This is a genomic window from Pseudoalteromonas sp. H105, from assembly GCF_001469215.1.
In the GTDB taxonomy this organism is placed as follows: domain Bacteria; phylum Pseudomonadota; class Gammaproteobacteria; order Enterobacterales; family Alteromonadaceae; genus Pseudoalteromonas.
In genome coordinates this window covers 115,344-173,014 of the sequence record NZ_LOFH01000010.1, presented here as the reverse complement: position 1 = coordinate 173,014, position 57,671 = coordinate 115,344, and the positions used below count along the sequence as shown (strand labels likewise).

Here is a 57,671-nt window from a genome sequence, read left to right as displayed (position 1 = left end):
AAGGTCGATTTACCCGCGCCGTTACGCCCAAGTAATGCAATGCGACTACCGGGTACTAAGTTAAGTTTTATGCTATCTAAAATAGTGATATCGCCATAACCTGCTTTGGCTTTATCAAGTGTCATCAGCGGATTAGGTAAAGCAAGTGGCTCGGCAAATTCAAAATCAAACGGCGAGTCGGCATGGGCTGGGGCAAGCTTTTCCATCCGTTCAAGGGCTTTAACACGACTTTGTGCTTGTTTAGCTTTACTGGCTTTAGCTTTAAAACGCGTAATAAATTGCTCAAGGTGGGCTATTTGCTCTTGTTGTTTTTCAAACATTGCTTGTTGTTGCAATAAACGCTCGGCTTTTTGGCGCTCAAATTGCGAGTAATGACCTTTGTAAACATTAATTTTTTGCTGATCGATATGCCAAATTTGATCAACCACCGCATCTAAAAATTCACGGTCATGAGAGATCAATACAAGCGTGCCTGTGTAAGCACGTAAAAAACGTTCTAACCAATATACGGCATCTAAGTCTAAGTGGTTAGTTGGCTCATCCAGCAATAGTAAGTCGGCATCGCGAATAAGAGCTTGGGCTAGGTTTAAACGCATACGCCAACCACCTGAAAACGCACTGACTGGGTTTTCAATTTGGTTATTGGCAAAACCTAAACCGTGCAGCAGCTCGCCTGCTTTAGATTCAATGCTGTAACCTTTAATGTTCTCAAGTTGAATATGCACTTTAGCTTGGGTGTCACCATCGTTATTTTGCTCAGCCTCGCGCAGAGCAATACGCAATGCATAATAATCAGGGTGGCCCTGTAGTACGTAATCTATAGCACTTATTTCAAGCGCTGGGGTTTCTTGTTTTACCGACGAAATAGACCAATCTTTGGGAATAGTGTAATTACCCGCATCTAATGAAAGCTCTGATTTTAATAAGCTAAATAAGGTCGACTTACCGCAGCCATTAGCGCCTACTAAGCCTACTTTATGCTCTGGAAATAAGGTTGCTGAGGCATCTTTTAACAGTGCTTTACCACCACGTAGGAGTTCTATTTCTGAGATTTGGATCATGAATACGTTACTTTACTGTGCCCTGATTTAATTGCCCACATCATAACACGGATCGACTTATGGTTATCAATCGTATCTTTATTAGGATAAAATGGCAGCAGCTAAACTGTGGAGAGACGGTGTGAAACAGAGAAAACGATTTATTGCGGGCGCAACGTGTCCCGAATGTAAAACCATGGATATGATGATGCTTTACAAAGAGCATGATGTGGAAAAGGTTGAATGCATGAAGTGTGGTCATAAAATGACGCAACCAGAGCAAGCTGTGCAAGCATCAACACGCCAATTTGAACAAGTTATAGGCGTGTTTAAGCCGGGTGACTAACCACCTTGAGGTGGTCTAAATATAGTTAGTAATGCGGTGGCGGTGGCTCTTGCATTTGCGACATTAAAGAAGGCTGTTGGGACTCTTTTAATTTCTCAGCCAGTAGCTCGGTTTGACGCTTCATTTTAGCCAACAGCTGCTGGTGAGCTTTAATTTCATCATTAAGTATATCAATGGTTTCATCTTGAAAGGCCACTTTAGCCTCCAGCTCCATTAAGCGATGTTCAATTGTGTTCATTAGCTTCTCGTATAGTAAAGCGCTCAGCGATTCCGCTAGAGCTCTCGGTTAACAACGCTGTGTCGTCATTAGTGAAAGCGACATCCAGTACCACCGCAGACTTAGGTTTACTGCCTTCGCGGGGGGTGACATGCCAGCTTTGAATTTTTTCACCATCAGCAATTTGCCATAAATCAACCAAGCGATTGGGTGAACCGGTCAGCAGTCGTGTGGCTTGATCGTTAAATCGGACGGCGGTAAAAATTTTCTGTCGCGCAATATACTTCAGTTTAGAAACAAGATCACCTGTTGTTAACTGCCATATATGCGCTTGAGCCATACTGTCTGCAGTAAAGGCATAGCGACCTTGAGGGTCAAGAGCAACTTGCGTTACTCTGTTTGGGTGGTTAAAGCGGTGAATTACTTGACCGCTTTGCGTATCCCAAAAATACGCAACGTAGTCATTTGAGCCACTCAGTGCAAAACGGCCATTGGGTGAAAGGTCAACCACATTAATTTTTTCTTGGTGGCCAAGGAACTCAATGCGCCTTCCGGTCTCTAAGTTGAGGTAAACAACAACATTGTCGCTACGGCCATATAAAACACTGCGGCCTTGATTGCTAATAGCGATATCGCGAATGGTGGCCGTTTTTATTTTGTAATAACCGACGTTGTCACCGGTGTTGATATTCCACACAGCAAACGTGGTTTTCTCGGCGGTCACTGCATGGCTGTTATCAAAGGCGATAGCTACAGTGTGTACTAAGCTATCTTGGTCTTGTTGCTGAAACCATTGATATTTTAGAACCTGCTGTTGATTATCCCACAGGGCGACCCCATGGTGTATAGATGAAATCAGGCTATACCGGCCATCATGAGAAAGCGCAGAGGAAAAGGCGCCTCTGGCTGCATGCTCATAGCTGGCAGTCGCGTGTTCTTTTTGTTCTGAGCAGGCGATTAATAAAGTGCAGCACTGAAGATACAAAAAAGTACGAAATATCGACATATTACAGGTATTTCCCCTTAACTCTTGTTGACTGAGAGGTTAGACTAGGACGCGATAAAGGTCGAGGTCGTTTATCTAATGATTTGAAATTGGCATTTTGCCGTACTCAGTAATTAGATAAGCAGCCTATCATGTAGGCCGTTAATCTTTAACTAGTAATAATACAATAAATGACATCTGCAAAGTGTGTCGGAGATTTAAAATGAAAAAGACGATTAAATTGTCATTGATTGCAGCGTCAGTTTTAGCGCTTACAGCTTGTAATCAAGAAGCAAAACAAGAACAAGCACCTGTAAAGTTAGATACTGAAGCACAACAACAAGCATACGGTATTGGTGCATCTGTTGGTAACTTTTTAAATAAAGATTTAGCTGATAAAACAGAGCTAGGTATTGAACTTGATCAAGCGCTGCTTATGCGTGGCTTTAAAGACGCACTTGCAGGTGAAGCAAAATTAGACGAAGAGAAAATTCGTGAAGTGTTAACTGCACTTGATACATCTGTACGTACTAAGCAAGATGCACAGGCTAAAGTAGAAGCTGAAAAGAGCAAAGCAGCGGGTGAGCAATACCTAGTTGATAATGCTGCAAAAGAAGGCGTAACAGTGACCGAGTCAGGTCTTCAATACGAAGTAATGGCCATGGGTGACGGTGAGAAGCCAGTGGCTACTGACGTTGTTAAAGTACATTACAAAGGTACTTTACTAGACGGTACTGAATTTGATAGCTCATATTCTCGCAACGAACCAACAACTTTCCCACTTAACCGTGTAATCGCAGGTTGGACTGAAGGTTTACAACTTATGCCAGTAGGGTCTAAGTATAAGTTTACTATCCCAGCTGACCTTGCGTATGGCGATCGTGATCTTGGTAAGATCCCTGCTAACTCAACACTTGTTTTTGAAGTAGAATTACTTGAAATTCAAGGCGAAGAGAATTCAGCTGTTGCTGAGTAATGAGCATCGCACAGCCAGTTGATGATTTACAGTTAACAGGCAAAACAAAAAGGGGCCAATAGGCCCCTTTTTGTATGAGTCACTTTCTACTCAGCATGATTTGAGTATAAGTTATCGATGAGTTCATCTTCTAATTCAAAGCGAAGCTCTAACGCTTCCCCCAATTTTGATAAGTTATTATCAAAATCATCTAATAAATCGTCTTTCGCGACTTCGGCGTACTTATCATTAAAGTCTAATGCTATATCTGTAGTTTCAGATATTCGCGGGTATAACTCACTAGCAAGTTGTTGGCTTTTAGGGCCCTTTTGCTCACAAGCTTTAGCAATATCGTCATAAACCTCAAAGTGCCCAGCAGACAAGTAATCCATTAAAATTTGGCAAAAAGTTTGAATTTGCAGCTGTTCAGGTAAAGCGTGATCTTTTTTATCATACGGTGAAAAGCCAGCAATTTTACAATAAAGTACGAGAAGCTCCTGGCGCTCTGTTAGCCATTTATCGATTATTGTGTGGCTACCGCCCCATTTTTGTTGAGCTTTTTCCAAACGCGTCAGCATGATTATTCTCCTAAGCCGGGTTGGTTTTGTTTATATAACAATGAAATATGGAGAAAAGATCAACACATTTTTTTCTTTATTCCGTAACAAAATCTTAAGTTGTTGATGTTAAGTTATTTTTCATAGTTAAATAAAAGGGTGTTCTGTAAATTTTAGGCAAGAAAAAACCACCATAAATGGTGGTTTAATTTCTTTTTCCATGACTTGTTAAAACAAGCTTTCTTTTTGTTTTGAGAAGATTTTTATTATTATTGTTGTCATACAATTATTATTGTTTTTGTTAACGCGGGATAAGTTATACCAAGGTTTTTTGTATGTTGCAAATTTATTAATTAAAAAACTTAAATGTTACATTTTTTTCAGGCGTTTTTTCTGTGTTACTTAAAACCTTTGATCTAAATCTATACTGGTGTGTTTTACAGTTATTGCGATAGAGCGCTGTGCGATATGGTGATACAATCTGCGCAATATCTACAAGTTTTAGGATCCTTTACGCTATGAGCGAATTAAAAAACGACCGTTATTTACGTGCACTACAAAAACAACCTGTTGATGTAACTCCGGTATGGATGATGCGTCAAGCAGGGCGTTATTTACCAGAATACCGCGCTACACGTGCACAAGCGGGCGATTTTATGAGCCTGTGCCGCAATGCTGAGCTTGCGTGTGAAGTGACTTTACAGCCATTACGTCGTTACCCTTTAGATGCCGCTATCTTATTTAGTGACATTTTAACGATTCCTGATGCTATGGGATTAGGCTTGTACTTTGAAACAGGTGAAGGTCCTAAATTTGAACGCCCAATTTCATCTTTGGCTGATGTTAAAAAGATTCCAAAGTTAGATCCTACTGATGAACTTGGTTATGTAATGAATGCAGTCAGTACTATTCGCCGTGAATTAAAAGGTGAAGTACCGCTGATCGGTTTTTCTGGTTCACCATGGACATTGGCCACTTACATGGTAGAAGGTTCAAGCAGTAAAGTATTCGGTAAAATAAAGAAAATGGCATTTGCTGAGCCTCAAACACTGCACTTACTCCTCGATAAATTAGCCGATTCAGTGATTGATTACTTAAACGCTCAAGTCAAAGCCGGTGCGCAATCACTTATGGTATTCGACTCATGGGGTGGTGTATTAAGCCCACGTGATTACAACGAATTCTCATTGCAATATATGCATAAGATTGTTGATGGCTTGATTCGTGAATACGACGGCCGTAAGGTACCTGTAACACTGTTTACTAAAAATGGTGGTCAATGGATTGAAGCAATCGCTGCAACTGGTTGTGATGCTGTAGGGCTTGATTGGACGATAAACATTAGTGATGCAAAACGTCGTGTTGGTGATAAAGTTGCGCTGCAAGGCAATATGGATCCGTCAATGCTGCACGGCACACATGATCGTATTCGCCAAGAAGTCGGCACAATTTTAGAAGACTTTGGCACAGGTAACGGCCATGTATTTAACTTAGGCCACGGTATCACACCAGATGTCGATCCTGAAAATGCAGGTGTATTCATCAATGCGGTACATGAGTTAAGTGCGCAATATCATAAATAACAAATAGCTATTTAGACTTGTTATTAAAAAGCCCGCTTAGTACCTAAGCGGGCTTTTTGCTATTTACAAGTGGTACATAGACTTACGTAAATAAACGGTTTAAGCCATTTAATGCTGCAACACGGTAGGCTTCAGCCATCGTTGGGTAGTTAAACGTGGTATTAACAAAATAATCGATATTATTACCGCCGTTCTTTTGTTCCATAATGGCTTGGCCAATGTGAACAATTTCTGAGGCACGTTCACCAAAGCAATGTACACCAAGTACTTCTTTGGTTTCAGTGTGAAACAGTATTTTTAAACTACCAACTTCCGTACCAGCAATTTGCGCACGCGCCAAGTGTTTAAACTGCGCACGGCCAACTTCATAAGGTATTTTTGCAGCAGTTAGTTCTTGCTCTGTTTTACCCACAGAGCTCATCTCAGGAATGGTATAAATACCTGCCGGGATATCAATGATCAGCTTTTCATCACAGTTGCCGCACGCAATCGCATCGGCGGCGATACGGCCTTGGTCAAACGCTGCACTGGCAAGGCTTGGGTAACCAATGACATCACCCACTGCATAAATGTTCTCAACCTCAGTTTGGTATGTTTCGTTTACCTTTAGCTGACCACGGCCGTCGGCTTTTAGGCCCACCGCTTCAAGGTTCAAGCCATTAGTATTACCAGTACGACCATTAGCAAATAAAATGCAATCAGCTTTGACACGTTTACCTGATTTTAAATGCATTATTACGCAGTCTTCGCGGGTTTCAATGCGGTCAAACTCTTCGTTATGGCGAATAACAATGCCACTGTTCCAGAAGTGGTAGCTCAATGCGTCAGAGATCTCAGCATCCATAAATGCAAGCAGTCGGTCACGGGTATTTACTAAATCTACCTTTGCGCCTAGGCCTTTAAAAATAGACGCATACTCACAGCCAATAACACCAGCACCATAAATTAAGACGCGATGAGGGTCATGCTCCAGACCTAAAATTGTGTCACTGTCGTAAATACGCGAGTGAGTAAAATCTACTTCAGGTGGGCGGTAAGGACGCGAACCTGTTGCAATAACAATGGTCTGTGCCGTTAATCGCTCAGTTGAGCCATCAAGACGAGTAATTTCAACGGTGTTTTTATCAATAAAGCTCGCATCACCTTGGAATAAATGAATGCGGTTACGATCGTAAAAGCTACTGCGCAAGTTAGACTGTTTTGAGATCACCGAGCTTGCGTGTCGTAAAATATCGGGAAACGTTAAGCGAGTAGGGCGCTCACCCATGCTAAAAAGTGGGTTTGCTTTATATTCAATATAGCGGCTAACAGAGTGGCGTAGGGCTTTTGATGGAATGGTGCCCCAATGAACACAGCCTCCACCAACGCCTTCTTGGCGTTCAATAACCGCCACTTTTTTGTTGCTTTTAGACAGGTTCATGGCGGTACCTTCACCGCCAGGGCCTGTGCCTATAATGATTGCATCATATTGATATGACGGTTGTTCTTTCTTTACTTGTTGTTTGGCCACAGCCACTCCTACATTAACTAAAAGAGGCTTTTAATAACCTCGCATTCAGTGCTAGCCATGCTTGTTTTTGACTTTCCCAAGCGGCTTCTAATTCATGGTATTGTGTAATTAAAGCTGATTTTTCGCATTGTTGCAGCATGTTATTCTTTTTAACTTCTAGTACCTGTTTTTTAAGGGCACAAAAGTGTTGTAGCTTTTTCAGCAATAAATCATATTCTTGCTGCAATAATGTAAGCTTATCTTGCGCTAGTGGCAATTTAGCTAAGCGAATTTGCGTTTTGTGCATAAGTGTTTCGGCTTTCGCCTTTTCAATACGCTCGACCGGCGTACGTTTCAATTTATGCGCCAAGCCTAATGTTGCTAATGAGCGAATTAACCATTTAGTCGGATCATAATGAAACCATTTAATGCCGTTACGATAATCACTGGCAAATATATGGTGATAATTATGGTATCCCTCCCCATAAGTGAACAGCGCTAAAAAACCATTGTCACGGGCGGTATTTTTTTCAGTGTAAGGGCGAGAGCCCCAAATATGCGCCACTGAATTAATAAAAAAGGTAAAATGTTGGCTTAACACTAAACGCAGTAATCCTGCTAATAATAGCATACCAAATACATCGCCGACCATTAAACCAAGCGCTAATGGAATACCAATGTTAGTTGCTAATACTAATTTCATATAATGGCGATGTTGCCACATAACAACTTTATTGCGTTGTAAGTCACGACAATTAGTGTAATCACCATAACTATCGCCTTGATAATCTCGGAGCATCCACCCAATATGGCTATACCAAAAGCCATTTGTTGCTGCATAAGGGTCTTTCACAGGATCATCGACTTGACCATGATGAATACGGTGGTCACTGCTCCAATGCAGTGCGCTGTTTTGCAATGCAAAAGCACCGCCTAACGCAAAGATAGCTTCAATCGCAGGGTGTGCGTCATATGTTTTATGTGCCCACAAGCGGTGGTAGCCAGCGGTAATTGACATACCGGCGTAAAACATACACGCAACAAAAGCTATCCAATGCGTGCTTGAAAAGCCATGGGTAATACCATACCAAGGAACTAAAGTAACAGCAGCCAAAAAGGTAAGGCTAAAAAAGAGGACGTTGGTCCAAATAATCGGTGGTTTTTTCATCTTTAAAAATCTGAGCGTACACTTGTAAGCTAAAATAGTATTTCATTCTCTCGCCGTCAAGTATTAGACTGGGGAATTAAGCTAAAAGTCACCATAATTTGATTTAAATTAAATCAGGAGTAGTTCATGTCGGGTGTTCGCGCGCAACAAAAACAAAAAACACGACAGGCCTTAATTGAGGCGGCGTTTAATCAATTGAGTGCTGATCATAGCTTTTCAAACCTAAGTTTACGTGAAGTTGCTCGCGAAGCTGGGATTGCGCCGACTTCGTTTTATCGACATTTTAAAGACATGAATGAACTCGGTTTAACCATGGTCGATGAGGCTGGCTTAACATTACGCCAATTAATGCGCCAAGCGCGCCGTCGTATTGCTAGCGGCGGCAGCGTAATCACAACCTCAGTGGTGACATTTATGGAGTTTATTGATAACTCAAGCAACCAATTTAGGCTGCTTTTGCGAGAACGCTCTGGCACATCAAAAGCATTTAGAGCGGCGGTTGCACGTGAAATAAAGCATTTTATCTTAGAGCTCGCGCATTATTTGGAAAATGAAACGCCCTGTGATGCAGCCCAAGCATATATTCAGGCGGAAGCAATGGTTACGCTGGTATTTAATGCCGGAGCTGAAGCACTTGATTTGGAAGGCCAGCAGCGTGATGAGTTGGTTGAGCGCGTGATTTGGCAATTACGGTATATTACACGTGGCGCAAGCAATTACATTAGGGATCACAATAATACATAAATGTTGGAAGAGTTAATCTAAGCAGTGACAGTGAATGCATTGGTTTAAAAAACGTTGAGTCTCACATTTTTGTATTTATTTATCTAATTTAAATGTATTTGTGAATTATTTATCCTTTGTATATTGGTTTTTATGATGTTGCAAGGTGATATTATGCTTGCGCCTTTGGCTGATGGGTGATAAAAATAAGCCTCAATGAACACACACATTTAGTAAAGATGATGAAAAATACACAGTTAATTACATTAAAACTAAACTTCCTGCTGCTAGCGTATGTAAGCGGGCATTAGTGTATTTTCATTCAGACACATTAAAAACCCCGCAAAATGCGGGGTTTTTTTTATCTCGCAACAAGGGTAGCTGAGAATTAAGGGTAGATTATGCAGGATAAAGACAAGGTATGGATTTTCGACACCACCTTACGCGATGGTGAGCAAGCGCTTAAAGCAAGCCTAACAGAGGATGATAAAATTCAACTTGCGCATACGATTAGTCGTTTAAATGTGGATGTGATGGAAGTGGGCTTTCCAGTCTCGAGCCCCGCTGATTTTCGTTCGGTGCAACGCATTGCAACTGAAGTAAAAGGCCCTATTATCTGTGGTTTAGCACGCTCTGTTGCCAAAGACATTGAAGCTTGCGGCGAAGCATTACGCACGGCGCAACAAAGCCGTATTCATACTTTTATCGCTACTAGCCCACTGCACTTAGAGCATAAATTACGTATGAGCTTAGATGACGCCACAGCCATGGCGGTTAAATCAATCAAACTTGCGCGTAACTATACTGATGACGTGGAATTCTCATGTGAAGATGCTGGCCGTACACCGCATTGGGATTTATGCAAAATTGTTGAGCAGGCCATCAATGCAGGTGCATCTACTATTAACTTACCCGACACCGTAGGTTTTGTAACGCCAGACGAATACGCGGCGATGATCCATCATTTAATGAATAATGTGCCAAATATAGATAAAGCTCGCTTGAGTGTGCACTGCCACAATGACTTAGGGCTAGCTGTGGCCAACTCGGTAGCAGCAGTACAAGCGGGTGCTCGCCAAATTGAATGTACTATCAACGGCATTGGCGAGCGTGCAGGTAACTGCTCGCTTGAAGAAGTGGCGATGATCATGAAAATGCGCCAAGACCATTTAAAAGTACATACTGATATTCGTAGTGAAGAAATTTACCGCGCATCTCGCCAAGTGGCAAAAATTTGTAATATGCCAGTACAACCAAATAAAGCCATTGTTGGCGAAAACGCATTTGCTCACAGTTCAGGCATTCACCAAGACGGCGTATTAAAAGCGCAAAATACCTATGAGATTATGTCGCCAGAAAGCGTTGGCGTACCAAATAACCAATTAAACATGACCTCACGTTCAGGGCGTCATGTGATTGAACATCGCTTAGCTGAGTTAGGTTATCAAAAATCTGATTACGATATGGATAGTCTTTATGACAGCTTTTTAGCGCTGGCCGATCAAAAAGGGACAGTCTACGACTATGACCTTGAGGCAATGATTTACTTTAACCAAATCAATGATAAAGATGAAAAATACCAATTAGAGTTTGTTAACTCAACGTCTAATTCACAATCAGTTGCCAGCTCTACTATCGGTATGACCATCGATGGCACATCTAAGCAAGAGGCCGCAACGGGCAATGGTCCTGTTGAAGCGTCATTCTTAGCGATTGAGCGCTTAACGGGTATGGCTGTTGAAATGATTGAATTTAATTTAGAAGCCACCGGTGAAGGGGCAAGTTCTCTTGGCCAAGTAAATATAATAGCTAAATACGATGGTCGCCCTTATCACGGTGCGGGCATTGCAGCGGATGTGGTTGAAGCGTCAGTACGCGCCATGATCCGCGTTTATAACTTAATTTATCGTGCACAAAAAGTGTCTGATTTAAAACAACAAAGGAAAGCAGGATGAGTAAAACAAATTACAGCATCGCCGTTTTAGCGGGCGACGGAATTGGCCCTGAGGTTATGGCAGCAGCAAACAGTGTGCTTGATGCTGTAAGTAATAAATTTGGTTTTACGCTGACTCGTCATCCTCATGCGATTGGCGGTGCTGCGATTGATGAATTTGGCAAAGCATTACCTGACTCAACACTTAAAGCATGTGAAAGTGCAGATGCCATTTTATTTGGCTCAGTTGGCGGCCCAAAATGGGAGCATTTACCGGCTGATGAACAACCAGAGCGAGCCTCTCTTTTACCCTTGCGTAAACACTTTGGTTTGTTTTGCAATTTACGCCCAGCTCAACTTTTACCAGCCTTAAGCGCTGCATCTCCACTGCGTGCAGATATCAGCGAACGTGGCTTTGATATCTTGTGTGTACGTGAGTTAACAGGAGGTATTTATTTTGGTGAAAAAGGCCGCTGTGGAGAAGGTGCTGATGAAGCCGCATTTGATACACAAACTTATTCTCGAAAAGAAATTGAACGTATTGCGCGTTTTGCCTTTGAAGCTGCAAAATTACGCAACAACCATGTAACGTCGGTTGATAAAGCAAACGTGTTGGCATCTAGCGTGTTATGGCGTGAAGTGGTGACTGAAGTGAGTAAAGATTACCCTGAAGTGAACCTTGATTATATTTACGTAGATAATGCGGCGATGCAGTTAGTTAAGCAACCAAGCCAATTTGATGTATTGCTTTGTGATAATTTATTTGGCGATATCTTGTCAGACGAGTGCGCCATGATCACAGGCTCTATGGGGTTATTACCTTCAGCGAGTTTGAACCAATCGGGTTTTGGTATGTATGAACCTGCTGGTGGCTCTGCGCCAGATATCGCAGGAAAAGGCATTGCTAACCCCATCGCACAAATTTTAAGTGCGGCACTGATGTTGCGTTATTCATTAGGCCAAGATGAGGCTGCGCGCAGTATTGAAAAAGCAGTCGCGGAAGCAGTCGAAGCGGGTGTCGGCACGCCAGATATTTACCCAAGTGCAGGTTGTACAACACAAGATGTTGCGGCTGCGATAGTGGCTCGAATTTAAGTTTTAGTTTGCTGCACCGTCATGCAGCAAGCGCTAATATTAAGGGGATCAGCAAGTGGCCCAAACGTTATACGACAAAATCTGGCAAGCACATGTCGTTGCCAGTATTAATGAGCAAACCGACTTACTTTATATTGACCGTCATTTAGTGCACGAAGTCACCTCGCCACAAGCATTTGCAGGCCTTCGTGAAAAAAATCGTAAAGTACGTTGTCCAGAAAAAACTATCGCGACGATGGATCATAATGTATCGACTAAAAGCCGATCGCTTGATGCCGCCAGCGAAGTATCAAAGAACCAATTAATGGCGCTTGATGCAAACTGTAAAGAATTTGGCATTACGCTTTACGATTTAAACTCAATTAATCAAGGTATTGTGCATGTAATGGGGCCTGAGCAAGGTATTACCTTACCGGGCACCACCATAGTGTGTGGCGACAGCCATACCTCAACTCACGGTGCTTTTGGTGCGCTTGCTCACGGTATTGGCACCTCTGAGGTTGAACACGTTCTCGCAACGCAAACACTACAACAGAAAAAAGCCAAGTCATTAAAAATTCAAATTAATGGCGTTTTACGCCCTACAGTGACAGCTAAAGATTTAATAATGGCGGTGATTGGTAAACTTGGTACAGCCGGTGGTACAGGTTATGTCGCAGAGTTTTGTGGTGAAGGTATTGAAGCGTTATCAATGGAAGCGCGTATGACGCTGTGTAACATGAGTATTGAAATGGGCGCGAAAGCCGGTTTAATAGCCTCTGACCAAATTACGTATGATTACTTAAAAGGCCGCCCGTTTGCACCAAAAGGTGCTGACTTTGATGCAGCTGTTAAATATTGGGAAACATTAAAAACCGACGAAGGCGCGCAATTTGATTTAGAAGTGGAACTAGAAGCGAGTAGCATTCAGCCGCAAATTACGTGGGGCACGAGCCCTGAGCAAGTAATTGGCGTAGATGAATTTATTCCTGATCCAGAGAAAGAGCCTGATTTAATTAAAGCCGATGCAATTCGTAGTGCACTTAAATACATGGACTTAAAAGCGGGAGAAAAACTGTCATCAGCAAGTGTTGATACCGTATTCATTGGCTCATGTACTAACAGCCGTATTGAAGATTTACGTGCTGCTGCTCATATCGTGCAAGGTAAGCACGTTGCTGCTGGTGTTGAAGCGTTAATTGTACCAGGCTCAGGCTTGGTGAAAAAACAAGCCGAAGACGAAGGCTTAGCCGATATTTTTAAAGCGGCGGGTTTTGAATGGCGCGAGCCGGGTTGTTCAATGTGCTTAGCAATGAATGACGACCGGTTAGGTGCAGGCAAGCGTTGTGCATCTACCTCAAACCGTAATTTTGAAGGTCGCCAAGGCCGTGGCGGACGCACACACTTAGTTAGCCCTGCAATGGCCGCAGCGGCAGCAATACATGGTCGTTTTGTTGATATTAGAGGAGAAGCTTAATGAGCACTTATTTTAGCGGCTTAATGGCCCCACTAGATAAAAACAACGTTGATACTGACCAAATTATTCCTAAGCAGTTCTTAACATCAACCAGCCGTGACGGCTTTGATGCAGCCTTGTTTTACGATTGGCGTTATTTAGATAACGGCGAGCCAAATCCTGAGTTTATTTTAAATCGCCCTTGTTACCAAGGTGCACAAATATTATTAACTCGCGATAACTTTGGCTGTGGCTCATCACGTGAGCATGCACCGTGGGCACTTAAACAATACGGTTTTGAAGTGATTTTGGCAGAAAGCTTTGCTGATATTTTCTTTAATAACTGCGGTAATAACCAAATGCTAGCGATTACATTACCTGCAAAAACACTGGAGGATTTGTTTGTACTGAGTGAACAGCACGACGATATTCATATCGACATCGACCTTGAAAATCAGGTGCTTACCAGTAACAAGTTTGCGCCAATCAGCTTTGATATTCGCAAAGACGTAAAAGAGCGCTTATTAAGTGGCTTAGATTTTATCGGCGTGACCGAAACCCTAAACCCACAAATCGACGCCTTTGAAGCAAAGCTTAACGCCGAGCGCCCTTGGCAGTAGTGGTTTAAAAGTTATTAAATGATGAAACGCGGCTCAGGCCGCGTTTTTTGCGTATGGGTGACGTTTTTTAGTTCGGCTCAAGCGCTTTATTAAATTCAAAATTAAAAAACGTATATACTAATGAAAGCACGGGCAATATTGATGTATAGAAGCTAGCTGAGTATATATCCAAATCAATTATCGCTACAATAATTGCGCAAAATGTTAACAAAACCACCAGTGTTAAAAGTAAGTTCCTTTTAAGAGCAGCTAATATAAATTGTAAGTAACTTAGCCCTACTTTATTTTTTATCAAAGCCCAACTTAAGCGAGAAAAAGCAATAAAACTAATTACACAAAAAACAACTGACATCTTAGGTTGAGAAATCAATAGACTTGATCCGATTGCGAGTAAACCAAGAATTAATATCAAATAGTGTGATTTCAAAAGTTCTTTTAATAAGAGCACTTGGTTGCGGGTGGAATCAGTACGCTTGTTAAGTAAATAATAAAACGCCAACAACGCATATAGAGAAAAGAAGAACGAACTTATTTGTAATTTAGAGTTTAAAAAATACAAGCCTAATAAACAAGGTATTAAAGTTGAGGCTAGAATAATTTTATTTTTCATCATCAGTTTCTCGAATATACGTCCTAAAAATCTAGGACTAAAAATTTAAACAGTTTTTATATCACACCAACTCGTTATTCCACCATCAGTAACAACATCGAAATAAACTTTTTTGAAGCCGCGACCTGTTTTACCGCCGCTGGCTGCACTTTCTTTGATGAATCACCACAATCAGGTAGAGCATCAACTGTTTCTTTGTATGAAGCATCGTAAGCGAGGCCTACACCTCTATTACACTACGACCATTATAGGTTCTATTGAGAAGAGTATTTCTCTTCGTTAAGCAAGAGCTAGTAGGTTCTGAAGGTCTACTATTAAAAAATAGTTTTATAGATCATTGTATATGTAACTGCTTTTATGAAATGCAGATGTTATTGGTTAGCATAAAGAGCAAATCGGTGATTATAAAAACTCCTTTGCTATAGAGTATTCAGTCAAACGCTATACCTGCTTAGTTAAATGAGTACGTCAGTTTTAACTTCCATTTACCGCGATTACTTCCTTTGTTTTTATTAACACGCTAAGCTGCAGCTTTATATTTTTAGGAACATGCTATGAAATTATTAACTGCTGCAACTTTATTATTGGCATCTACTGCTGTGTTTGCGCGCCCTGCGCCTTTGGTGTCTATTCCAAGCCATGATGGTTTTTTTGATAATATTGCTGCCCACTGCGGTAAAGCGTATGAGGGTAAAGTTACGGTTGATAATGCTGCAGGCCCGAGCTCGTTCGCGGGTAAAAAGCTGGTTATGCATGTTCGCCGTTGCAACGAGCGAGAACTCCAAGTACCGTTTCACGTTGGCGAGGATGCATCACGTACGTGGATCATCACAAAAACAGGCAGTGGCTTGAGTTTAAAGCACGATCATCGTCATAAAGACGGTACTGATGATGTGTCTACTATGTATGGCGGTCATACGGTTGATGCGGGTTTTGAGAGTGTGCAGTCTTTCCCTGCGGATCAGTATTCAAAAGAATTGTTTGTTAACCAAGGAATACCGCAATCTATGGGTAATACGTGGCAAATGTATATTTACCCGGAAAAGTTTACCTATCGTTTAATTCGCCAAGGGCGCGAGTTTCGTGTTGATTTTGATTTAACCAAACCAATCACTCCACCTGCTTCGCCTTGGGGCTATAAAGACTAGGATTTAGTCTTTATTTGGCTCGGTTTCACACTGTAGCAAAGCCGTTAAAGGTGGTTGATAGGGGCGAGGTTTGCTAGGAAGGCGCTCGTATTCTTGCACACCATCAGTCACTTTTAACATAAAAGGGTTACTCTTACATAAACGCTGAGAATGGCGAAGTAAAAATACCGATTGGTTTTGGAAGTGTTGGTAGCTGTCAGATTGTATTTCGAGGCGGTAGTTATTATCGTCAATTTGAGTTTGGTGATAATGCACTTTATCATCAAAATCATAGCGCTTTTCGGTTTTGCCAACCTCTGCGTGTATCACGGCACAACTTATCAATAGCATGAACCCACCGCTTAGTTTTAAGCTTTGTGCTATCTTTCCTCTCATAAACCTCACACTCCATTATTGTATTGCGTCGGCGATTTAACTAAAGTGGTTAATCATGATCTAAGTCTAACACCCAAAAAGGGAAAATGTGATGTTCAAACAAATAAAACAGCTATTTTCAACGTTTAATGAACACCCAGCTCAGATGCAAGAGCATGATTTGAAAACGGCAGTTGCGGCCCTACTTATTGAGGTAATGCGTGCTGACACAGAGCAGCAAGATGAAGAACTAAAAGCGCTGTCAGCCACGCTTAAAAAATATTTTGAGTTAACGGATACCCAGGTAGATGAGTTAATGCAAAGCGCGAGTAAAAGTTTAGATGACGCCATAGACTACTTTCAATTTTCTAAGCAAATCAATAATCAATGCAGCGCGCAGCAGCGCATCGATATTGTAGAGTTACTGTGGCGATTGGCGTATGCAGATGGGCAGCTCGATCCACAAGAAGAATACGTCGTTCGTCGTGTTGCTAATTTACTCTATGTTACTCATGAAGATTTTATCGCTGCTAAGTTAGCAGCGACCAAAATTTAGCAATTACTTGTTTAGTTTGCTGGCAACGCTTACTAACTGCTGTGCAAGGCCGGCTACTTTTTCTGCTGTAGCAGGGTCATTAATGCGGCCATTTTCATCAAGTACAGTGTGGATGGCTGGCACTGCAAGTTGGTCAGCCAGCACTAAGCTACCGATACCCGATAGAATATCGCGAACATGGTTTAATCCGCGCAGACCACCTAAACCACCAGGCGAAGAGGCATAAAGCGCAGTTACTTTATTACGAAATGCAGGCACTGCACCTTGCTCTGTGCGCGAAGCCCAGTCAATAGCGTTTTTAAGTACGGCGGTAATCGAACCGTTATATTCAGGACTTGCAAGTAAAATACCGTCTGCGGCGCGTAATTTGTCTTTGAGGAGTTGAGCGCCCTGAGGTGTACCTTGTGCTTCAATATCTTCATCAAACATTGGTAAGTTTAAATCACCGAGTTTGATTACCTCTACTTCTGCGCCGCTTTCTAAAGCAAAGCGGGCTGCTTCATTAATCAATTTTTGGTTAAAGCTGTCTTTACGTAAGCTGCCTGCTAAGGCAATAATTTTAGGTGCAGTCATGGTATTCGCCTTAATGTTGTTTAGTTAACCAGAGTTCCGGTTATTTAATTATCTTGTGACTTACTTTAGCAAAAATTCACTTGCAGAAAAGCCAAATAAACGCAAAACTTATGTGCAATAATGCACACGTGGAATAGGTAAGTACAATGGCAATACACTTTGATGATTGGCAAGATGTAAAAGTGGCCTATGAAGTCGCGCGGTTAGGAACATTGACTGCTGCCGCTGAAAAGCTCAACGTGCATCACAGTACGGTGCTTAGGCGGATCAATAATTTAGAAAAAAACTTAAATGCACGATTATTTCACCGCCACGCACGTGGCTATAAAGTAACAGAAATTGGTGCAAAACTATTTACCACTGCACAGGCAATTAATACTGATCTTGAACGTTTACATAATGACATCATTGCAGCCGATAGCACGCTTAGAGGTAGTTTGTTACTGACAACGGTGAGTGGCTTTATTGATGTGTTAAGCGATGTATGTGAACAATTTCAAAGTCTGCACCCGCAAGTTCAGCTGGAAGTGATACTCGATCAAAATCGTTTACGACTCGATCATGGGCAAGCGCATATTGCGGTGCGAGCTGGCCCTCGCCCTGATGAGGGTGATTATATCGCCCAGCATTTAGCCCATTTATCATCAGGGCTTTATGTATCTAAGCGTTATATTGATAAACATGGCATGCCAAAAACCCTTAAGCAATTGCCGTTGCATAATTTTGTGTCAGGGGTGGCGGGCTACAATGGCAAAGTGCCTTATTTTGCTTGGGTTGATGAAAATATTCCCGTTGAACAAGTGAAATTAAGGGTCTCTGAAACTTCAGAGGCAACTCGAGCAATCGTTAAAGGCTTAGGGATCGGTGGTTTGCAACATGATGTTGCGGCGCAATACCCTGATCTTATGCCTGTATTGGCTAACGAGCTCAGTTGGCCAACTGACTTATGGCTAGTGACGCACCATTTAGTGCATCGTACAGCAAAAGTGCAAGCTTTTAGCCAACTGTTAAAAGCGCATTTTAAAGAGATGGTCTTATAGCGATTTTTTAACTTTGATACCGAGCCTTTTTGCCAGTCTGATCAAATTAGCACGGTCAACACTAAGGGTGCGTGCAGTCGCTGCCCAGTTAAAGTGATGTTGCTCAAGCTGCTGACTAACGAGATTATGCATAAAGGTATCTGTTGCTTGTTTTAATGAAAGTTGCGGGCTATTTTCCGACACGGTGGTAGGTGTTGTAAGCAGAGCCTGAGTCTGTGTATTAAGGTTTAGCTCGCAGTGTTCAGCCTCTATAGTAATGATGGCCTGCTGCCATTGGCTTTGTTTGGCTTTTAATGCTGCGCGGCTTATAACATGCTCTAACTCTCGAACATTGCCAGGCCAAGAGTATTGCGTTAATGTCAGCTGGGCCTCGACGCTCAGTTTTAGTTGCTTAATGGCCAATTTTCTGGCTGTTTTTTCGATAAAGAAACCGGCTAGAAGTACCACGTCGTTTTCACGTTGTTTTAATGTCGGTACATGTAAAGGATACACACTGAGCCGGTGATATAAATCGGCCCTAAAGCGACCTTGTGCCACTTCATCTTTAAGATTACGGTTAGTTGCGGCGATCACACGGACATCAACATATTTTATCTTATCTTCGCCGAGCGTTTGAATTTCACCACTTTGTAATACCCGCAGTAATTTACTTTGCATCGTAAGTGGTAATTCGCCTATTTCATCTAAGAATAACGTGCCACCATCAGCGAGTTGAAACTTTCCTTGGCGTGCATTTTCCGCGCCTGTAAACGCCCCTTTAGCATGACCAAAAAATTCACTTTCGGCGAGATTTTCAGGTAATGAGGCACAGTTTAAATGGATCAAAGGCTGCTGACTGCGCTTCGAGTGTAAGTGTATATTGCGAGCAACAAGTTCTTTTCCAACCCCGGTATCACCTTGAATAAGTACGCTAAATTCAGAACCTGCAACCAGTTTTATGTCATTTCTTAAGGTTTGCATCGCTGGGCTGTGGCCAATAATTTCAACCCCATCTCGGGTGAGTGCTTCACGATTTAACTCTTGTACTAATGCATGACTATGTTGGGCATGATGTTGGTACTGCTGTAACAAAAGGGCGGTTTTTAACTGTGCTGCACACAGCTGACTAAGTATGGCGAGCTGTTGCATATCAAAGTCATCAAAGGCGTGGGCATTTAGGCTATCTAATGTAATCACACCCAATAAAGTGTCGCCTTCTAATAATGGCATACCCAGGCAGGCATGCACGGGAATATCCCCTTCTTGATGGTTAAGTAACCCATCATAAGGATCCGGTAACGAGCAATCTTGAGCAAATTGTAACGGTTGTCCTGAGCGACAAATAGCCTGTAAGCGGGGGTGATCGTTGATCACAAATCGTCTGCCTAATGTATCTGGCATTAAGCCATCGATGGCCACTGGTTTTAATACGTTGTTTTGACTAATAAGCAATGCAGTTGCATCACTGGAGACTACGCCTTTTACACACTCAATAATATGTTGATAGTGATTGGCTTGTGCCTTAATAGCGCCTAGCTGCAAAGCGGTGTTTAAAAGGACAGTAGCATCTATCATGTCAATTTGACTCTAATGTGTTTTATTTTGTTTTTAATGGTGTGTCATTATGACATTTAAGTCAATAGTTAAAGATTAAGGTGTTGATAATTAATGACTTTAATTGTTGGCTCACTCTGTGCAATACAAGGTGTATATCCATAATGTATAGGGTGATTTATGTCTTACTACAACACTGTTTGCAGCAACTTAGCCACAGATACTGATTTTTACCTGCGTTTATTAAGAGGCGCTAACTGGGCGCTTTTACTGAGTTGCCTGTCCCTTGGAGTGACTGTTTTATTTAGTTACCCGTTGGCTGATTTGCTTTCAATTAAGCTGCAAATAGTGGCGCATATTTCCACTATTATCGCAGCGACTATTTTAAAAATTAGTTATGTGTTGCGCTGTATTGCATTAAGTAGCTTAGGTAGAGAGGTACGCTAATGCGCCCAATAAATTTAACTGAGCCGGCGGCTGAAAATGTACGTTTTTATCAAATTAGTCAATGGCCAATCTGGAACCTCGCTTTTCGCCCTGCTTTTTTAGGTGCGGGCTTGCTTGCCCTTTTTTCTATTGGCTATTGGTTACTTATTTTAACTGGGTATGCAAATTGGCAGTTAAGTATGCCTGCAACACTCTGGCACGCTCATGAAATGATGTTTGGTTTTGCAGGTTTTGTTGCTGTAGGTTTTTTATTAACCGCGGCTCAAACCTGGACTGGCGTGCCTAGTATCAGTGGATGGCGTTTGATGGGGTTAACCTTGATTTGGTTAACAGCGCGCGGTGCATTTTTCTTCTCAATTCCAAGTGTTAGCGATATTAATGTATATCTGGTGATTGGATTACAGTTTTTATGGTGGCTTGGCGCTATTATCGTTTTAGCCAATATGCTGATTGCGGCTAAAAGTAACAATAACTATGTATTCCTATTTATGCTCAGTGCGCTAGCAGCTTTAAATATTTCCTATCTATGGTTAGTCAATTTACAAAAGAGTGCCTTGGCATTATCAATCGTTGATACCGCGATCTTAGTAATGACGATATTAGTTGGGGTCATTGCCGGGCGTGTTGTGCCCTTTTTTACAGCACGAGGCTTAGAGCTCAGCGAGCAAGTGCGCTCGCCCCGATTAGATAAAATATTGCTGTATTGCGCGGTGCTGGGTGTCTCTGCTTTTTTCATTAGTCAGGTATTTGTGCGCAGTTTAAACCCCGGTTGGATAATGAGCGTCGTGGCTGTTTTGCACTTAACTCGCTCCTTTATATGGTGGAATAAGAAGGTATTTACAGTGCCACTATTGTGGTCACTGCATGTGTCTTATTTTGCTTTGGGTGTAGGTTTAACCTTGGTTGCCCTGAGCTTTTTCAGTTCAATTATCTTATTTAGCGACGCGCTGCATATGATCACTATCGGCACGATTAGCCTGATGATTTTAGCCATGATGAGTCGTGTATCACTGGGTCATACAGGCCGTTCTCTTTGTGTTCCACACGCTATATCGGCTGCGTTCATTTTAATGATTATTGCGGCGATAACTCGTTCATTACTTCCCACCGTCATTGGCTCATCTACTGCGTGGCAGCTTAGCGCATTATGTTGGCTGGTGGCATTTTTACTGTTCTTGCTCCATTTCACACCTATTTTGACGCGGCGTCGTGTTGATGGGCGTCGGGGTTAATTTTTTTAAGTTATTAGGAAACGTAGTATGTTATCTGAAAAAACCATTTCGATTGTAAAAAGTACAGCGCCTTTACTGGCCCAAGCAGGGACAGTTGTGACAGAACATTTTTATAATCGGCTATTTAGTCATAACCCTGAGTTGCAGCATATTTTTAATATGGCCAATCAACGTAGTGGCCGTCAGCAGTTTGCGTTATTTAATGCGTTAGCAGCGTATGCACAACATATTGATAATTTGGATGTGTTAAAAGAAGCCCTTGCGCGAATAAATCATAAACATGCCAGCATGCATATCCTGCCTGAGCACTACCCCATTGTGGGTGGGCATTTGATTGGCACCTTAAAAGAGCTATTACCTGAGCAGTTCACCGCTGAAGTAGAGTACGCTTGGCGCGAGGCGTATGCTTTACTTGCTGATATTTGTATAACCGAAGAGGCCGCGCTTTACGAGCACAGTAAAATCAAACATGGAGGCTGGTCAGGTACACGTCCATTTTTTATTAAAGAAAAACACATTGAGTCTGCGTTAGTCACCAGCTTTATACTTGCGCCGATTGATAACAAGGCGGTAATAACTCATAAACCTGGGCAGTATTTAGGTATTAAAGTTAAACCTAATGACATGCAATATAATGAAATTAGGCAGTATTCTATTTCTCAAAAAAGTAATGGTAAAAACTACCGTATCAGTGTGAAAAAAGAACGCTTACCGGGTCCTGGCATTGTTTCCAACTACTTACACTCACTTGATGTGGGTAATACTGTAGAGCTGTTTCCGCCAGCTGGTGATTTCTTTTCAAAAGGCAGTAAAAAACCAACAGTGCTAATTTCGGCTGGTGTTGGTCAAACTCCAATGCTCGCGATGCTGCAAACATTATTACAGGATGAAGTGAGCCCAAACACCTTTTATTTACACGCCTGTGAAAATGCAGAGCATCATGCGTTTGCCGATTATTTAACAGATCTTGCTGCCGTGCATTCCTCTTTAAAGCATTACACTTGGTATAATAAAGAAACTAAGGATGAAGTGTTCAGAGGGTTAATGAATATAAGCACTGTTGCAGATCAACTTCCATTGCTAGAAGGCGATTTTTACCTATGTGGCCCAACAGGTTTTATGGCAGCAATTAAGCAACAGTTGCTTGCTTTAAACGTTGATGCTGAGCGCATACATTACGAGGTGTTTGGTCCACACCAAGCGCTTTAATCCGCTTATAGCAAAAAGGCGCTTAATGCGCCTTTTTGGTTTTAAATAACTTCACATTCGACATTGCTAAGTGGAATACTCAGTTGTTTTTTAGGGTAAAATAAAAAGCATTGCTCCCCTGATTTTTGCAAGACAAACTTTTCTGAAGGGATGTTATGTGCGCCCATAATAGGCATGCCATCAGGGCCTTTAGTCGTGCCGTGATCTATCAAAAGCTGTGCGCTTTTAGTAAATACATCATCCGCAAGAGTCACTAAAGGACCACCTTTTGCAGTTTGAATTGCTTGTTGGAGTTGTGTTACAACGCCCGGGTTAACTCGCGTTAAGGTTGCATCTTGAGGCTGTACTGCTTGCGTGCTATTGCAGCCTGTTAGTATGACTGCGCAAACAGCGCTTAATAAGTATTTAGTCATTTATATCTCCTTTACTTGGCCATGTTAAATCCATATTTGTGTTGTAAAGGGATTGGGGTACCTCAAGTGAGAAACCAGTTTCATTGTTTGGTGCATAGCTGGCAGGTTGTTGTTTAACATTTTGCGGTACTTCAGGACAGCTGTCATTTGTAATGTGGTATATCGCCGTTGATAGTAATGCTTCGCTTGTGTCACCTAATTGATGATCGAAGTCATCTGCAATAGGGCAGCCTTTCACATCAGCAGAAAACTGCGGCGTAGGAGTCGGTGTTAAACCGTCAGAATATTCACCAAAACCTTTGTAGTTAGCGCCGCTAAACTGAATAGTATAGTAAGTGGTTGCACAGTTATGCGTAGGTGTAAAACCATACGGTTTACCGCACGTTGTGTCGCCAATTAATACCACCTCAACATCTATTCCTTTCAAACCATTAATAAAGGCTTCAGATGCAGAACAAGTACCAGATGTACTAAGAACATAGACTTTTGATAGATTTAAGTCAGGTAGAAGTATTTGTTTACCTTCAAACGTTGAGTAATCAACTTCTTGGTTAATGAATGGCAGTGGTACCTCTTCAGGAAGCTTGTCATTTTGAATCGTTTGATAATAGTAAAAATCATCCGTGTTTGCAGGGCCTGCAACCATGTAGGCTAACTGCGAAGAGAGAGCCAATAAACCCCCGCCGTTGTATCTAAAATCGATGACTAATTCGTCGACTTGATCAGCTTTAAACTTATTAACAGCATCGATTAGGCCTTCTTGAGCAACACTGATATGACTGTTGAACTGCATATAACCAACACGTGTATTGTTTTGTGTTACAAATGTATTCACATTTTGCACTGGGGTTTTTGCAATATTACCCGCAGTTATCGTGATTGATTTTTCAGTCCCGTCATTGCTGCGTACTTTAAAGTTGTGTGCTTCACCAGCCGCTGGCGAAAATAAAACACTGTTAAGTGTTTCAATGCCAGCTTGAGTGTTTGTATCTATGCTTACATCATCAACAGTTAGTATGGTATCGCCACGTTGTATTCCCGCATTCTGTGCCGGTGAATTATCTTCAAGGTAGGCAACTCTTAACACTCTTGGCGGCGTGTTTGCAATAAATGACCAGTTAATGCCGTAACCTGATACAACACCTGATTGTGCTTCTTTAAAAAAGTCTTCAGTGGGTTCACTGTAATGAAAGTTATCTTTCTTAGCGCCTGAATCAGTGGTTTGCTCTGTTTTTAATTGTGCAAAATACGCCGCAACAGTATCAAAGCTTTCAGGGTTTTTGTCTGTGATTTCGTCATACCACAGGTATGTTTCATCACTCCAAGAGCGCAGCCACATTTTTTCTGTCAATGTTGAGCCAGCAGTGTCTGGGTATGGCTGGTTATTATTGTATGGATCGTTGCCCGTTCGTGGCACATCACATTGATTTTTAAATGTACTTGATGCTTTAAACTCACCCGCAACCCACGTTACTTCATTGGTTTGTGGAGGTTGTGTTACAACACTTGTTGAATCTTTATTTGAGTCCTTGTTTAAGCTACCGCCGCCTCCACATGCTGTAATTGCAAGGCCAGAAAAAGCAATGAGAATAGCTGTAGAGAGTCTTTTTTTATTAAACATACTTAGTTACGTTCCTGTAAATACTTGTTTTGAAAGTATCAATATGCGTCGCTTTAGGCAATAAAAAATGTGCATACAATGTAAACAATTGTAGTGCTACAGGTGCTGCAAAGTCAGGTATTGTGCCATGTCTTAGCTTACTGGAGTGAGTAAGGGAATTGCGAAGAGCGTCAGGCTCGCGCATCAGGAATGAACTTTTTATTTCTTCGCTTGCGTAAACGCATATTTTGAAACAGTAAAATAATGCCTGTTACACAAAATAAGACACTCGTTGCTGAAAAGCTAATTAATAATGGGTTATTAAAGTCTTCGCGCTCATCATAATCCATGATGTGTAACATCCAAAAAAAGTCAAAAATGCGCCATATTGTGCTGCGAACAGTAATTACTTTACCACTATCTGCCCATAAATAGAGTGTTGTATTAAAAGTATCGTTAAACTTAACTTGCCATATATCTTTTTTGTAGCCAATTTCTCGAGGCCCGGTTTCAAGTTGAGTTATCGTACTAATTTCAGCATCAATTAACAGGTGTGCTTTTGCATTTTCGGCAATTTGTATTTTGTTGGGGTTACTAAATGGTTGTCCTGTTAACCCATCAAAATGATGCTCTTTTATATCAGTTTTTAGTGTGATTATCGGGGAGTTCAAAAAGTGAGAATAGGTAATCTGTTTAGGTTGTGAAACTTGCGCTACGATACTGTCCAGAGAGGCAGGATAGTCCGCTTGAGTAAATGGGCTATCAATAACGCGAGTTGCTAGGTGCTTTCCGTGAACTTTTTCAAGCGGAATAGCGCTCATGACTAAACCACCGAGCAGCCATGCAAAAATTTGCAAAGCAAGTAGGTAGCCAAGCCATTTATGACATTGACGAGCGTGCTTGAAAATACGTTTATTCATTGATAACTCGATTATTATTATTTTTTGCGCCGTATTTTACAAAATATACTGTGTTTGACCATGTGACAAATTGTCGCAGTAAATACAGAAAACAGTTTGGCAAAGCCGAGTAAAGTAATAGGTGAATTTACAAGGGATAGAGTTTGGTATAAATGCAAATTTAGGTTAAAGTTTGCGTTGTAATTAACGTGGGGTAAAACAATAGCATGTCGGAAATTCAATTTTTAAATGTAGATCTAGAGCTTGAGTCTAAACAAGATATTAGTTCATTAGTGGCTGACCTAAAAAAAATTGCCACTGTTTTACACTATGATAAAGATGAATATCGCCAATTAGCACGTATAGAAGCGAACCTTGACGTATCTTCGCCAGATAAAGCTATAAATCATTTGTGTGAGTTAATTGAATCATGCTCACGTAATGCATTAAAGCAATGGTTATCATGCTCTCGACGCACGTTTGATATTGGTTTTGAGTCGGGTACTTCGCCAAAATGTTTTAATCAAGCACTTCAAGCCGATACGTTACTGCGAATATCTGCTATCGGTGCCGGTGTAGAAATTACAATTTATCCAATGGGAAGTTAATTTTTACGCTCAACCACGGCTGCGGTCATCCTTGATACGCAGCAGAGCTCGCCTCGACTATTTGTTATCTTAATTTCCCACACTGATGTCCGTTTCCCTATGTGTATAGGTTTTGCTACTGCCGTAAGCACGCCATTACGAGATGCTTTTAAATGGTTGGCATTTATTTCTTGGCCAACACAGTAGAACTTAGTGAAATCAATAACAAAGTTGGCAGCATAACTGGCCACTGTTTCTGCAAGCACAACATTTGCTCCCCCATGCACCATCCCAATAGGGTTGTGGTGTGCCGGAGTGGCAGGCATCGCAGCCACTAGGTAGTCGTCGCCAATCTCTGTGATTTCTATGCCCATTGTTTTCATTAATGTGCCTTGACCCTTTATGCCTTGGTCAAGTTCCTTACATTGCGCTAGGGTGATTGGTTTATACCAAATACTCATGAGATTTCCTTCTTTTATATATTGTGGGTTTAGCCCGTACGGTTAAACACTCCTCTGCAGAGTCGTACATTTTAAGCGTTAAAATGTTCGCTTCGTTAGGTTTGGCACATGATAAATAAAAATAATAACACTATTTGTATGTGTATTGGATCTATGGCCCTTATATAGCTCAATGCGTAGGCAAAGTTAAGACTTGGAAGCCACGCAACTTGCCAGACGGTATCGCTATTCTCAAGCGCATGGTATTTATCAATGAATCAGATTGATTTAGTGAAGGGGGACATTAAAGGTCAGTTTAGATTAATCGATAGGGTCTTTAAGTAGACCAAGGTGTGCCAGTTTACTGGTTAACACGAGGTTGTGACTGCATAAACTATGAATAATTAAACATTTGCGATTTTTATATAACTGTATATACTCACAGTTAAATGTACTGTATGGAAAACCAGTTGTATGCGCCCATTAACGAACCGCCAAGCTCAAATTCTCGAACTCATTAAAGTATTTATAAAAGATACAGGGATGCCGCCTACGCGTGCTGAAATTGCTCAGACCTTGGGGTTTAAAAGTGCCAATGCAGCTGAAGAGCATTTAAAAGCACTTGCTAAAAAGGGTGTGATTAAAATGAAGCCAGGCGCGAGCCGTGGTATTCAGCTGGTTGAAGAAGACGAGCCAGAACAGTTAGGGTTGCCTTTGATTGGTCGAGTAGCTGCGGGTGAACCCATCTTAGCTGAGCAACATGTTGAAAGCCATTGCCAAGTAGATCCATTAATGTTCAAGCCAGCTGCTGATTTTTTATTGCGCGTACAAGGTATGAGTATGAAAGATATTGGTATTATGGATGGTGATCTACTAGCAGTTCATCGAACGCAGGTTGCTGAAAATGGCCAAGTGGTTGTTGCGCGTGTTGATGATGATGTAACAGTTAAACGCATTGAAAAAGCAGGGAAAAAAGTTCTCTTACATGCTGAAAATGATGAGTTTACTGCAATTGAGGTCGACCTCGAGCATGAGTCATTTAATATTGAAGGATTAGCAGTGGGCGTAATTCGAAACGCAGACTGGATGTAAGATTGGTTGTTATAAGTTTATATAACGTAAGTTAAGCCATGTTTTTATTCCTAATAGTTTATTTACTGCCAACTCGGTGCACCAAATGAGTGATATTTGGTGCTTATATTTTTTATAGCAACGTTAGCCGCAGTATTACACACTTCTATATAGCTTCTTAAGCCTTATTATACCTCGTTATCCGCCAGTTTCAGGCGCTTAGAATATTCCCGCAAAACAAAATAACGCTCTGATTTAGCATTGTTATTTTTGCACCAAAATAGAATTTTATTTACTTAAAAACTTGCTAATTGTTTATTTTTTAACTAATTGGTTAATACGCTGTGTTAATTAGTGATCTTTTACGTTATTGCGTCTGAAGGCAAAAATATAACCAGTAACAATAAAAAAATAACGAATTGGCGCGAATAAAGCAGTGCCGCCTCTTCGCTTTGCGTCTTGCAATAGCATCAAAAGGAGCTGTCACATGGGTAAATTGAGCTCTACCTTGTGGCTTATATTATTAATGCTTCCGCAGCAATTATTGGCAAACAGCCAATTTAATATGCGCGAAGGTGTCACCGATATAAGTAATAATGTTTATCAACTGCACATGACTATTTTTATTATATGTTGTGTGATTGGGGTGATTGTATTTGCCGTTATGTTTTGGGCATTAATACATCACCGTAAATCGAAAGGGGCTGTACCTGCCCAATTTCACGAAAGTACAAAAGTCGAAATACTTTGGACGGCAATTCCTTTTGTCATTCTTATCGCCATGGCTGTTCCCGCCACTAAAACTTTAATCGCTATGGAAGATGCCAGTAAAGCTGACATAACTATCAAAGTGACCGGGTCGCAGTGGAAATGGCACTATGAATACATGGGAGAGGATGTGGACTTTTATTCCATTCTATCAACACCTAGTGACCAAATAGCGAATCAAGCTGAAAAAACAGATACCTACTTACTCGAGGTTGATAAACCTTTAGTGCTTCCAATTAATAAAAAAATCCGTTTTTTAATGACCTCAGATGACGTAATTCACTCATGGTGGGTGCCAGATTTTGCGGTTAAAAAGGATGCCAACCCCGGCTTTATTAATGAGACCTGGACACGAATTAATGAAGAAGGTATTTACCGAGGTCAATGTGCTGAACTTTGCGGTAAAGACCACGGCTTTATGCCTGTTGTTGTTGAAGCGAAATCAGAACAGGATTTTGTAGCCTGGTTAGCTAATGCAAAACAAGCCAAGCAACAAGCCGCAGCGGCTGATGCTGCCTTACTTGATCAAACTCTGCCAAAAGAAGAGCTTATGGTATTGGGAGAGCAAGTCTATATGGCTAGTTGTGCTGCCTGTCATCAACCCACAGGCATGGGATTACCGGGTGTTTTTCCTGCTCTAAAGGGAAGCCCTATCGTGTTAGGGGATATTAAAGATCACATCGATATTGTTGTTCAAGGTAGCCCGGGTACGGCCATGCAGGCATTTGTAAAGCAATTATCAATTAAACAGCTTGCCGCTGTTATTACCTACAAGCGTAATGCGTGGGGTAACAATACAGGTGAAGTAGTTCAGCCGAGTGATATTCAGGCGTGGATTGATGAAACTGCGGAGGCTAAACAATGAGTAGCATAACAGACGAACATAATAACGACGCTACGCATCATGATGCGGGGCATCACCACCCGGCAAAAGGCATTAAACGTTGGTTGTTCACCACTAACCATAAAGACATTGGTAGTTTATATTTAATATTTTCACTCACCATGTTTTTAATTGGTGGTGCTATGGCAATGGTGATCCGTGCTGAATTATTTCAGCCAGGGTTGCAGTTAGTCGATCCTCACTTTTTTAATCAAATGACCACGGTTCATGGTTTAATTATGGTGTTTGGTGCGGTGATGCCAGCATTTACTGGATTGGCAAACTGGATGGTGCCTTTAATGATTGGTGCGCCGGATATGGCTCTACCCAGAATGAATAACTGGAGCTTTTGGATTTTACCCTTTGCGTTTTTGATTTTGTTAGCATCGTTGTTTATGCCAGGTGGTGGCCCTGCATTTGGGTGGACATTCTATGCGCCGCTTTCCACAACGTACAGCAATGATAATACCGCTTTATTTGTGTTTGCGGTTCATATCATGGGCATTAGCTCCATTATGGGTGCAATTAATGTGGTTGTAACTATCGTTAATATGCGTGCGCCTGGTATGACGTGGATGAAACTCCCGTTATTTGTTTGGACGTGGTTGATCACAGCGTTTTTATTGATAGCAGTAATGCCCGTGTTAGCCGGTGCGGTCACCATGGTATTAACTGATAAATACTTCGCAACCAGCTTTTTCGATGCTGCTGGTGGGGGGGATCCGGTTATGTTTCAACATATTTTCTGGTTCTTCGGACACCCGGAGGTGTACATCATGATATTGCCTGCATTTGGCATTATTTCGACGATAGTGCCCACCTTCTCTCGTAAAAAGCTCTTTGGCTATGCTTCTATGGTGTATGCAACCTCCTCGATTGCGCTACTGAGCTTTATCGTTTGGGCCCACCATATGTTTACAACAGGGATGCCCGTCGCAGCTGAACTTTTCTTTATGTATGCCACTATGTTGATATCGGTGCCTACTGGGGTAAAAGTGTTTAACTGGGTAGCCACAATGTGGCGAGGATCTATTAGTTTTGAAGTACCCATGTTGTTTAGTATTGCGTTTATTGTGCTGTTTACTCTAGGTGGCTTCTCAGGTCTTATGCTCGCGATTACACCTGCCGATTTTCAGTATCACGACACGTACTTTGTGGTGGCACATTTTCATTATGTATTAGTAACTGGTGCCGTATTCTCGATAATGGCAGGTGCATATTATTGGCTGCCCAAATGGACGGGTAATATGTTTAATATCACCTTAGCTAAGTGGCACTTTTGGCTATCTTTGGTGAGTGTAAACGTGCTGTTCTTCCCAATGCATTTTGTTGGACTGGCTGGTATGCCAAGGCGGATCCCTGACTATGCGCTGCAATTTGCTGACTTTAACGCAATTATTAGTATTGGTGGCTTTGCCTTTGGGTTGTCACAATTACTATTTGTTGTTGTGGTTTATAAGTGCGCGAAAGGTGGTGAAAAGGTACCAGCAAAAGTATGGGATGGTGCTGAAGGGTTGGAATGGGAAGTTGCATCGCCTGCGCCGTACCATACATTCGAAACACCGCCGGAGATTAAATAATGACGCATGCGCCTTTGCTTAAACGACTGGTATTAATATGCATAGGCATGTTTGCTTTCGCTTTTGCTTTGGTGCCTTTATACGATGTTTTTTGCGATATTACAGGCTTAAATGGTAAGCCCTCTCTAGAGCAAGCACAGCAAAGTAACACCATTACTGATAATCGCGAAGTCGATGTGAGCTTTACAACACATGCTCAAAGTGGCGCGCCATTTGAAGTGAAGTCAGATGAATACAGTGTGGTGGTAAAACCTGGTGCAATGAGAGAAGTATTGTTTAAGGCAAAAAACCTCAGCAACCAAGACAAAGTTATGCAGGCTGTTCCCTCTGTGTCACCGGGAAAAGCTGCTAAGTACCTTCATAAAATGGCGTGTTTTTGTTTTGACCAACAACCACTAAAAGCGGGAGAAGAGGTTGAGTTTAAACTCCTTTTTTATGTCGATACTGAGTTACCAAGTGATGTTGAAGAGTTAACTTTGTCGTACACCGTGTTTGATATTAGTAGTCAATTTTTGGCTAGTAATTAGGAGCAAGTAAGATGAATCAAAATTACGAAAAGTACTATGTACCTGATCAAAGTCCTTGGCCAATAGTAGGTGCTGTCGCGATGTTTTTAATCGCTGTAGGTGCTGCGCTAACCGTCATGCAAGCAAGTGAGGAAGGCGGTAATGGGCATTATATATTGTATGGCGGGATTGCTATTTTACTTTATATGCTATTTAGCTGGTTTAAAAATGTGATTGAAGAGTCGCATCAAGGTTTGTATTCAGCCCAGATGGACCGATCTTTCCGCCAAGGCATGAGCTGGTTTATCTTCTCTGAGGTAATGTTTTTCATGGCTTTCTTTGGTGCATTATTCTATGCCCGAATGATATCTGTTCCTTGGTTAGGGGGCGCAGGTAACAATGCGATGACAAATGAAGTGCTATGGCCAACATTTGAAGCGGTATGGCCATTAGTGACTACACCTGGGGGTGATACAACACAAGCAATGGGGTGGCTTGGCCTACCTTTAATAAATACAGTCATACTGCTCATCTCATCTGTGACGCTGCATTTTGCCCATGTGGCAATGGAAAACAATAAACGAGGTCCCTTAAAAGTGTTTTTGGGTGCCACTATTTTACTTGGGGTTGTGTTTTTAGGCTTACAGGTTGAAGAGTATATCCATGCTTATCAAGATTTAGGATTAACCTTAGATTCGGGTGTTTATGGCAATACATTCTTCTTGTTGACCGGGTTTCATGGCATGCATGTGACATTGGGTACAATTATTTTACTTGTTGTATTCTTTAGAATCTTAAAAGGCCATTTTAGCCCCAAAAAGCATTTTGCTTTTCAAGCTGCTGCTTGGTACTGGCATTTTGTTGATGTGGTTTGGTTGTGTTTATTTGTGTTTGTATATGTGTTGTAGGGTTTACATTCGGGTTGATATAACCCAGTTTAAACGCAGTAATGACAACAATAAGTACTACGACTGAGAACAACACGCGACGGCCTAAATAATGAGACATAGGCCGTCCTTTATCACGGCCAGAGACCATAATAAACAGCGCACGAAATAAGTTAAAAAGTATAAACAATAACAACAGTACAATAATAATTTTTATAATCACTGGGTTCACCTTTATGCAGTTAGTTTTATGGCGTAAACAAAAGCTTAGCTCAATTTTCATCGTTTGCGTGGTGTTAGTTGTGGTATTCGTTTGTTTGCGTTTGAGTTATTGGCAAATACAGCGTGCAGAGGCAAAAGCGTTGCAGCTTGCACATATTGAGAGTGTGCAAGACCAGGGGGTTATGCAATGGTCTCAAGTGCAAGCGTTACCAGTTACTTGGGATAAAACTGGTATAAAAGTCACTTTTAGAGGCCAGGTCGAAGGTCAGTATTATTGGTTGTTGGATAATCAAATATATCAAGGGCAAGTTGGCTACGATGTGCTCACTTTATTCACACCAACAGGCAGTAAAATCCCCATTGTTGCAAACTTAGGGTGGGTAAAAGCGCCACTCACACGTCAACAGCTTCCAACCATTAATCTACCAAAGCAGCCTATTGAAATGACAGTACAATTAAAGCAGGGACAGCTCTCAGGCTTTACATTAGAAAACAGTGATACAGCTCAATCCGATGGTTGGCCTAAGCGAATTCAAAATATTGATTTAGAAGCTTTTTCTAAACAAACAGGAACATTGATGGCTGATTATATTGGCTATCGGCAAGGCGCAGGAGATGATCTTGGTATACCGCATTACCAAGCTGTTGTAATGAGCCCGCAAAAACACTATGGCTATGCAGTGCAGTGGTTGTTAATTGGTTTAGCGTGTATTGGGGTTGCTGTATTTGCAAGTAAAAAGAAGGATTTAAAATGAAAAATAAACCGATGATCATATTTATAGGGTGTTGTTTGGTGCCTCTAATCATGGCGTATTTATCACTGAAATTTGAGTGGATCACTCCAGCGATTAGTAACAATGGTGAGTTTTTAAAAACTGAAATAAAGCTAAAAGAGTGGCAAGAATCAGAGCATAAGCAATGGACAATTGCACTTAATCACCCAAAGCAATGTTCGCAAGCATGTGCGGAGCAATTAAATGCACTGGATAACTTATATGTCGCACTGGGAAAAAATCAAGGCAAAGTAGACATGGTGATCTTAGGAGAGCCAAGAGAAACAGCAACACCATGGCGTCAATTGGCAGAAACAGATCAGCTTGAGCCTGCAAGCTTATATCTAATTGATCACATGGGATTAGTTGTTTTGCACTACCCATATAAGCAAGAACCACAACAAAATCGTTTAACACAAAAGGGGCTACTAAAAGACTTAAAAAAACTACTTAATTATTCGCGCTCAAGCTAATGCCATTAAAAGGGGCTGATTATGTATAAAAATTATAAAAACTTAGTGGTAGCAACCTTCTTTTTATCTATTGTGGTTGTTGGGTTAGGCGCTTATACGCGCTTAAGTGATGCAGGATTGGGGTGCCCTGATTGGCCTGGCTGCTATGGCTTTTTAACAGTACCAAAGCATGAAGCAGATTTAGCGTATGTTGAACAAACTTACCCAGATATGATGTTCGAAACAGCAAAAGCATGGAAAGAAATGATCCATCGCTACTTTGCTGGCAGTTTAGGGGTATTGATTCTAGTGCTGTTTATTGTCGCGTTCATTCAACGCAAGCATTCACAATCTCCCGTAAAATTACCGTTTTTTTTATTAGTGTTAGTGATATTTCAAGCAGCGTTAGGCATGTGGACTGTCACGATGAATCTGCAGCCCCTTATTGTAATGGGCCATTTATTAGGCGGGTTTAGTATTTTGTCGTTGGTCGCTTTGCTGTATTTAAGGCTAACTGCAAAGCACATAGAAGGGGGTGATGCCCCTGCACGGCGTCATTTTAATTTAAGTCTAGTCGCATTGGTTGTTTTGGTTATTCAAATCGCATTAGGGGGTTGGTTGGCGGCAAATTATGCAGCACCACATTGCAACGGATTACCATTATGTAGTTACGGACAACCCTTTTCTTTGAGTAGTGTGTTTCAACTTCCGTTAGAACATAGCACATATGAATATGGTGTGCTGTCGCAACAAGCAAGGATGTCGATTCATTTGTTACACCGAATTTGGGCTTTAGTTACCTGTGTTGTGCTTGCGCTCATAATGTGGCGAATTTATAGCCATGCCTTATCAGCAAAAATTAAACATTGCACGGTCACTGTGCTTATTGCATTAGTGTGTCAAATAAGTTTAGGGCTGGCTGTGGTGCATTGGCATTTTCCATTAGGGGTAGCGCTGGCACATAATTTAATGGCTGCCATACTGTTAATGACGCTTATTCGTTTATGTTTCTATTTAAAAGCACGTAGCTAGGAGGCTGTAATGGCACAATCATTAACAATAATAAAAGTCACACCTCATCAACTGTCTGATTTATTGAAAGATTATTTGGCGATCAGTAAATTTAAAGTGGTCGCAATGCTGGTGCTAACAGCTTGGGTGGGTTTGGCGCTTGCCCCTGATGTTGGGCGAGGAGTCGTTGTACAATTTATAAGTTTATTGGCTATTGGCCTATTGTCAGCTGCTGCTGCCGTAATAAACCATGTAGTTGATAGTGAAATAGATAGCAAAATGGCACGTACGCGTCATCGCCCAGTGGCGAAGGGCCGTTTATCGAAGCGACATGCACTTACTTTTGCGGCCCTGATTGGCGTGAGCGGTTTTGTCATGCTGGTTATTTGGGCAAATATGCTTACTGCGGTTTTAACACTCTTTGCGCTGGTGGGCTATGCCTTTATTTATACGTCGTTTTTAAAGCGAGCTACGCCACAAAATATTGTTATTGGTGGGCTTGCTGGTGCAATGCCGCCTTTATTAGGTTGGGTGTCTGAAACGGGTCAAATGGCTGCTGCTCCTTGGTTATTAGTCATGATTATTTTCACTTGGACGCCGCCTCATTTTTGGGCATTAGCCATTGCACGAAAAAGTGATTATGAACGCGCTAAAATTCCTATGCTTCCTGTTACACATGGTATTGAATTTAGTAAAACATGTGTCATCGCTTATTCTATTTTATTAGCATTAGTGTGTGTATTACCTTATTTGATAGGTATGTCTGGGGAAATTTACTTAGCTGCTTCGAGTTTATTAAACGCAGTCTTCATTTACAAAGCAATTAAATTAAAAGTGGCCCCTGAAGAAGGCACTGCGATGGATCTATTTCGTTTTTCAATTATCCATTTAATGTTACTCTTCATAGCCTTATTTGCTGATAAATGGCTAGTTATATGAAAATATGGGTAATGAGATTTGGTCTATCAATAACAATGGTTTTAAGTGTTTTATTATTGGCAGGCTGTAATGATAAGACCAAGCCAGATGTAGATGCGTTAGTGTATGAAAATGCAAAACCGCTGAGTGAATTTTCATTAAATGATCAACACAATAGTGAAGTGACAAACGCTAATTTTGAAGGTCAATGGAACCTCGTTTTCTTGGGGTATACAAGTTGCCCAGATATTTGCCCACTCACGTTGGCAAAGTTAAACGCAGTCCATAAATCACTGAGTGACCAATACGCATTGCAAATATGGTTTTTATCGGTTGACCCAAAACGTGATACTGCCGAGAAAAGAAAAGCCTATATAGACTATTTTAATCCTCAATTTTTAGCCGTATCAGGGGAGCATAAAGCGCTATTTCCGTTTGTACGAGAGCTTGGGCTTATTTATGCTATCAGCGACAGTACAGAGCAAGAGTACGCAGTTGATCATAGTGCATCAGTGGCATTGGTAGATTCAAAAGGAGCTGTGAGAGCAATTTTCAAACCTGAGTTTAAGCCTGGCAGTGTGCCACTGATAAACACTAAAAAAATGCTCAATGAATTTAAAATAATTGCAGATTATTACGAATAAACACGCGACAAATTGGGCGTATAAAATAGAAAAGGAGCGAACAGCTCCTTTTTTTTTTCAGGCGGTTGGAAAACTAATTTACTCTTTTTTCGATACATTTATGGCATTTTCAGTAAGTCCGTCTAAGCTTTTGTAATGAATTAGTAAAACACGTAAAGCACAAAGTATATGATCAAACTTCCAGCGGAATTAGCGATTAACCAAGTTGAAATCTTACACCAAGATTTTTTAAATGAATTAAGCGGCAATGATGATGTTTGTTTAGATATAAGCGATGTTACTCGTGCCGATACAGCGTCAGTTCAATTACTTTGTTCTTTACAAAAACATCTACTTTCAGTGCAGCATAAAATTATTTGGGTTGGCCAAAGTGATGCGCTAAAAAGTGTTATTACCCAGTTGGGTTTAAGTGAATATTTAGTACTCGATAATGCAGATTAAGAGGTTTATATGAAAAGAATTTTAGCTGTGGATGACTCTGCGTCGATGCGTCAAATGGTTGGCTTTACATTGAAAAAGGCCGGATTTGATGTGACAGAAGCGAAAGATGGAAGCGAAGCTTTGAGTATTGCTAAGCAGCAGGGTTTTGATGCCGTTATTTCGGATGTAAATATGCCCGTAATGGATGGTATTACTTTGATACGCGAATTACGTACCCTCCCGAATTATAAATTTACGCCTCTATTAATGCTGACTACAGAATCAGGAATGGATAAAAAAGTAGAAGGCAAGGCTGCTGGCGCGACAGGTTGGATAGTCAAACCTTTTAACCCTGAGCAACTATTAGCAGTTTTAAAAAAAGTGATTCGCTAATCTAGGGAGCGGGGCATGAGTATAGATTTAAGTCAATTTTTTGAAGTTTTTTTTGAAGAAAGCTTCGAAGGCTTGGATGCCATGGAAGCAGAATTACTAAATTTAGTTCCCGGCGAAGAAGATTCAGAAACAATAAACACAATATTTCGTGCTGCGCATTCAATTAAAGGGGGCAGCGGTACATTTGGTTTTAACTCGGTTGCAGACTTCACACATGTATTAGAAACGCTGTTAGATCAAATTCGAGATGGTTCTCGCCCTCTTCTTGCTGAGCACGTTAATTTATTACTTAAATCTATCGATTGTCTCAGAGCATTATTAAGTGCTTTGCAAGCTGAGCAAGAGCCTGATCTAAGCGAGTCTATAGCACTACGCAAAAAGTTCGAACATATTCTTGAAATGGATGAAAGTGAAAATGATGAATCAACGAATAGTTCTGAGCCGCACGCAGAGTTAAATACGTTCCAAATTGACTTTAAGCCACATCACCACTTATTTAAAACAGGTAATGAACCACTCTATATGGTGAGTGAATTAGCCGAACTGGGTGACTTAGACGTAGTCGTTTTTCACAACGAAGTACCTGACATTAAAGAGCTTGCACCTGATGATTGCTACTTATCATGGCGCTTTTTCCTTAATACTGAAAAACCAGAGGCTGCAATAAAAGAAGTCTTTGAGTGGGTGGAAGATGATGCAGATATTACGATCAGTCTATGTGGAGGCTTGTTTGAAGATTTAGACGACAGTCCAGTTAAAAGCGATCATAAAGAAGAGTCTCAAGCAGAGGTTAAAACCCCAATAGCTGCTGCTAAACTAGCGACAAGCACACCAACAAAAGCGCAAAGCTCAGGATCATCATCTTCAGAATCTACCTCTATCAGGGTGGGGATTGATAAGGTTGATTCGCTCATTAATATGGTGGGAGAGCTTGTTATCACACAAGCGATGTTAAGTCAGCTTGGTGAGCATGAAATCACAGAAACAACGTTTGCCTCATTGCAAGAAGGGCTGGCACAGTTGGCCCACAATACGCGAGACCTTCAAGAGAGTGTGATGAGCATTCGAATGTTGCCAATCAGTTTTGTTTTTAGCCGGTTCCCTCGATTGGTCAGAGATATTTCACAAAAGCTGAACAAACAAGTTGAGTTGAAATTATTGGGGGAGCAAACAGAACTCGATAAAACCGTGATGGAAAAAATATCAGATCCTATGGTGCATCTAGTAAGAAACTCGCTGGACCATGGATTAGAAACCGTTGATCAGAGAATCGCTGCAGGAAAAGACCCCGTTGGTGTTGTAACGCTAAATGCATTCCATCAAGGAGGCAATATCGTTATTGAGATAATGGATGATGGGCAAGGGCTTAACACGCAAAAAATTAAAGAAAAAGCTATTGCAAATGGCGTGATATCTGACACTGACGAATTATCAGATAAAGAAATTAATGAGCTTATTTTTATGGCCGGATTTTCAACTGCCGACGCGGTGAGTGATTTGTCAGGTCGCGGGGTAGGTATGGATGTTGTGAGGCGAAATATAGAGTCACTTAATGGCTCAGTGGAGGTCGCTTCTGCACCAGGCGTTGGGTCAACATTTACTATTCGATTACCGCTAACACTTGCAATATTAGATGGACAGCTCGTCAAAGTGGCGAAGCATACTTATATTATCCCGCTTATTTCGATTGTTGAGTCGTTACAGATTGATGTTACAAAAGTGAGTCGAGTAGGTAAAGACCTTGATGTACTAAGGTTGCGAGATGAGTACATACCCATTTTACGACTGTACAACATTTTTAAACATCAAGGGGCAATTGAAACACTTGATAAGACGTTATTAGTCGTCGTAGAAAGTGATAATCAAAAAATTGGACTCTTAGTCGATGATTTACTGTCTCAACAACAAGTTGTGATCAAAAGCTTAGAAGCTAACTATCAAAAAGTAGATGGTGTATCAGGCGCTACAATTCTAGGAGATGGAAGAGTGTCTCTCATTGTCGATATCAGTGGGTTAATCAAATTATCAGGGCTTAGAAAACCCGGTAGCCAAGAGTTAATTATTGAATCACAAGCTAATCTGGAGGCGTCATGAGCGCTTTGCTAAGTGAATTAAACAGTAATTTGACTCTTGAGGAAGAGCAAGGTGTTAGACAGTTTTTAACCTTCATTATGGCTGAGGAAGAGTACGGCGTTGATATCTTAACGGTGAAAGAAATCCGAAGTTGGGAAGAGATCACTGTTATTCCAAATGCCCCTAATTATGTGCAAGGAGTCATAAATATTCGCGGGACTATCGTACCAATTTTAGATTTGCGGCTACGATTTGGTTTACCAAAAATAGAATATGGTGCACTGACTGTAGTGATAGTTATAAAAGTCGATTTGGGACAAAAAACAAAAATAATGGGTATGGCAGTTGATGCGGTATCTGATGTTTATAGCATTATTGAAAAAAACGCAAAAATGGTTCCGACATTTTCAGATTCAGATAACTCAGAGTTTGTGGCAGGACTGGTTAATGTTGGTGAAAAGATGGTTGCGTTATTGGATCTGAAAAAAACGATGGATATTTGAATATTCATTTCAGTTAATGAGTGAAATAAAAGGTGATGGGCATGGGGTGGTTTAGTAATTCAAAGCAGCCAAAATCAGAAAGTGATTTAGTGATAGCTGCATTAAAAAAATCATTGGCTGTTGTTGAGTTCGAGCCAAACGGCACAGTGATAACAGCAAATAATAACTTTTTAGATATTATGGGTTATCGCCTAGAAGAGGTTCAGGGGCGTAACCATAGTATGTTTGTGGTAGCCAGTGAAAATAAAGAGAATCAAACAAAAGCGCTTTGGCAACGAGTGAAAAGTGGTGAATCAATTAGCGGAGAGTTTAGCTTTTTGGCTAATGATGAACAAGAAGTGTGGTTACAGGCCAGCTACAGCCCTGTGATAGATGAACAGGGGAACATTACAAAAATAGTTCAGTTTTCATCCGATATCACGGTTCTTAAAAAAGAAACAATTGACGCTGCGAGTAAGGTTAATGCCATTAATAAATCACAAGCGGTCATTGAGTTTAATCTTGATGGCACGATTATTTCTGCTAATGAGAACTTTTTAGCAACCGTAGGTTATAGTTTTTCAGAAATACAGGGGAAGCATCATAGCTTATTTGTTGACCCCGACTATGCCAAATCAGAGGAGTATCAAAAATTTTGGCAAAAACTAGGAAGTGGCAACTTTGACTCAGGCGAATACCTTCGTGTTGGAAAAGGGGGGAATAAAGTCTGGATTCAAGCATCATACAACCCTATTTTTGACCAAAAAGGTAATCCGGTTAAGGTTATTAAATATGCAAGCGATATTTCTGAGCAAAAAGCAATATCTGAAAAAGCGCGTGTTAGTGCTGATTTAGCAAGTGCTTTAAAAGTATGCCAAGCTAATGTAATGATTGCCGACAATGATCTCAAAATCATATTTGTGAATGAAGAAGTTAAAAAAATGCTCACTGCCAGAGAAGCAGAATTAAAAACAGTGCTGCCGAATTTCTCTGTGGCTAATTTAATAGGCACATGTGTTGATGATTTTCACAAGCAGGCATCTCACCAACGCCACCTTTTAAAAGAATTAAAGCAACCTCATCATGCTCGATTGACGTTAGCGGGGCTGATTTTTGAGCTGATTGCAACGCCTTGGATAAATGACGATGGCAAGCGATTAGGAACGATTGTTGAATGGCAGGATATCACTGAAAGCGAACATAAAGCGCAAGAGGAAGAAAAGAGTGCGCAAGAAAACTTACGGGTTCGTCGCGCACTAGATCGAGTCGCCACAAACACCATGATCGCCGATGCAGATAACAACATAATTTACCTCAATGAAGCGGTTACTAATATGATGCGTGCCGCTGAGTCTGACTTACGCAAAGATTTACCTCATTTTGATAGTAGCAAGTTGTTGGGTCAAAACATCGATGTTTTCCATAAGAACCCTGCACATCAAAGAGGGTTGTTAAATACGTTATCAACCACCTACCGAGCTGAGATTTTAGTGGGTGGTAGAACATTTGGACTTGTTGCAAACCCTATTTTTACACCAGAAAAAGTACGTATAGGAACGGTTGTCGAGTGGGTCGATCGCACTGACGAAGTAGCAATTGAACAAGAGATTAACAATCTTATTAAAGCTGCAGGGTCAGGCGAATTAAACAGCCGTATAAATGAAGAAGATAAAGCCGGGTTTTTTAAACGGTTATCGGTTGGTTTGAATAGTTTGGTTAGTATTGTTGATGACGCTGTGGCAGATACAGGTCAAATGCTCAGCGCAATGGCGACAGGTGACTTATCCAAGCGGATAGAGAAAGACTACCAAGGGTCTTTTGACAAGCTGAAACAAGATGCCAACGCAACGGCTGATAAGCTCACTGAGGTTATGCACCGGATTAATTCATCGGCAACTCTGGTAGCGAGTGGGGCTGAAGAAATTTCACAGGGCAACACGGATTTAAGTCAACGTACAGAAGAGCAAGCATCTTCGTTGGAAGAAACTGCTTCAAGCATGGAAGAAATGACAAGTACAGTTCGCCAAAATGCGGATAACGCTAAAGTGGCCAATGGACTTGCCGAAGAGACCAGAGATAAAGCATTAGAAGGCGGTGAAGTGGTCAATCGCGCTGTTGCGAGTATGTCAGCGATTAATGAATCGAGTAAAAAAATTGCCGATATAATCAGTGTTATTGACGAAATCGCATTCCAAACCAATCTGCTTGCACTGAATGCGGCTGTCGAGGCGGCTCGAGCAGGTGAGCAAGGGCGAGGTTTTGCGGTGGTTGCTGGTGAAGTTAGAAATCTTGCACAGCGCTCAGCAGGTGCAGCTAAAGAGATTAAAGAGCTAATCAGAGATAGCGTTGGCAAAGTTGAGGATGGCACATTATTGGTGAATGAATCCGGCGCTACATTGCAAGAAATTGTAAGTTCTGTTCAGAAAGTGACAGAGATGATTTCTGATATTGCGCAAGCATCAGAAGAGCAAAGTTCAGGTATTGAGCAAGTCAATAAAGCCATATCTCAAATGGACGAAATGACACAGCAAAATGCGGCGCTAGTCGAAGAGGCATCTGCCGCTGGAGAGTCTATGGCAGAGCAGGCGAATGATATGCGTCGCTTGTTAAATTTCTTTTCTTTAAATCAACAAGAGTCGTCAACGATAACGGCAACATCGGTTATTGAAACACCGAAAGGGCACAGCAGTAACATTCGTAGTGCACCTCGGGGCAATGATTTTGCTGATTCATCGGATGAATGGGAAGAGTTCTAATTCTTTAACCAGCATTAGAAATTTGCTAATGCTGGTTTATCTGTTATCGATGAATAAAGGCTCAAATGTATTATAGCTTGTGGCATTTATGCTACTAGAGCAGAAATGAGCGCTTTTCATATGTTGCCAAGGTAAATCTAAGCGTACATGGCAAGTTGAAAGCGACCTTATTTAATAAATGGATTTTTCGACTCAATTTAGTCATTAAAGTGTGAGTATGTGCAATGAAAGAGTTTTTATTGACAGATAGTGATTTTAAAAAAATTGCATCACTCGTCTATAATGCATGCGGTATTGTATTGGGTGACCATAAAAGGGAAATGGTTTATTCGCGTTTAGCCCGTCGCATCCGCACTCTGAACTTGGCTAATTTTAAACAATATTTAGACTATTTAGAGACTCACAAGGAGCAAGAGTTTAGCGACTTTATTAATGCGATAACAACAAATTTAACCTCCTTTTTTCGAGAACCCCATCATTTTGAATACCTCAAATCAGAGGTTGTCCCTAAGTTATTATTAGCGAATAGAACATCGAAGCGTGTAAGAGTATGGTCCGCTGGGTGCTCTACTGGCGAAGAGCCTTACACCTTAGCTATGACGCTAGAGGGATTATTTCCAAGCGGCTGGGATGTGAAAATTTTAGCCACCGATCTTGATTCTAATGTACTGAGTAAAGCGCAGTACGGCAGTTACACGGCTGCTAACGTAAATGGACTGGAATCTCATCATTTAAAGCGCTGGTTTTTGAAAAGTAAAAATGGTGAATCTTATAAGGTTAAACCTGAACTGCAAAAAAAAGTTCATTTTAAACGACTGAATTTGTTACAGCAGTGGCCAATGAGCGGTTCATTTGATGTGATCTTTTGTCGCAATGTGGTTATTTATTTTGATAAAGAAACTAAAGACCAACTGTTCAAGCGTTATTGTGACATTTTAGCACCCCGTGGTCACTTATTCTTGGGTCACTCAGAGAGTATGGGTAAAGAGCACAGTGAATTTAAAAACTTAGGTAAAACAATGTATCAAAAGGTAGCAGATGAATAGTCAATTTAAAACCGTGCTACCGGGTTTTGAGCACGTAAAACGATTTTGGGATGCAGGGCAAAAACAAGTCATTGTTAAAGTATTGCCGGGTGAATTTTATGTCTCTAAAAATGAAGAGTTGATCAGTACAGTCCTTGGCTCTTGTATTGCTGCGTGTGTTTACGATGAACGATTAGGCATTGGCGGGATGAATCACTTTATGCTTCCAGCAGAAAAAGGGGTTGATCAAACAAGTGCCCACAGTTTAAATTGTCGTTATGGAAACTGGGCCATGGAATTCTTAATTAATGAAATTCTTAAAAATGGTGGTGCCAAGAAAAATTTAAAAGTTAAATTGTTTGGTGGTGGTAAGATCATACGTTCTATGACAGACATAGGTTTAGGTAATATTCGTTTTGCATACTCTTATGTGCAAGAAGAGGGGTTAGACCTTGTTTCTCATGATGTCGGCGGGCCTTGGCCCAGAAAGGTTGTATTTAATCCTCAGACAGGCAAAGCGCAAGTAAAAAAACTACGTGAGATGCACAGTGATGCATTAGAAAAACGTGAAGTGCGATACCTGCATGATATAGAAAAACAAGACTCGAAAACAGATATCGAGCTGTTTTAGGAGATCGTCATGATCAAAGTTTTAGTTGTTGATGATTCACCTTTAATTAGGAGAATATTAACCGATGTTTTATGTGAGCCAGACGATATTGAAGTAGTTGGGTGTGCAGAAGACCCATACCAAGCGAGAGAAATGATAAAGCAGTTGAAGCCTGACGTTTTAACGCTGGATGTTGAAATGCCAAAAATGGATGGTATTAGCTTTTTAAAAAACTTAATGCGTTTACGTCCAATGCCAGTCGTTATGATCTCGACGTTAACTCAAAAAGGGTCCCCCGTAACGTTAGAGGCATTGGAGCTAGGTGCGATTGATTTTATAGCGAAACCGACCGTTAATGTATCTGAGCAATTTAATCATTATGCCGCGGTGTTACAGCAAAAAGTGCGAACGGCTGCAAGTGCACGCGTGCGCCCGTTTAAGGCATCGCATAATCCCCCTTTAGAGCCAAGCTTAATGGCAAACTTTAACGTTTCTGCTATTTTGGCTATTGGTGCATCCACGGGGGGAACTGAAGCAATTAAAGAAGTGTTGGTTAGGATGCCCAAAAATTGCCCTCCTATTGTCATAACACAGCACATTCCGCCAGTATTTAGTAGCTCGTTTGCTCTACGAATGGATAGAACGTGCACCATTAATGTTAAAGAGGCCGAGCACGGAGACAAATTAGCACCTGGGTGGGCATTCATTGCGCCAGGCGATAAACACTTAAGTGTTGTGAAGCGTGGTAGTCATTTGGTTTGTCAGTTAGATGAGTCTGCTGCGATTAATCGCCACCGCCCAGCAGTCGATGTGTTGTTTAACTCGCTGGTTCATATACACCCTAAAAACACGATGGCAGCACTGCTTACAGGCATGGGTAATGATGGAGCGAAGGGGTTATTAACGCTTAAGCAAAATGGGGCCTATACAATTGCACAAGATGAGCTCACATCCGTGGTTTGGGGTATGCCTAAAGCAGCAATTGAGTTAGGTGCTGCCAATGATGTTTTACCACTGGAGAAAGTGGCTGACCATCTATTGAAGAAAGCACAAAAGCAGTCCAACTAAACAGCCCTGGATTAGTTTAATTAAGTAATATTAGTTATTGTGTGATCACCCATGGTTGAGAAAACCAGTAATAGCTCCCTTTATGAGTTTTTGATGGCGCAGTGCAGTTAAATCGCGAGCGACCCACATTTAACTTTTTGGGGGAGTGTACGGTGACCGTATCTTTTGTAACCCAGCTAAGCTGTGCTTGCCCTATACCAGAAATATAGCAGGCTAATTGACTTTTGTGAAAGTCGCCCATTTCAAATTTAATGCTGATGGTGGGTGGGTTTTCGTTAGTCACACTGTCAGAGTATGTAAGGGTTTTAATGGTAAATGCCCGGGAGTTCAGTTTGGTTTTGAGTGTATCTAATTTACTATAAAATCCCGATGCGGGAAAACGTGGTAGACGGGTAAAATCAGAGTTAACGCCTATGGCACCTGAGTGCTGACCAATACCAATAAAACCAAGGTTTTTTACCAGCGCTTGAAGTCGGTTATTAAATTCACCATACGGGTAAGCTAAATATTTAAAATCATGGCCGATCTCTTCTTTAATACGCCTTTGTGAGAACAAAATATCCTTTTTGATTCGTGCTTTCCATTCAGCATTACTTTCGTCTTTGTATTGGTGGTGCAGGTATTCATGTTGTGAACTGTGATTACTAATAAGGGCGCCTTTTTTTGAAAGCTCTCTGAGCTTATCCCAGTTCATAACATAGCCTTTACCTTCATCAATCAATCGCGGATTAACAAAAATGGTGTAAGGAAAATTAAACGCTTCAAGTATAGGGGCTGCTTGGTCATAATTGTTGTTATAGCCATCGTCAAAGGTTATTGCGACTGTTTTATCAGGTAATTGTTGACCTTGTTGTAAGGTGTCCAATAAGTTATTTAATGGAATCACATTAAAGTCATGCTGCTTGAGGTAGTTTAAATGTTCTTTAAAATCTTCAGCACTGATACTGGTGACCGCTGGCAGTGTTTCGCTAACATGATGGTATTGCAGAATAATCGCGCTTTTTACAGAAAAAGATAAACAAAATAGGACAGATAAAACACAGTGAAACAGTTTCTTAAAGTTCATAAGGCACACCATAAAAGCTTGCTGTTATTAGCGGGTCCGATGATCTTATCAAATATAACCGTGCCACTGTTAGGAATAGTTGATACTGCGGTAATTGGGCATTTAGGAAGTGCACATTATTTAGCAGGCATTGCGCTGGGGGCAACAGTAATTTCTCTATTGTTTTGGCTTGCAGGTTTTTTAAGGATGAGTACCACAGGACTGGTTGCCCAAGCTTTTGGTCGCCAAGATAAAGCACTACTTGCGAGCTTGTTAAAACGCAGCTTACTGTTAGCGCTTATTGTGGCGTTTACTTTGCTTGCTTTGTCACCATGGATAAAAGAGTTGATTGCTTATTTGTCTGGGTCCAGTCCGACTGTTTTAGAGCAGGCATACATTTATTTTGATATTCGTATTTTTAGCGCTCCTGCTGCATTATGTAATTTAGTTTTATTGGCTTGGATGTTGGGTATTCATTATGGGCGAGGCCCCTTTTACTTATTGTTAGTCACCAATATGACAAATATCGTACTCGATATTTATTTTGTGGTTTATTTAGATTGGCAAGTTGCAGGTGCGGCATGGGCGTCTGTGATTGCGGATTATACAGCGCTTATGTTTGCCATTTATTTGGTTGTAAGATTAGCGGCTAATAAGTCAGTGCCGCTGTTTAATGGCGGCTGGTTTAGTGTTGCAAAGATGATGGCGCTACTGAGTTTAAATCGTGATATTTTTATTCGTTCTCTTATTTTACAGCTTTGCTTCAGCTTTATGACCTTCTATGCGGCGCGTATAGGCGATATAACTTTGGCTGCAAATGCTGTGCTGCTAAATTTTTTAATGCTTGTTAGTTTTGCTTTGGATGGCATTGCTTATGCGAGCGAAGCAAAAGTAGGTCAGGCTAAAGGGCAAAATAATGAGCGTAAAATACGGTTATGGGTTCGTATCAGCCTCTTTTGGGGGGGCATTTTTGCCGTGTTATATAGCGTCTTTTTTGCTGTGTTGGGCAAGCAGATTATTAGTTTGTTGACAGATGTGCCAGAGGTTATATCTGCCGCAACGTTGTATCTGCCTTGGCTTATTGTATTGCCAATAGCAGCAATGAGTTGCTTTTTATTTGATGGTATTTTTGTTGGACTAACGAGGGCTAAAGACATGCGCAATAGTATGTTGATTGCTGCGAGTGTTGGATTTTTTGGTGTTTTTATAGTGTTCCACTCTTGGCAAAATCATGGTTTATGGTTAGCAATGACCAGTTTTATGCTGTTGCGAGGGGTTACACTCATCATACGCTATAGGCAGTTGCAAAGCTCAGGGCATCTATTGCGCTGAGTGTTCATTAGGGGAACTTTCATTACAATCACATTAAATTATGTGTGTAAATTATTGCTTTCGGCTACGCTTTATTTATGTGGAATGGTTACTGTGAAGGGTTGTCGATGCAATTGAAGCGTTGGTTATTGGCAAGTGTGTTACTTTTACTAAAAATTCATCATGCTTCGGCAGCTTTTGAGCATTACACGATTGAAGATGGTTTATCGCAAAGTGTGGTCTTTAGTATCGAGCAAGACCAGCTTGGCTTTATGTGGTTTGCGACACAAGATGGTTTGAACCGTTTTGACGGTGAACGATTTGAAGTATTTAAAGCATCAGATAAAAATACTAATTCGTTAGCAAATAATTATATTTACCCTTTGTCATTGGATAATCAAAATCAGTTATTCATTGGTACACGTTATGGGGGCATCAATCAGCTTAACTTATTTAACTATAGGTTTGCTCCTCCACAGCTCGATGAAAAACGTATTACTGCATTACTCCCTTATGAAAAATGGCTGTTTGTTGGTACGTTCGATGGCTTTGTCTATCGTATAGAGCGAGGCTCAGCACGTATATCAACTCTTATTGATAACCTTAACAAACCGGTTTATGCACTTGAAATAATAGATAACGTTTTGTGGATTGGAAGTAATGGCAGCGGTTTGGTCCATTATGACTTAAAATCTGAATCAGTTGTTCCCACTTTGCATGACGATATTTTTCGGGATGAACCGATCCACCCTAGTATTTATGCGATTAAGCAAGATGCAGATTCTCATGTATGGATTGCGACTCAAGGAGGGGGCGCTTACAAAATTGATTTAGTACAAAGAACCATCACAAACTGGCGTCACGATGAGCAAAATTTTGAAACGATTTCAAGCAACCAAATTCGTGATATTGAGTTCGACGATCAGGGTCGAGTTTGGTTTGCAACACGCGGTGGTGGTGTCAGTATTTTCAATCAGCCAAAGCAGCGCTTTACTCATTTAAAACATGATCCTTTTGACCGTTACAGCTTGGCTCATAATCGTGTTTATAGTGTGTTTAAAGATCAGTCTGGCATTATGTGGTTTGGTACCGCCAATGGGGTTAGCAAGCTAGATCCTGCGTCAATGAGTTTTACCAAATTGCGCAAACCCACCCCCTTATCAAGCAATGATGCATGGGCATTGTATGAAGACGCTCAACAACGACTTTGGTATGGAAGTTGGGGGGCTGGCATTGATATTTTAGACAAAAACTTCAATCGAGTTGGGCGTTTAGACAAAGAGTCATCTCCAATTACGCTATCCAGTAATGCAATAAAAGTGATAACACAAGATGGCTTAGGTAATACCTGGATAGGCACCTGGGAGCATGGCATTAATGTGATTACCAAGGATGGTAAGTTGATTGCCTACCATGTCGGTGAAGGAGAACACGGATTGGATGAAAATAGTATCTATAGCTTATTAGCCGATAGTCATAATAATGTGTGGGTGGGTACTAATGGTGGTGGCTTATTTAAATTTGATCATCAATCACAAAAATTTATTAGCTACAGTAAGACGCAAAGAGGGTCATCATTACTTGTTGATGCACCTCGTGTCACAAGTATTTATCAAGGGGAAAATAACGAGCTGTGGATAGCCACTGATGGTCGAGGTGCCTATAAATATAATACCGAATTAGACACTATTACGCATTTTACAAAGCGCGCTGAAGGAGAGGGGCTAAGTCACAATACAGTACGAGCATTTCTATCACGTGATAATGGGGATATGTGGTTGGCAACCTCGAATGGGGTCAATATTATAAAAGCCGGCACGGAAAAAATTAGGCATATTGGAGTGGATGATGGACTGCCTAACCAAGTTGTGTATGGCCTAGTGGCACAAGGAAAGGAGTTTGTATGGCTTAGTACCAATAACGGCCTCGCTAAAATTAACAGTACAACAGGGGTCGTTAGGCACTTTCAAGCAAAAGATGGGATCCAAGGTAATGAGTTTAATGCGGGTGTGTATTACAAAACTAGCCAAGGAAAAATTATTTTTGGTGGGACGCAAGGTCTTACCGTTTTTTCGTCAGATGAGCAACAAAAATTACTTCCAGCCAAATTAGCGCTTACTAAGCTAAAGTTTGATGATGAGCCTTTGAAAAATAGTATCGGCAGTCAGTTAGGGATGCATTATGAGATAGAAAAAAGCCGTCAGTTAGCAATTCCTTATTCTGTGAAACGTATTTCACTGAGCGTAAATCTACTGCATTTTTCAGAGCCAAAAACCAATATGTACCGCTATAGATTAATTGGTTTTGAACAGCAATGGCGTTCAGCGAAGGGCGCTAGCCTTTCGATAGATTATACAAATTTACCTGCTGGACACTACCAATTAGTCGTTGAGGCTAACTCACTCCTTGGGGCGAAAGCTTTAGCCCCGTTAATGTTAAACCTGCATGTGCTTACGCCTTGGTGGCAAACTTCATTGGCCTATTTTATATACTGCCTTTTATGTGTGGCATTGGTTTGGTTGTGTATTAGCTTATGGACACAGCGATTGCGCAATCAAAAAAATGAATTAGAACATTTTGTGGCATTGAGAACCCAAGAGATAGCGTCGCAAAAGTCGGTCATTGAAAAACAAGCCATAGCACTGGGTCACACATTAGAAAGTAAAGTTCGCTTCTTTACTCATGCTTCTCATGAGTTGCGTACTCCGCTTAGTTTGCTTGTCGCGCCGACACAGGCATTGTTAGCTTGCGAAGAAAATCCCAAAAAAAGAGCGAATTTGGATTTGATTTTACGTAACTCAAGGCGTTTGGAAGGGTTAGTCGATAAACTGCTGACGTTAACGCGTTTTGAACAAAGTAATGATGAAGCGGTAAAGGTTGTTTCGCTTTCTGCCCTAGCGAGAGAGGTTGCAGAACAGTTTAGCGTGCTCGGTGAACAAAACATCCAGTTTGATTACCATATTGAAGAGGCACTTTACGTCAATGCTAGTCGAGAGGGATTAATTACAATTTTTAATAATTTACTCAGTAATGCATTTAAATTTACAACTCAAGGTAAAGTGGAATTGCATGTGTATGCTTTGCAGCAGCATGCGGTCATCGATTTTAAAGATACTGGGCGAGGTATTGCAGAAGTCGAGGCAAGCAAAGTCTATGACTTGTTCTACCGTACAACGGGGAATACTAACGTTGAGGGAAGTGGCGTCGGTTTATCCATTGTTAAAAAGCTCGTGGATAAGTACGCCGGACAGATAGCGTTAAAAAGCACGCTACTTAAAGGCACTCAATTTAGTGTCAAATTCGCATTAGTTTGTGGCCCTAAGCAATTGCATGATAAATACAATGAACAAATTAAAACTGAGCGAGCACAGAATGACTTGGCAACGATATTAATTGCTGAAGATAATGATGAATTAAGGCATTATCTTCAGAAGGAGCTAGCAATTAAATATCATGTGCTGCTGGCTGGCAATGGTAAAGCGGCAATGGCGTTAATGAAAAAACATGTACCTGACTTATTAATCACAGATTTAATGATGCCAAAAATGGATGGGTTTACTTTATTAAAAGAGGCGCATCACTGCCATATTACATGCCATATCCCAGCCATCATTTTAACCGCGAAAGGCGATCATGAAAGTAAGTTAAAAGGGCTGAATCATTTTGCACTTGATGTTATTACTAAACCTTTTAATCGAGATGAATTACTGATTAAAGTTGATAACTGGGTTACATGGGTCAATACCTATCACCAATACACAGCAAAAGAAAATCAACCTGTATCAGTTGGTATCCATACTGTGAACCGCGACCCTAAAGATGCTCAATTATTAGCTAATTTAAATGCATTTTTAGAGGTGCATTATCAAGATACACAGTTGACTGTGCCACGATGCGCAAAAGAATTAGCGCTCAGTGAGCGGCAATTCCAACGAAAATTGAAAGTTCTTATCGACCTTTCTCCGACTGAATTCATCCGAGATTTTCGCTTGGCAAGGGCCGCAGAGCTATTAGTGCAAGGTCGACAGATAAATTTAGTAATAGAGGATGTGGGTTTTACTTCGCGCTCTTATTTTTCTAAAGCCTTCAAAGCCAAATATGGGATGACAGCAAAGGAATATCAGGCTTCTAATTGATTGAAAGTTATAACGTTGTCGCGTGAGGAGACAAATAGGTCGGATATGGATACAGTTTTTTTCGCGTCTTGCGGTATGCTTTGTATATCCGTTTCAGCTCAGTAACTCCCTTCGCTTTAATGGGTCTGACATTTGTAGATTGAAATACGTGTACATTATCGAATTTTTCTCCTTAAGTGGAGGCTGGAGAGTAGGCTAGCCTCTGCTGTTTTTCCCCTTATGACTTTGCTATGCAGGTAGTAACAAGCAATTTCCTTATATTCTTATACCCCTACAGTATTGAAAATGATTAACTTGTCGGGATTGAGTACAATTTAGTCGTACATGCAACCATCGTGTGTAAATAAATTAAACTACGCTCAAACCTGTAACGTTTTTAAAACAGTACCTGGTAATCATCCAGAACAAGAGGATCCAAGCCTGCACATTAGTGTTATGGGTGGCTTGATAAAGCAATAACATTTAACGGGGTCTAACGGCTCCGTTTTATTTTAAGGAATGAGAACATGTATCAAATCTTCTTGGTTATTTTTTTTGTTGCACTTACGGGCTGTGAAACCATTAAATCTATGAAGCAAGATGTCGGTACGTTGAGTGATAACTTGTTCGCAAGTTCAAGCAGTGAACAGGATACCCTCAATGCATATGAAAAAGCACAGGAAGCTTACGCAGAAGCAAGTAAAATGCGTGAGCAAACAACGCCACTGAATGCGCAGCAGCGAAGCGTGTGGGCAGAGCTTGAAAGTGAGTATCAAAAACTGGTTGCTCACCCTGAATTGGCGATGGAAAAAGAGTCCATTTTTTCTGAAAATACACTGGCTGAAAACATCATGACGCAAAGCCTTGAGTTTATCGAATTGACGGCAAAAGCTGATTAATTATCAAGAGAGCTTAAAAGTGATTGGTGATTGTGTTAAAACACATCCCTAGATCACTTTTAAGCGACAACTATGACTGAACTTTATCACTGGTTTGATTTAATTGGCGTTGCCGTATTTGCAGTGTCAGGTACGTTGATTGCTTATGATAAAAAAATGGATGGCTTTGGCGTTTTTGTACTCGCGACGGTAACAGCTATTGGTGGAGGAACTGTGCGGGACTTAATTTTGGATGTCCCCGTATTTTGGCTGCACGATCAAAGTTATTTTATTGCTATCTTTGCTGCGGTATTTATTACAGCTAGGTTGATCAACAAACAAAAATCAATTCCGCTTTACCACCTGCAAATTGCTGATGCGTTTGGATTAGCTTTTTTTGCCGTAATGGGCACGCAAAAAGCGCTGCTCGCAGGTATGCCTGCAACCACCGCTATCATTATGGGAATAATCACTGGGTGCTTCGGAGGTATGATACGCGATGTATTAGCGGGTAATATCCCGATGCTGTTAAAGGGTGAGCTATATGCCATTACATGCATTGCTGGTGGCTTAGTTTACACTCAAAGTATCTTATTGAATGTGATGACTGAAATCGCAATGGTTATAGCTATGCTGACAACCTTGTTATTACGCCTTGCTGCAATGAAATGGCAACTAACACTACATATTTTCAAATATCCTGACTAGACTGTAATAAAAAGTACATTACAGGGACAAAGGATGTGTCGTTAGCTCGTATTTATTCTCGTGCGCAAGTTGGAATTCAAGCACCCGAGGTGATGGTTGAAGTTCATTTAGGCAATGGTTTGCCTGCATTTCATATTGTTGGCCTGCCAGAGGCCTCAGTCAAAGAGTCGAAAGACCGAGTCAGAAGCGCGCTCGAAAACTCCCAATTCGGTTTTCCCGATCAAAGAATTACCGTGAACCTTGCGCCTGCTGATTTACCAAAAGAGGGCGGCCGATTCGATTTAGCCATCGCGGTTGGTATTTTGGTCGCTTCAGGACAAGTGGTTTGTAATGAGTTAGAACGCTATGAGTTTTATGGTGAGCTTGCGTTAAATGGCGAAGTTAGAGGGGTGAATGCAATTTTACCCTCGGTACTGGCTGCCAAAGAGCAAGGGAGGTGTTGTTTTCTGCCTGCTGTAAATGACAGTTTAGCCAGCTTGGTCAATGGTGTGTCACGTAAGGCGGTTAATTCCATTCAGGATGTGTGGAATGATTTGCTGAATCAGCAACCATTGCCATTGAACATTGAATATGAAGAGCGTGTCCACAGCGCTCACTTTATTCATGATTTAAGTGATGTTAAAGGTCAACCAGGTGCAAAAAGGGTGCTTGAAATCGCCGCAGCCGGTGGCCACAATTTACTTTTTTTAGGCCCGCCTGGTACGGGTAAATCTATGCTTGCACAGCGTATGCCCACAATTATGCCGAGTATGTCTGATGATGAAGCCCTCTCTAGTGCTGCATTGTATTCAATCATTGGCCAATCTATCGACTTAACTAATTGGCGTAAAAGGCCGTTTCGCAGTCCTCACCATACCTGTTCAGCGGTGGCCTTAGTGGGAGGGTCTTCAAACCCTAAACCGGGTGAAATATCACTGGCTCATAATGGTGTATTATTTTTAGATGAGCTGCCTGAATTTGAAAGAAAAGTATTGGATTCACTGCGCGAGCCGATGGAAACCGGCACGGTGACTATCTCAAGGGCAGCACGGCAAATGGAGTTTCCTGCACAGTTTCAACTTATTGCTGCCTTAAACCCAAGCCCTACAGGCTGTCATAATGATAAGCGGGCAACTCCAGATCAAGTTATGCGTTATTTATCCCGAGTGTCAGGCCCTTTTATTGATCGGATTGATTTGCAAATAGAGTTACCTCGCTTGAGTAGCAATCAGTTACAAAGTACAGAGCCCGAAGAAAGTAGTACACAAGTACGGGCGCGGGTTGAAACGGCTTATAATATTCAACTCAATCGGCAAGGAAAGGTAAACGCACGACTTAATAATAAGGAGATGAGTCGTTACTGTGATTTAGCACCACAGGAGTTACAGTTCTTAGCAAAGGCCAGTGAAAAGCTGTCATTATCACCACGGTCTTATCATCGGGTAATAAAAGTTGCACGTACAATCAGTGATTTGAAAGGCAATGAGAACATAGAACTCGCTGAGCTGAAGGAGGCGCTGAATTATCGCGCCTTTGAGCGTCTTATTTCGCAGTTAACTCAGTATTAGCGAATGGTTTTCATGCTTATATTGATAGCATGTATCCTTTACCACGCACGGTCACTATGCGCTTTTGGTCTTTTTCATCGCTTAGCTTTTTACGTAAACGGCCAACAAGTACATCCACGGTACGATCGTTAGGGCTCCAATCTGGCTGGCCGATTTCTTCTGATATTTTTTCTCTAGGCGTCGCTTTACCTGCATTGGAAATTAAGCAAATGAGAACTTTATGTTCTGCTTCAGTTAAACGCGATTCAATACCATTTGCTGTTATAAGTGTGCGATTATCTGGGTGGAGCTTAAAGTCTGCGTATTCAATAAACTCTTCGCTTTCATCATTCTCACTGTTGCCTTTTAATCTTTTATGCAGCGCTCGCATGCGTAATTCTAGCTCTAAAAGATCAACCGGTTTACAAATATAATCATCAGCGCCTTGGGCAAGGCCTGCAATTCTATCAGCTTGTGAATCGCGGCTTGAGAGCATGATCACACCAATATCAGTTAAGGTATTAAGCTCCTTAGCCAAATGAAGTCCATCACGCATAGGTAAAACAATATCAACAATGGCAAGTGAAATGGCACTACTGCTGTGTTCACGTGATTTAACTATTTCAAGCGCTTGAGCACCTGTTGCGTCATTTTCAATGTGAAATTCAGTCTGGGCAAAGTGTTTAATGATGCGTTTAACCAATAGCTCATCGTCTTCAACCAGTAAAACATTAATAGTCATAGTTTCTTAATTACCTTTATTGATGTCTCCATGTTAGCACTCATTCGCCTAAGGAGAGAACAACTGAAACACTATTTATGATAGTTTCTTTGCATAAAATTAAACAATAGAAGGAGAGGAAATGTGTATCTTCTCCTTCTAGCCTTGTCATTCCTCAGGGTATAAGTATTGCCACCATTGTGGTTCATCTTTCAAGTGCTTATCAAAGTAGGCAAGCATTGTACTCCACCAATCAAAGCGTTTATCGCGAGCAAAAATTTGATGGTCAGCCCCTTTGTATTCAATAAGCTCTACATCTTTGCCCAATAATTTCAATGCTGTATACATAGTGTGGCTTTCACCTACAGGCACGTTAGTATCTGAGTCACCATGAAGTAGTAGCAATGGTGTGGTTACTTTATCAGCATGAAACACTGGACTACGTTGGCTATAAAGTTCACTGTTATTCCACGGGAAGCTGCCTTTTGATGCTTCGCCTGAGTATAAATAGCCCCACCAACCATGACCCCAGTAAGATGTAATATTTGAAATACCCGCATGAGATATTGAGGCGCTAAATATGTCTGTTTTAGTTGCTAGCAGCATGGTCATAAAGCCACCGTAGGACGCACCTAAATTACCTAAGCGATCTTTATCAATAAATGAGTACTGAGCAAGTAATGCCTGAGTACCTTGGATAATGTCCTCGGCCGTATGCTCACCCCATGCATTAACGTGTTTAGCAGAAAACTCTTGGCCAAACCCTGTTGCGCCAGTGGGTTGAACAACATAGACAACATAGCCATTAGCGGCCCAAAAATTAAATGGGTAACGCCCCGTAAAACCACGCGAAACAGGAGATGTGCCGCCATAGTAATAAATCAGAGCTGGGTGCTTTTTAGATTTATCTAGATTTGTGGGTATATAAACACGGCCTTTTATTTCGATGCCTTGCTTATTAGTGAAGTTAAACTCTTCAAGCGTTGGAATTTGCGTATTTGCATAGGCTATAGGCTTAGAGTTCCACACTGTACTCGCTTTATTTTTTCTGATGTTTAACCGTTTTAATTGCTGTGGAGTCGATGCTGTTGTGCCGCTGTACAATACAAGCGGAGATCGGTTTTTAGAGACACTAAATTGTTCTATAACATCTAACTGAGTGTTGAGCTTGTTAAACCGGGTTTTGCTTAAATCAAATAAATACAGTTGCTGAGTGTCTTGCTCGGTTACTTTAAGAACTGCGTCACCGTTTTTAAGTACATTTAACTGGCCTATTGCAGGGTCAAAACTTTTGCTCAATGCTTTGGCTTGCTTACCATTAAAATCAAGTAAATACAGTTGTCCATCATAGTTATTGGCAAGCATATCATGTGGGATACTACGGCCTAAACCCTCTTTAAAATCAGGTCCTGCAATGATGTAAATCCCCTCATCGGTGTACCTTGCTTGATTAAAGGTTTTAAATTGACCTAAAACACTTTGTTGTGCCGTTGAAATGCTAGTTTCAACCAGCTCAGTAATTGGGTGAGTTGACGCCTCCATTGCGTGAGCGCTTCGACTTAGCAAAACGGTGCCTCGTTTGCTGTTGAAATCTTCAATGCTATGGCTTAGAGGACCTTCACTGATTGCTTTGCTAAAGCCCGATTTAATATCAAGCAAATAAGCTTGTGACGTTATGCGGGCATATGACCAACGATCTTGCAGGCCTCTATAATGTTTGGTTAAGTTGGTATCGGTTTTTGGGTACTTCGACCACGTAAAAACTAGCGTGTCGTTGTTATAAAATGCAAAGCCGCTCGCACCATCTAAGTTCTCAGCAATCACAGTAAGCGCTAAATTTTTGCGGTTTAGCTGTTTTAATTTACCGTCCATTAAATAAACGACAGACGTGTTGTCGGGGCTCCAAATTACATTACTCGGTTGGCCTGATTCAAAGCGATAAAGCACTTTGTTGTCTTGATCTTTAAGGACAGTTGTTATCTGTGCCTGATTACCCGCAGCATCATTGTAAAAGCGTGTGCTCGTGATAGCGTGCTTT

General features: G+C 41.2%; 56 protein-coding genes (2 of these 56 cut by a window edge). 38 read left to right on the top strand and 18 right to left on the bottom strand.

All coding sequences use genetic code 11. The annotated features are described in order from the left end of the window. On the bottom strand, positions 1–1,061 hold the 5' portion of the coding sequence (locus ATS75_RS16320) for an ATP-binding cassette domain-containing protein (RefSeq protein WP_058561481.1). 862 nt of this gene lie to the left of the window's left edge; only the first 1,061 of its 1,923 coding nucleotides appear in the window; it begins with the start codon at positions 1,059–1,061; the stop codon falls past the left edge of the window. Between the two features lie 121 nt (positions 1,062–1,182). On the opposite strand from ATS75_RS16320, the gene ATS75_RS16315 reads away from it, so the two are divergent. Further along, positions 1,183–1,386: a YheV family putative zinc ribbon protein gene (locus ATS75_RS16315; protein WP_058561496.1), complete on the top strand. Its 204-nt coding sequence runs from the start codon at positions 1,183–1,185 to the stop codon at positions 1,384–1,386. A gap of 25 nt (positions 1,387–1,411) precedes the next feature. Here the strand turns inward: ATS75_RS16315 and ATS75_RS16310 are convergent, their stop codons facing one another. Both ATS75_RS16310 and ATS75_RS16305 read right to left on the bottom strand, forming a co-directional pair. Next, a complete protein-coding gene (locus ATS75_RS16310; protein ID WP_058561480.1) occupies positions 1,412–1,624 on the bottom strand; it encodes a SlyX family protein in 213 nt (70 codons plus the stop codon). Further along, positions 1,611–2,609 carry a WD40 repeat domain-containing protein gene (locus tag ATS75_RS16305; RefSeq protein WP_058561479.1) on the bottom strand — a complete coding sequence of 333 codons (999 nt, stop codon included), beginning with the start codon at positions 2,607–2,609 and terminating at the stop codon, positions 1,611–1,613. Before ATS75_RS16305 ends, ATS75_RS16310 begins: the two co-directional genes overlap by 14 nt. Positions 2,610–2,811: 202 nt before the next feature. Here ATS75_RS16305 and fkpA point away from each other — a divergent pair, with 202 nt between their 5' ends. Beyond that, positions 2,812–3,564: an FKBP-type peptidyl-prolyl cis-trans isomerase gene (fkpA, locus tag ATS75_RS16300; RefSeq protein ID WP_058561478.1), complete on the top strand. Its 753-nt coding sequence runs from the start codon at positions 2,812–2,814 to the stop codon at positions 3,562–3,564. Between the two features lie 86 nt (positions 3,565–3,650). Here the strand turns inward: fkpA and ATS75_RS16295 are convergent, their stop codons facing one another. After that, positions 3,651–4,121 carry an Rsd/AlgQ family anti-sigma factor gene (locus ATS75_RS16295; protein ID WP_058561477.1) on the bottom strand — a complete coding sequence of 157 codons (471 nt, stop codon included), beginning with the start codon at positions 4,119–4,121 and terminating at the stop codon, positions 3,651–3,653. Between the two features lie 497 nt (positions 4,122–4,618). Between ATS75_RS16295 and hemE the strand changes: the two genes are divergently transcribed. Next, positions 4,619–5,683 carry a uroporphyrinogen decarboxylase gene (gene hemE / locus ATS75_RS16290; RefSeq protein WP_058561476.1) on the top strand — a complete coding sequence of 355 codons (1,065 nt, stop codon included), beginning with the start codon at positions 4,619–4,621 and terminating at the stop codon, positions 5,681–5,683. Between the two features lie 82 nt (positions 5,684–5,765). Here the strand turns inward: hemE and sthA are convergent, their stop codons facing one another. Both sthA and ATS75_RS16280 read right to left on the bottom strand, forming a co-directional pair. Next, positions 5,766–7,193: a Si-specific NAD(P)(+) transhydrogenase gene (gene sthA, locus ATS75_RS16285; RefSeq protein ID WP_058561475.1), complete on the bottom strand. Its 1,428-nt coding sequence runs from the start codon at positions 7,191–7,193 to the stop codon at positions 5,766–5,768. A 13-nt stretch (positions 7,194–7,206) separates the two neighbouring features. Then, a complete protein-coding gene (locus tag ATS75_RS16280) occupies positions 7,207–8,340 on the bottom strand; it encodes an acyl-CoA desaturase (protein WP_058561474.1) in 1,134 nt (377 codons plus the stop codon). A 126-nt stretch (positions 8,341–8,466) separates the two neighbouring features. Between ATS75_RS16280 and fabR the strand changes: the two genes are divergently transcribed. From fabR to leuD, 5 genes are all read left to right on the top strand, one after another. Continuing rightward, complete coding sequence (gene fabR, locus ATS75_RS16275) at positions 8,467–9,084, top strand: HTH-type transcriptional repressor FabR (RefSeq protein ID WP_058561473.1); 618 nt, start codon at positions 8,467–8,469, stop codon at positions 9,082–9,084. A gap of 380 nt (positions 9,085–9,464) precedes the next feature. Next, positions 9,465–11,018 carry a 2-isopropylmalate synthase gene (gene leuA / locus ATS75_RS16270; RefSeq protein WP_058561472.1) on the top strand — a complete coding sequence of 518 codons (1,554 nt, stop codon included), beginning with the start codon at positions 9,465–9,467 and terminating at the stop codon, positions 11,016–11,018. Beyond that, the gene (gene leuB, locus ATS75_RS16265) at positions 11,015–12,091 is read left to right on the top strand and encodes a 3-isopropylmalate dehydrogenase (protein ID WP_058561471.1); all 1,077 of its coding nucleotides are present in this window, start codon (positions 11,015–11,017) and stop codon (positions 12,089–12,091) included. The genes leuA and leuB overlap by 4 nt, the downstream gene beginning before the upstream one ends. Positions 12,092–12,146: 55 nt before the next feature. Then, positions 12,147–13,547 carry a 3-isopropylmalate dehydratase large subunit gene (gene leuC / locus ATS75_RS16260; RefSeq protein WP_058561470.1) on the top strand — a complete coding sequence of 467 codons (1,401 nt, stop codon included), beginning with the start codon at positions 12,147–12,149 and terminating at the stop codon, positions 13,545–13,547. Beyond that, positions 13,547–14,146, top strand: coding sequence for a 3-isopropylmalate dehydratase small subunit (leuD, locus tag ATS75_RS16255; RefSeq protein WP_058561469.1), 600 nt, complete (start codon positions 13,547–13,549; stop codon positions 14,144–14,146). Before leuC ends, leuD begins: the two co-directional genes overlap by 1 nt. Before the next feature lie 67 nt (positions 14,147–14,213). Here leuD and ATS75_RS16250 read toward each other — a convergent pair whose 3' ends face one another. Further along, a complete protein-coding gene (locus tag ATS75_RS16250) occupies positions 14,214–14,759 on the bottom strand; it encodes a hypothetical protein (RefSeq protein WP_152996237.1) in 546 nt (181 codons plus the stop codon). Between the two features lie 551 nt (positions 14,760–15,310). Between ATS75_RS16250 and ATS75_RS16245 the strand changes: the two genes are divergently transcribed. After that, entirely contained in the window at positions 15,311–15,904 is a 594-nt protein-coding gene (locus ATS75_RS16245) for a hypothetical protein (RefSeq protein ID WP_058561467.1), read from the top strand. 3 nt (positions 15,905–15,907) lie between these two features. On the opposite strand, the gene ATS75_RS16240 is transcribed toward ATS75_RS16245, so the two are convergent. After that, positions 15,908–16,234 carry a hypothetical protein gene (locus ATS75_RS16240; RefSeq protein ID WP_235591197.1) on the bottom strand — a complete coding sequence of 109 codons (327 nt, stop codon included), beginning with the start codon at positions 16,232–16,234 and terminating at the stop codon, positions 15,908–15,910. A gap of 136 nt (positions 16,235–16,370) precedes the next feature. Between ATS75_RS16240 and ATS75_RS16235 the strand changes: the two genes are divergently transcribed. Continuing rightward, positions 16,371–16,814: a TerB family tellurite resistance protein gene (locus ATS75_RS16235; RefSeq protein WP_058561465.1), complete on the top strand. Its 444-nt coding sequence runs from the start codon at positions 16,371–16,373 to the stop codon at positions 16,812–16,814. A 3-nt stretch (positions 16,815–16,817) separates the two neighbouring features. Here the strand turns inward: ATS75_RS16235 and ATS75_RS16230 are convergent, their stop codons facing one another. Next, positions 16,818–17,387 carry an NADPH-dependent FMN reductase gene (locus ATS75_RS16230; protein ID WP_058561464.1) on the bottom strand — a complete coding sequence of 190 codons (570 nt, stop codon included), beginning with the start codon at positions 17,385–17,387 and terminating at the stop codon, positions 16,818–16,820. 146 nt (positions 17,388–17,533) lie between these two features. Between ATS75_RS16230 and ATS75_RS16225 the strand changes: the two genes are divergently transcribed. After that, positions 17,534–18,427, top strand: a complete 894-nt coding sequence (locus ATS75_RS16225) for a LysR family transcriptional regulator (protein ID WP_058561463.1) — start codon at positions 17,534–17,536, stop codon at positions 18,425–18,427. On the opposite strand, the gene norR is transcribed toward ATS75_RS16225, so the two are convergent. Continuing rightward, entirely contained in the window at positions 18,422–19,981 is a 1,560-nt protein-coding gene (norR, locus tag ATS75_RS16220) for a nitric oxide reductase transcriptional regulator NorR (protein ID WP_058561462.1), read from the bottom strand. The genes ATS75_RS16225 and norR overlap by 6 nt on opposite strands. A 159-nt stretch (positions 19,982–20,140) precedes the next feature. Here norR and ATS75_RS16215 point away from each other — a divergent pair, with 159 nt between their 5' ends. Genes ATS75_RS16215 through hmpA form a run of 3 tightly spaced genes read left to right on the top strand, consistent with a single transcriptional unit; the run spans position 20,141 to position 22,848 of the window. After that, positions 20,141–20,407, top strand: a complete 267-nt coding sequence (locus tag ATS75_RS16215) for a hypothetical protein (protein ID WP_058561461.1) — start codon at positions 20,141–20,143, stop codon at positions 20,405–20,407. Continuing rightward, positions 20,407–21,639 carry an NnrS family protein gene (locus ATS75_RS16210; protein WP_058561460.1) on the top strand — a complete coding sequence of 411 codons (1,233 nt, stop codon included), beginning with the start codon at positions 20,407–20,409 and terminating at the stop codon, positions 21,637–21,639. The genes ATS75_RS16215 and ATS75_RS16210 overlap by 1 nt, the downstream gene beginning before the upstream one ends. Positions 21,640–21,666: 27 nt before the next feature. Next, positions 21,667–22,848 carry an NO-inducible flavohemoprotein gene (gene hmpA, locus ATS75_RS16205; RefSeq protein WP_058561459.1) on the top strand — a complete coding sequence of 394 codons (1,182 nt, stop codon included), beginning with the start codon at positions 21,667–21,669 and terminating at the stop codon, positions 22,846–22,848. 41 nt (positions 22,849–22,889) lie between these two features. Here the strand turns inward: hmpA and ATS75_RS16200 are convergent, their stop codons facing one another. From ATS75_RS16200 to ATS75_RS16190, 3 genes are all read right to left on the bottom strand, one after another. Next, the gene (locus ATS75_RS16200) at positions 22,890–23,261 is read right to left on the bottom strand and encodes a hypothetical protein (RefSeq protein ID WP_058561458.1); all 372 of its coding nucleotides are present in this window, start codon (positions 23,259–23,261) and stop codon (positions 22,890–22,892) included. Further along, a complete protein-coding gene (locus ATS75_RS16195; protein ID WP_058561457.1) occupies positions 23,254–24,882 on the bottom strand; it encodes a S41 family peptidase in 1,629 nt (542 codons plus the stop codon). Before ATS75_RS16195 ends, ATS75_RS16200 begins: the two co-directional genes overlap by 8 nt. A 170-nt stretch (positions 24,883–25,052) precedes the next feature. Next, entirely contained in the window at positions 25,053–25,781 is a 729-nt protein-coding gene (locus ATS75_RS16190; protein ID WP_058561456.1) for a hypothetical protein, read from the bottom strand. 206 nt (positions 25,782–25,987) lie between these two features. Between ATS75_RS16190 and ATS75_RS16185 the strand changes: the two genes are divergently transcribed. Then, a complete protein-coding gene (locus ATS75_RS16185) occupies positions 25,988–26,368 on the top strand; it encodes a hypothetical protein (protein WP_058561455.1) in 381 nt (126 codons plus the stop codon). Here the strand turns inward: ATS75_RS16185 and ATS75_RS16180 are convergent. Then, the gene (locus ATS75_RS16180) at positions 26,365–26,808 is read right to left on the bottom strand and encodes a PaaI family thioesterase (protein ID WP_058561454.1); all 444 of its coding nucleotides are present in this window, start codon (positions 26,806–26,808) and stop codon (positions 26,365–26,367) included. The two genes, ATS75_RS16185 and ATS75_RS16180, sit on opposite strands and share 4 nt — an antisense overlap. 453 nt (positions 26,809–27,261) lie before the next feature. On the opposite strand from ATS75_RS16180, the gene lexA reads away from it, so the two are divergent. The 5 genes from lexA (at position 27,262) to ATS75_RS16155 (ending at position 32,503) form a co-directional block, all read left to right on the top strand. Next, complete coding sequence (lexA, locus tag ATS75_RS16175) at positions 27,262–27,879, top strand: transcriptional repressor LexA (RefSeq protein WP_058561453.1); 618 nt, start codon at positions 27,262–27,264, stop codon at positions 27,877–27,879. A gap of 466 nt (positions 27,880–28,345) precedes the next feature. Next, a complete protein-coding gene (gene coxB, locus ATS75_RS16170; RefSeq protein ID WP_058561452.1) occupies positions 28,346–29,491 on the top strand; it encodes a cytochrome c oxidase subunit II in 1,146 nt (381 codons plus the stop codon). Further along, positions 29,488–31,089 (top strand): cytochrome c oxidase subunit I, encoded by a 1,602-nt coding sequence (ctaD, locus tag ATS75_RS16165; protein WP_058561451.1) that lies wholly within the window; start codon positions 29,488–29,490, stop codon positions 31,087–31,089. Before coxB ends, ctaD begins: the two co-directional genes overlap by 4 nt. Next, on the top strand, positions 31,089–31,616 hold the full coding sequence (locus ATS75_RS16160; RefSeq protein WP_058561450.1) for a cytochrome c oxidase assembly protein: 528 nt from the start codon (positions 31,089–31,091) through the stop codon (positions 31,614–31,616). Before ctaD ends, ATS75_RS16160 begins: the two co-directional genes overlap by 1 nt. Positions 31,617–31,627: 11 nt before the next feature. After that, positions 31,628–32,503, top strand: coding sequence for a cytochrome c oxidase subunit 3 (locus ATS75_RS16155; RefSeq protein WP_058561449.1), 876 nt, complete (start codon positions 31,628–31,630; stop codon positions 32,501–32,503). Here ATS75_RS16155 and ATS75_RS20790 read toward each other — a convergent pair. Then, positions 32,403–32,765, bottom strand: coding sequence for a DUF2909 domain-containing protein (locus ATS75_RS20790; RefSeq protein ID WP_321164316.1), 363 nt, complete (start codon positions 32,763–32,765; stop codon positions 32,403–32,405). The two genes, ATS75_RS16155 and ATS75_RS20790, sit on opposite strands and share 101 nt — an antisense overlap. Between ATS75_RS20790 and ATS75_RS16150 the strand changes: the two genes are divergently transcribed. The 13 genes from ATS75_RS16150 (at position 32,719) to ATS75_RS16090 (ending at position 45,329) form a co-directional block, all read left to right on the top strand. Then, the gene (locus ATS75_RS16150) at positions 32,719–33,459 is read left to right on the top strand and encodes an SURF1 family protein (RefSeq protein ID WP_058561448.1); all 741 of its coding nucleotides are present in this window, start codon (positions 32,719–32,721) and stop codon (positions 33,457–33,459) included. The two genes, ATS75_RS20790 and ATS75_RS16150, sit on opposite strands and share 47 nt — an antisense overlap. Then, positions 33,456–33,950 (top strand): hypothetical protein, encoded by a 495-nt coding sequence (locus tag ATS75_RS16145; protein ID WP_058561447.1) that lies wholly within the window; start codon positions 33,456–33,458, stop codon positions 33,948–33,950. The genes ATS75_RS16150 and ATS75_RS16145 overlap by 4 nt, the downstream gene beginning before the upstream one ends. A gap of 21 nt (positions 33,951–33,971) precedes the next feature. Beyond that, a complete protein-coding gene (locus tag ATS75_RS16140; RefSeq protein WP_058561446.1) occupies positions 33,972–34,961 on the top strand; it encodes a COX15/CtaA family protein in 990 nt (329 codons plus the stop codon). Between the two features lie 9 nt (positions 34,962–34,970). Then, positions 34,971–35,879, top strand: a complete 909-nt coding sequence (gene cyoE, locus ATS75_RS16135; RefSeq protein ID WP_058561445.1) for a heme o synthase — start codon at positions 34,971–34,973, stop codon at positions 35,877–35,879. Between the two features lie 35 nt (positions 35,880–35,914). After that, entirely contained in the window at positions 35,915–36,502 is a 588-nt protein-coding gene (locus ATS75_RS16130) for an SCO family protein (protein WP_414858293.1), read from the top strand. A 168-nt stretch (positions 36,503–36,670) separates the two neighbouring features. Next, entirely contained in the window at positions 36,671–36,943 is a 273-nt protein-coding gene (locus ATS75_RS16125; protein WP_058561443.1) for a lipid asymmetry maintenance protein MlaB, read from the top strand. Positions 36,944–36,952: 9 nt separating this feature from the next. Further along, positions 36,953–37,315, top strand: a complete 363-nt coding sequence (locus ATS75_RS16120) for a response regulator (RefSeq protein ID WP_058561442.1) — start codon at positions 36,953–36,955, stop codon at positions 37,313–37,315. A 15-nt stretch (positions 37,316–37,330) separates the two neighbouring features. Then, the gene (locus ATS75_RS16115) at positions 37,331–39,409 is read left to right on the top strand and encodes a chemotaxis protein CheA (RefSeq protein ID WP_058561441.1); all 2,079 of its coding nucleotides are present in this window, start codon (positions 37,331–37,333) and stop codon (positions 39,407–39,409) included. Beyond that, on the top strand, positions 39,406–39,891 hold the full coding sequence (locus ATS75_RS16110; protein ID WP_058561440.1) for a chemotaxis protein CheW: 486 nt from the start codon (positions 39,406–39,408) through the stop codon (positions 39,889–39,891). Before ATS75_RS16115 ends, ATS75_RS16110 begins: the two co-directional genes overlap by 4 nt. 41 nt (positions 39,892–39,932) lie before the next feature. Next, the gene (locus ATS75_RS16105) at positions 39,933–42,626 is read left to right on the top strand and encodes a methyl-accepting chemotaxis protein (RefSeq protein ID WP_058561439.1); all 2,694 of its coding nucleotides are present in this window, start codon (positions 39,933–39,935) and stop codon (positions 42,624–42,626) included. Between the two features lie 224 nt (positions 42,627–42,850). Next, positions 42,851–43,672 (top strand): CheR family methyltransferase, encoded by an 822-nt coding sequence (locus ATS75_RS16100; RefSeq protein WP_058561438.1) that lies wholly within the window; start codon positions 42,851–42,853, stop codon positions 43,670–43,672. Further along, positions 43,665–44,282 carry a chemoreceptor glutamine deamidase CheD gene (cheD, locus tag ATS75_RS16095; protein WP_058561437.1) on the top strand — a complete coding sequence of 206 codons (618 nt, stop codon included), beginning with the start codon at positions 43,665–43,667 and terminating at the stop codon, positions 44,280–44,282. The genes ATS75_RS16100 and cheD overlap by 8 nt, the downstream gene beginning before the upstream one ends. Before the next feature lie 9 nt (positions 44,283–44,291). Continuing rightward, positions 44,292–45,329 carry a protein-glutamate methylesterase/protein-glutamine glutaminase gene (locus ATS75_RS16090; protein ID WP_058561436.1) on the top strand — a complete coding sequence of 346 codons (1,038 nt, stop codon included), beginning with the start codon at positions 44,292–44,294 and terminating at the stop codon, positions 45,327–45,329. 34 nt (positions 45,330–45,363) lie between these two features. Here ATS75_RS16090 and ATS75_RS16085 read toward each other — a convergent pair whose 3' ends face one another. Further along, a complete protein-coding gene (locus ATS75_RS16085) occupies positions 45,364–46,395 on the bottom strand; it encodes a polysaccharide deacetylase family protein (protein WP_058561435.1) in 1,032 nt (343 codons plus the stop codon). On the opposite strand from ATS75_RS16085, the gene dinF reads away from it, so the two are divergent. From dinF to ATS75_RS16060, 5 genes are all read left to right on the top strand, one after another. Beyond that, a complete protein-coding gene (gene dinF / locus ATS75_RS16080) occupies positions 46,372–47,706 on the top strand; it encodes an MATE family efflux transporter DinF (RefSeq protein ID WP_082665500.1) in 1,335 nt (444 codons plus the stop codon). The genes ATS75_RS16085 and dinF overlap by 24 nt on opposite strands. Positions 47,707–47,813: 107 nt before the next feature. Further along, entirely contained in the window at positions 47,814–51,821 is a 4,008-nt protein-coding gene (locus ATS75_RS16075) for a two-component regulator propeller domain-containing protein (protein ID WP_058561433.1), read from the top strand. 506 nt (positions 51,822–52,327) lie between these two features. Beyond that, entirely contained in the window at positions 52,328–52,699 is a 372-nt protein-coding gene (locus ATS75_RS16070) for a hypothetical protein (protein WP_058561432.1), read from the top strand. 72 nt (positions 52,700–52,771) lie between these two features. Then, a complete protein-coding gene (locus ATS75_RS16065; protein ID WP_058561431.1) occupies positions 52,772–53,386 on the top strand; it encodes a trimeric intracellular cation channel family protein in 615 nt (204 codons plus the stop codon). 35 nt (positions 53,387–53,421) lie between these two features. After that, complete coding sequence (locus tag ATS75_RS16060; RefSeq protein WP_058561430.1) at positions 53,422–54,933, top strand: YifB family Mg chelatase-like AAA ATPase; 1,512 nt, start codon at positions 53,422–53,424, stop codon at positions 54,931–54,933. A gap of 16 nt (positions 54,934–54,949) precedes the next feature. On the opposite strand, the gene ATS75_RS16055 is transcribed toward ATS75_RS16060, so the two are convergent. Both ATS75_RS16055 and ATS75_RS16050 read right to left on the bottom strand, forming a co-directional pair. Beyond that, positions 54,950–55,654, bottom strand: a complete 705-nt coding sequence (locus tag ATS75_RS16055) for a response regulator transcription factor (RefSeq protein WP_058561429.1) — start codon at positions 55,652–55,654, stop codon at positions 54,950–54,952. A gap of 147 nt (positions 55,655–55,801) precedes the next feature. Then, on the bottom strand, positions 55,802–57,671 hold the 3' portion of the coding sequence (locus ATS75_RS16050) for an alpha/beta hydrolase family protein (protein WP_058561428.1). It continues 626 nt past the right edge of the window; only the last 1,870 of its 2,496 coding nucleotides appear in the window; its start codon lies off the right edge, out of view; its stop codon occupies positions 55,802–55,804.

Excerpts from the sequence above, each read along its gene's own strand:
- ATS75_RS16085 (WP_058561435.1), bottom strand. The coding sequence starts at position 46,395 with ATGAACTTTAAGAAACTGTTTCACTGTGTTTTATCTGTCCTATTTTGT.
- ATS75_RS16155 (WP_058561449.1), top strand. The coding sequence starts at position 31,628 with ATGAATCAAAATTACGAAAAGTACTATGTACCTGATCAAAGTCCTTGG.
- ATS75_RS16295 (WP_058561477.1), bottom strand. The coding sequence starts at position 4,121 with ATGCTGACGCGTTTGGAAAAAGCTCAACAAAAATGGGGCGGTAGCCAC.
- cheD (WP_058561437.1), top strand. The coding sequence starts at position 43,665 with ATGAATAGTCAATTTAAAACCGTGCTACCGGGTTTTGAGCACGTAAAA.
- ATS75_RS16245 (WP_058561467.1), top strand. The coding sequence starts at position 15,311 with ATGAAATTATTAACTGCTGCAACTTTATTATTGGCATCTACTGCTGTG.
- ATS75_RS16190 (WP_058561456.1), bottom strand. The coding sequence starts at position 25,781 with ATGAATAAACGTATTTTCAAGCACGCTCGTCAATGTCATAAATGGCTT.
- ATS75_RS16150 (WP_058561448.1), top strand. The coding sequence starts at position 32,719 with ATGCAGTTAGTTTTATGGCGTAAACAAAAGCTTAGCTCAATTTTCATC.
- ATS75_RS16120 (WP_058561442.1), top strand. The coding sequence starts at position 36,953 with ATGAAAAGAATTTTAGCTGTGGATGACTCTGCGTCGATGCGTCAAATG.
- ATS75_RS16305 (WP_058561479.1), bottom strand. The coding sequence starts at position 2,609 with ATGTCGATATTTCGTACTTTTTTGTATCTTCAGTGCTGCACTTTATTA.
- ATS75_RS16185 (WP_058561455.1), top strand. The coding sequence starts at position 25,988 with ATGTCGGAAATTCAATTTTTAAATGTAGATCTAGAGCTTGAGTCTAAA.
- ATS75_RS16215 (WP_058561461.1), top strand. The coding sequence starts at position 20,141 with ATGTCTTACTACAACACTGTTTGCAGCAACTTAGCCACAGATACTGAT.
- fkpA (WP_058561478.1), top strand. The coding sequence starts at position 2,812 with ATGAAAAAGACGATTAAATTGTCATTGATTGCAGCGTCAGTTTTAGCG.
- ATS75_RS16070 (WP_058561432.1), top strand. The coding sequence starts at position 52,328 with ATGTATCAAATCTTCTTGGTTATTTTTTTTGTTGCACTTACGGGCTGT.
- ATS75_RS16100 (WP_058561438.1), top strand. The coding sequence starts at position 42,851 with ATGAAAGAGTTTTTATTGACAGATAGTGATTTTAAAAAAATTGCATCA.
- ATS75_RS16195 (WP_058561457.1), bottom strand. The coding sequence starts at position 24,882 with ATGTTTAATAAAAAAAGACTCTCTACAGCTATTCTCATTGCTTTTTCT.
- cyoE (WP_058561445.1), top strand. The coding sequence starts at position 34,971 with ATGGCACAATCATTAACAATAATAAAAGTCACACCTCATCAACTGTCT.
- ATS75_RS16105 (WP_058561439.1), top strand. The coding sequence starts at position 39,933 with ATGGGGTGGTTTAGTAATTCAAAGCAGCCAAAATCAGAAAGTGATTTA.
- norR (WP_058561462.1), bottom strand. The coding sequence starts at position 19,981 with ATGATAGATGCTACTGTCCTTTTAAACACCGCTTTGCAGCTAGGCGCT.
- ATS75_RS16200 (WP_058561458.1), bottom strand. The coding sequence starts at position 23,261 with ATGACTAAATACTTATTAAGCGCTGTTTGCGCAGTCATACTAACAGGC.
- ATS75_RS16065 (WP_058561431.1), top strand. The coding sequence starts at position 52,772 with ATGACTGAACTTTATCACTGGTTTGATTTAATTGGCGTTGCCGTATTT.
- ATS75_RS16140 (WP_058561446.1), top strand. The coding sequence starts at position 33,972 with ATGTATAAAAATTATAAAAACTTAGTGGTAGCAACCTTCTTTTTATCT.
- ATS75_RS16130 (WP_414858293.1), top strand. The coding sequence starts at position 35,915 with ATGGTTTTAAGTGTTTTATTATTGGCAGGCTGTAATGATAAGACCAAG.
- ATS75_RS16110 (WP_058561440.1), top strand. The coding sequence starts at position 39,406 with ATGAGCGCTTTGCTAAGTGAATTAAACAGTAATTTGACTCTTGAGGAA.
- ATS75_RS16075 (WP_058561433.1), top strand. The coding sequence starts at position 47,814 with ATGCAATTGAAGCGTTGGTTATTGGCAAGTGTGTTACTTTTACTAAAA.
- leuA (WP_058561472.1), top strand. The coding sequence starts at position 9,465 with ATGCAGGATAAAGACAAGGTATGGATTTTCGACACCACCTTACGCGAT.
- coxB (WP_058561452.1), top strand. The coding sequence starts at position 28,346 with ATGGGTAAATTGAGCTCTACCTTGTGGCTTATATTATTAATGCTTCCG.
- ATS75_RS16090 (WP_058561436.1), top strand. The coding sequence starts at position 44,292 with ATGATCAAAGTTTTAGTTGTTGATGATTCACCTTTAATTAGGAGAATA.
- ATS75_RS16055 (WP_058561429.1), bottom strand. The coding sequence starts at position 55,654 with ATGACTATTAATGTTTTACTGGTTGAAGACGATGAGCTATTGGTTAAA.
- ATS75_RS16240 (WP_235591197.1), bottom strand. The coding sequence starts at position 16,234 with ATGCTATTGATAAGTTGTGCCGTGATACACGCAGAGGTTGGCAAAACC.
- ATS75_RS20790 (WP_321164316.1), bottom strand. The coding sequence starts at position 32,765 with ATGAAAATTGAGCTAAGCTTTTGTTTACGCCATAAAACTAACTGCATA.
- ATS75_RS16225 (WP_058561463.1), top strand. The coding sequence starts at position 17,534 with ATGGCAATACACTTTGATGATTGGCAAGATGTAAAAGTGGCCTATGAA.
- ATS75_RS16115 (WP_058561441.1), top strand. The coding sequence starts at position 37,331 with ATGAGTATAGATTTAAGTCAATTTTTTGAAGTTTTTTTTGAAGAAAGC.
- ATS75_RS16210 (WP_058561460.1), top strand. The coding sequence starts at position 20,407 with ATGCGCCCAATAAATTTAACTGAGCCGGCGGCTGAAAATGTACGTTTT.
- ATS75_RS16230 (WP_058561464.1), bottom strand. The coding sequence starts at position 17,387 with ATGACTGCACCTAAAATTATTGCCTTAGCAGGCAGCTTACGTAAAGAC.
- ATS75_RS16160 (WP_058561450.1), top strand. The coding sequence starts at position 31,089 with ATGACGCATGCGCCTTTGCTTAAACGACTGGTATTAATATGCATAGGC.
- ATS75_RS16280 (WP_058561474.1), bottom strand. The coding sequence starts at position 8,340 with ATGAAAAAACCACCGATTATTTGGACCAACGTCCTCTTTTTTAGCCTT.
- lexA (WP_058561453.1), top strand. The coding sequence starts at position 27,262 with ATGCGCCCATTAACGAACCGCCAAGCTCAAATTCTCGAACTCATTAAA.
- hmpA (WP_058561459.1), top strand. The coding sequence starts at position 21,667 with ATGTTATCTGAAAAAACCATTTCGATTGTAAAAAGTACAGCGCCTTTA.
- ATS75_RS16145 (WP_058561447.1), top strand. The coding sequence starts at position 33,456 with ATGAAAAATAAACCGATGATCATATTTATAGGGTGTTGTTTGGTGCCT.
- ctaD (WP_058561451.1), top strand. The coding sequence starts at position 29,488 with ATGAGTAGCATAACAGACGAACATAATAACGACGCTACGCATCATGAT.
- leuD (WP_058561469.1), top strand. The coding sequence starts at position 13,547 with ATGAGCACTTATTTTAGCGGCTTAATGGCCCCACTAGATAAAAACAAC.
- leuB (WP_058561471.1), top strand. The coding sequence starts at position 11,015 with ATGAGTAAAACAAATTACAGCATCGCCGTTTTAGCGGGCGACGGAATT.
- ATS75_RS16125 (WP_058561443.1), top strand. The coding sequence starts at position 36,671 with ATGATCAAACTTCCAGCGGAATTAGCGATTAACCAAGTTGAAATCTTA.
- ATS75_RS16180 (WP_058561454.1), bottom strand. The coding sequence starts at position 26,808 with ATGAGTATTTGGTATAAACCAATCACCCTAGCGCAATGTAAGGAACTT.
- ATS75_RS16250 (WP_152996237.1), bottom strand. The coding sequence starts at position 14,759 with ATGATGAAAAATAAAATTATTCTAGCCTCAACTTTAATACCTTGTTTA.
- ATS75_RS16235 (WP_058561465.1), top strand. The coding sequence starts at position 16,371 with ATGTTCAAACAAATAAAACAGCTATTTTCAACGTTTAATGAACACCCA.
- fabR (WP_058561473.1), top strand. The coding sequence starts at position 8,467 with ATGTCGGGTGTTCGCGCGCAACAAAAACAAAAAACACGACAGGCCTTA.
- ATS75_RS16310 (WP_058561480.1), bottom strand. The coding sequence starts at position 1,624 with ATGAACACAATTGAACATCGCTTAATGGAGCTGGAGGCTAAAGTGGCC.
- hemE (WP_058561476.1), top strand. The coding sequence starts at position 4,619 with ATGAGCGAATTAAAAAACGACCGTTATTTACGTGCACTACAAAAACAA.